The 55,903-nt window shown below is 54.2% G+C and carries 59 protein-coding genes, 1 tRNA gene and 1 pseudogene (1 of these 61 cut by a window edge); 29 read left to right on the forward strand and 32 right to left on the reverse strand.

Going from position 1 to position 55,903, the window contains the following annotated elements:
* From CWM66_RS18690 to CWM66_RS18700, 3 genes and pseudogenes are all read left to right on the forward strand, one after another.
* Positions 1-250 (forward strand): annotated as a pseudogene (locus CWM66_RS18690) (integrating conjugative element protein); the annotation flags it as partial.
* A gap of 1 nt (position 251) precedes the next feature.
* Entirely contained in the window at positions 252-590 is a 339-nt protein-coding gene (locus tag CWM66_RS18695; RefSeq protein WP_107147046.1) for a hypothetical protein, read from the forward strand.
* Between the two features lie 10 nt (positions 591-600).
* Positions 601-2,142, forward strand: a complete 1,542-nt coding sequence (locus CWM66_RS18700) for a conjugal transfer protein TraG N-terminal domain-containing protein (protein ID WP_107147047.1) — start codon at positions 601-603, stop codon at positions 2,140-2,142.
* A gap of 35 nt (positions 2,143-2,177) precedes the next feature.
* On the opposite strand, the gene CWM66_RS18705 is transcribed toward CWM66_RS18700, so the two are convergent.
* The 4 genes from CWM66_RS18705 to CWM66_RS18720 all read right to left on the reverse strand — a co-directional run bounded on the left by CWM66_RS18705 (position 2,178) and on the right by CWM66_RS18720 (position 4,055).
* The gene (locus CWM66_RS18705; protein ID WP_107147048.1) at positions 2,178-2,468 is read right to left on the reverse strand and encodes a hypothetical protein; all 291 of its coding nucleotides are present in this window, start codon (positions 2,466-2,468) and stop codon (positions 2,178-2,180) included.
* A 31-nt stretch (positions 2,469-2,499) separates the two neighbouring features.
* Positions 2,500-2,826 carry a type II toxin-antitoxin system RelE/ParE family toxin gene (locus tag CWM66_RS18710; protein WP_107147049.1) on the reverse strand — a complete coding sequence of 109 codons (327 nt, stop codon included), beginning with the start codon at positions 2,824-2,826 and terminating at the stop codon, positions 2,500-2,502.
* Positions 2,827-3,075, reverse strand: coding sequence for a type II toxin-antitoxin system Phd/YefM family antitoxin (locus CWM66_RS18715; RefSeq protein WP_107147050.1), 249 nt, complete (start codon positions 3,073-3,075; stop codon positions 2,827-2,829).
* A gap of 188 nt (positions 3,076-3,263) precedes the next feature.
* A complete protein-coding gene (locus CWM66_RS18720; protein ID WP_107147051.1) occupies positions 3,264-4,055 on the reverse strand; it encodes a spermidine synthase in 792 nt (263 codons plus the stop codon).
* Positions 4,056-5,139: 1,084 nt separating this feature from the next.
* Here CWM66_RS18720 and CWM66_RS18730 point away from each other — a divergent pair.
* From CWM66_RS18730 to CWM66_RS18785, 11 genes are all read left to right on the forward strand, one after another.
* Entirely contained in the window at positions 5,140-6,045 is a 906-nt protein-coding gene (locus tag CWM66_RS18730) for an integrase domain-containing protein (protein ID WP_107147053.1), read from the forward strand.
* A gap of 14 nt (positions 6,046-6,059) precedes the next feature.
* Complete coding sequence (locus CWM66_RS18735; RefSeq protein ID WP_107147137.1) at positions 6,060-6,476, forward strand: hypothetical protein; 417 nt, start codon at positions 6,060-6,062, stop codon at positions 6,474-6,476.
* Positions 6,477-6,782: 306 nt separating this feature from the next.
* Positions 6,783-7,172, forward strand: a complete 390-nt coding sequence (locus CWM66_RS18745; RefSeq protein WP_107147055.1) for a hypothetical protein — start codon at positions 6,783-6,785, stop codon at positions 7,170-7,172.
* An 82-nt stretch (positions 7,173-7,254) separates the two neighbouring features.
* On the forward strand, positions 7,255-7,617 hold the full coding sequence (locus CWM66_RS18750; protein ID WP_107147056.1) for a hypothetical protein: 363 nt from the start codon (positions 7,255-7,257) through the stop codon (positions 7,615-7,617).
* 123 nt (positions 7,618-7,740) lie between these two features.
* Positions 7,741-8,037 (forward strand): hypothetical protein, encoded by a 297-nt coding sequence (locus tag CWM66_RS18755; RefSeq protein WP_107147057.1) that lies wholly within the window; start codon positions 7,741-7,743, stop codon positions 8,035-8,037.
* 53 nt (positions 8,038-8,090) lie between these two features.
* Positions 8,091-8,558, forward strand: coding sequence for a hypothetical protein (locus CWM66_RS18760; protein ID WP_107147058.1), 468 nt, complete (start codon positions 8,091-8,093; stop codon positions 8,556-8,558).
* Positions 8,559-8,667: 109 nt separating this feature from the next.
* A complete protein-coding gene (locus tag CWM66_RS18765) occupies positions 8,668-9,279 on the forward strand; it encodes a hypothetical protein (protein ID WP_107147059.1) in 612 nt (203 codons plus the stop codon).
* 72 nt (positions 9,280-9,351) lie between these two features.
* Entirely contained in the window at positions 9,352-10,335 is a 984-nt protein-coding gene (locus CWM66_RS18770) for an ArdC family protein (protein WP_107147060.1), read from the forward strand.
* A 96-nt stretch (positions 10,336-10,431) separates the two neighbouring features.
* Positions 10,432-11,382: a DUF1281 domain-containing protein gene (locus CWM66_RS18775; RefSeq protein WP_107147061.1), complete on the forward strand. Its 951-nt coding sequence runs from the start codon at positions 10,432-10,434 to the stop codon at positions 11,380-11,382.
* A gap of 126 nt (positions 11,383-11,508) precedes the next feature.
* Positions 11,509-12,195 carry an N-6 DNA methylase gene (locus CWM66_RS18780; RefSeq protein WP_107147062.1) on the forward strand — a complete coding sequence of 229 codons (687 nt, stop codon included), beginning with the start codon at positions 11,509-11,511 and terminating at the stop codon, positions 12,193-12,195.
* Positions 12,196-12,438: 243 nt separating this feature from the next.
* Complete coding sequence (locus CWM66_RS18785; RefSeq protein WP_158262949.1) at positions 12,439-13,344, forward strand: LysR family transcriptional regulator; 906 nt, start codon at positions 12,439-12,441, stop codon at positions 13,342-13,344.
* A gap of 20 nt (positions 13,345-13,364) precedes the next feature.
* On the opposite strand, the gene CWM66_RS18790 is transcribed toward CWM66_RS18785, so the two are convergent.
* The 19 genes from CWM66_RS18790 to CWM66_RS18885 form a co-directional block, all read right to left on the reverse strand.
* Positions 13,365-13,931, reverse strand: coding sequence for a tyrosine-type DNA invertase (locus CWM66_RS18790; protein ID WP_107147064.1), 567 nt, complete (start codon positions 13,929-13,931; stop codon positions 13,365-13,367).
* Positions 13,932-14,694: 763 nt separating this feature from the next.
* Positions 14,695-15,387, reverse strand: a complete 693-nt coding sequence (locus CWM66_RS18800) for a response regulator transcription factor (RefSeq protein ID WP_107147066.1) — start codon at positions 15,385-15,387, stop codon at positions 14,695-14,697.
* Entirely contained in the window at positions 15,380-15,715 is a 336-nt protein-coding gene (locus CWM66_RS18805) for a hypothetical protein (protein ID WP_107147067.1), read from the reverse strand. Before CWM66_RS18805 ends, CWM66_RS18800 begins: the two co-directional genes overlap by 8 nt.
* Complete coding sequence (locus CWM66_RS18810; RefSeq protein WP_158262950.1) at positions 15,715-16,506, reverse strand: EAL domain-containing protein; 792 nt, start codon at positions 16,504-16,506, stop codon at positions 15,715-15,717. The genes CWM66_RS18805 and CWM66_RS18810 overlap by 1 nt, the downstream gene beginning before the upstream one ends.
* Before the next feature lie 163 nt (positions 16,507-16,669).
* On the reverse strand, positions 16,670-17,704 hold the full coding sequence (locus tag CWM66_RS18815; RefSeq protein ID WP_158262951.1) for a fimbrial protein: 1,035 nt from the start codon (positions 17,702-17,704) through the stop codon (positions 16,670-16,672).
* A 135-nt stretch (positions 17,705-17,839) separates the two neighbouring features.
* Positions 17,840-18,835 (reverse strand): fimbrial protein, encoded by a 996-nt coding sequence (locus CWM66_RS18820; protein ID WP_158262952.1) that lies wholly within the window; start codon positions 18,833-18,835, stop codon positions 17,840-17,842.
* The gene (locus CWM66_RS18825; protein ID WP_158262953.1) at positions 18,832-21,519 is read right to left on the reverse strand and encodes a fimbria/pilus outer membrane usher protein; all 2,688 of its coding nucleotides are present in this window, start codon (positions 21,517-21,519) and stop codon (positions 18,832-18,834) included. The genes CWM66_RS18820 and CWM66_RS18825 overlap by 4 nt, the downstream gene beginning before the upstream one ends.
* An 86-nt stretch (positions 21,520-21,605) precedes the next feature.
* Positions 21,606-22,352, reverse strand: coding sequence for a molecular chaperone (locus CWM66_RS18830; RefSeq protein WP_107147072.1), 747 nt, complete (start codon positions 22,350-22,352; stop codon positions 21,606-21,608).
* 149 nt (positions 22,353-22,501) lie between these two features.
* A complete protein-coding gene (locus CWM66_RS18835) occupies positions 22,502-23,080 on the reverse strand; it encodes a fimbrial protein (protein WP_233218403.1) in 579 nt (192 codons plus the stop codon).
* A gap of 63 nt (positions 23,081-23,143) precedes the next feature.
* Positions 23,144-23,704: a fimbrial protein gene (locus CWM66_RS28795; protein ID WP_146159940.1), complete on the reverse strand. Its 561-nt coding sequence runs from the start codon at positions 23,702-23,704 to the stop codon at positions 23,144-23,146.
* Positions 23,705-24,215: 511 nt separating this feature from the next.
* Positions 24,216-24,803, reverse strand: coding sequence for a tyrosine-type DNA invertase (locus CWM66_RS18840; RefSeq protein WP_107147073.1), 588 nt, complete (start codon positions 24,801-24,803; stop codon positions 24,216-24,218).
* A 407-nt stretch (positions 24,804-25,210) separates the two neighbouring features.
* The gene (locus CWM66_RS18850; protein ID WP_107147074.1) at positions 25,211-25,621 is read right to left on the reverse strand and encodes a hypothetical protein; all 411 of its coding nucleotides are present in this window, start codon (positions 25,619-25,621) and stop codon (positions 25,211-25,213) included.
* Between the two features lie 11 nt (positions 25,622-25,632).
* Positions 25,633-26,118, reverse strand: coding sequence for a hypothetical protein (locus CWM66_RS18855; RefSeq protein WP_107147075.1), 486 nt, complete (start codon positions 26,116-26,118; stop codon positions 25,633-25,635).
* Entirely contained in the window at positions 26,115-26,621 is a 507-nt protein-coding gene (locus tag CWM66_RS18860; RefSeq protein WP_107147076.1) for a hypothetical protein, read from the reverse strand. The genes CWM66_RS18855 and CWM66_RS18860 overlap by 4 nt, the downstream gene beginning before the upstream one ends.
* Before the next feature lie 2 nt (positions 26,622-26,623).
* Positions 26,624-27,100 (reverse strand): hypothetical protein, encoded by a 477-nt coding sequence (locus CWM66_RS18865; protein WP_107147077.1) that lies wholly within the window; start codon positions 27,098-27,100, stop codon positions 26,624-26,626.
* Positions 27,097-27,756: a hypothetical protein gene (locus CWM66_RS18870; protein WP_233218404.1), complete on the reverse strand. Its 660-nt coding sequence runs from the start codon at positions 27,754-27,756 to the stop codon at positions 27,097-27,099. Before CWM66_RS18870 ends, CWM66_RS18865 begins: the two co-directional genes overlap by 4 nt.
* A gap of 72 nt (positions 27,757-27,828) precedes the next feature.
* The gene (locus CWM66_RS18875) at positions 27,829-29,025 is read right to left on the reverse strand and encodes a conjugal transfer protein TraF (protein ID WP_107147139.1); all 1,197 of its coding nucleotides are present in this window, start codon (positions 29,023-29,025) and stop codon (positions 27,829-27,831) included.
* Between the two features lie 106 nt (positions 29,026-29,131).
* Complete coding sequence (locus CWM66_RS18880; protein ID WP_107147078.1) at positions 29,132-30,121, reverse strand: hypothetical protein; 990 nt, start codon at positions 30,119-30,121, stop codon at positions 29,132-29,134.
* 174 nt (positions 30,122-30,295) lie between these two features.
* The gene (locus CWM66_RS18885) at positions 30,296-30,856 is read right to left on the reverse strand and encodes a hypothetical protein (RefSeq protein WP_013095250.1); all 561 of its coding nucleotides are present in this window, start codon (positions 30,854-30,856) and stop codon (positions 30,296-30,298) included.
* 204 nt (positions 30,857-31,060) lie between these two features.
* Here CWM66_RS18885 and CWM66_RS18890 point away from each other — a divergent pair, with 204 nt between their 5' ends.
* Together CWM66_RS18890 and CWM66_RS18895 are read left to right on the forward strand one after the other, a co-directional pair.
* Positions 31,061-32,647: a TraI domain-containing protein gene (locus tag CWM66_RS18890; RefSeq protein ID WP_107147079.1), complete on the forward strand. Its 1,587-nt coding sequence runs from the start codon at positions 31,061-31,063 to the stop codon at positions 32,645-32,647.
* Between the two features lie 34 nt (positions 32,648-32,681).
* Positions 32,682-33,641 carry a site-specific integrase gene (locus tag CWM66_RS18895; RefSeq protein WP_107147080.1) on the forward strand — a complete coding sequence of 320 codons (960 nt, stop codon included), beginning with the start codon at positions 32,682-32,684 and terminating at the stop codon, positions 33,639-33,641.
* Positions 33,642-33,918: 277 nt separating this feature from the next.
* Here the strand turns inward: CWM66_RS18895 and CWM66_RS18900 are convergent.
* Both CWM66_RS18900 and CWM66_RS18905 read right to left on the reverse strand, forming a co-directional pair.
* Positions 33,919-33,994: transfer RNA gene (locus CWM66_RS18900), tRNA-Phe, on the reverse strand.
* A 105-nt stretch (positions 33,995-34,099) separates the two neighbouring features.
* Complete coding sequence (locus CWM66_RS18905) at positions 34,100-34,816, reverse strand: DUF554 domain-containing protein (RefSeq protein WP_007370179.1); 717 nt, start codon at positions 34,814-34,816, stop codon at positions 34,100-34,102.
* A gap of 400 nt (positions 34,817-35,216) precedes the next feature.
* Between CWM66_RS18905 and CWM66_RS18910 the strand changes: the two genes are divergently transcribed.
* Complete coding sequence (locus CWM66_RS18910; RefSeq protein WP_107147081.1) at positions 35,217-37,352, forward strand: ornithine decarboxylase; 2,136 nt, start codon at positions 35,217-35,219, stop codon at positions 37,350-37,352.
* Positions 37,353-37,382: 30 nt separating this feature from the next.
* Here the strand turns inward: CWM66_RS18910 and CWM66_RS18915 are convergent, their stop codons facing one another.
* Together CWM66_RS18915 and CWM66_RS18920 are read right to left on the reverse strand one after the other, a co-directional pair.
* On the reverse strand, positions 37,383-38,075 hold the full coding sequence (locus CWM66_RS18915) for a response regulator (RefSeq protein WP_007370181.1): 693 nt from the start codon (positions 38,073-38,075) through the stop codon (positions 37,383-37,385).
* Positions 38,065-39,702: a sensor histidine kinase gene (locus CWM66_RS18920; protein ID WP_007370182.1), complete on the reverse strand. Its 1,638-nt coding sequence runs from the start codon at positions 39,700-39,702 to the stop codon at positions 38,065-38,067. Before CWM66_RS18920 ends, CWM66_RS18915 begins: the two co-directional genes overlap by 11 nt.
* Positions 39,703-40,037: 335 nt before the next feature.
* Between CWM66_RS18920 and CWM66_RS18925 the strand changes: the two genes are divergently transcribed.
* Genes CWM66_RS18925 through citG form a run of 8 tightly spaced genes read left to right on the forward strand, consistent with a single transcriptional unit; the run spans position 40,038 to position 47,394 of the window.
* Positions 40,038-41,402: a 2-hydroxycarboxylate transporter family protein gene (locus tag CWM66_RS18925; RefSeq protein WP_035889290.1), complete on the forward strand. Its 1,365-nt coding sequence runs from the start codon at positions 40,038-40,040 to the stop codon at positions 41,400-41,402.
* 22 nt (positions 41,403-41,424) lie between these two features.
* Positions 41,425-42,294, forward strand: a complete 870-nt coding sequence (locus tag CWM66_RS18930; RefSeq protein WP_043956596.1) for a fumarylacetoacetate hydrolase family protein — start codon at positions 41,425-41,427, stop codon at positions 42,292-42,294.
* Positions 42,295-42,310: 16 nt separating this feature from the next.
* A complete protein-coding gene (citC, locus tag CWM66_RS18935) occupies positions 42,311-43,330 on the forward strand; it encodes a [citrate (pro-3S)-lyase] ligase (RefSeq protein ID WP_072439411.1) in 1,020 nt (339 codons plus the stop codon).
* Positions 43,331-43,347: 17 nt separating this feature from the next.
* Positions 43,348-43,641, forward strand: a complete 294-nt coding sequence (gene citD / locus CWM66_RS18940; RefSeq protein ID WP_079517349.1) for a citrate lyase acyl carrier protein — start codon at positions 43,348-43,350, stop codon at positions 43,639-43,641.
* Positions 43,638-44,513, forward strand: a complete 876-nt coding sequence (gene citE / locus CWM66_RS18945) for a citrate (pro-3S)-lyase subunit beta (protein WP_007370187.1) — start codon at positions 43,638-43,640, stop codon at positions 44,511-44,513. Before citD ends, citE begins: the two co-directional genes overlap by 4 nt.
* A 10-nt stretch (positions 44,514-44,523) precedes the next feature.
* Positions 44,524-46,050, forward strand: coding sequence for a citrate lyase subunit alpha (gene citF / locus CWM66_RS18950; protein WP_107147082.1), 1,527 nt, complete (start codon positions 44,524-44,526; stop codon positions 46,048-46,050).
* The gene (citX, locus tag CWM66_RS18955) at positions 46,047-46,586 is read left to right on the forward strand and encodes a citrate lyase holo-[acyl-carrier protein] synthase (protein ID WP_007370189.1); all 540 of its coding nucleotides are present in this window, start codon (positions 46,047-46,049) and stop codon (positions 46,584-46,586) included. Before citF ends, citX begins: the two co-directional genes overlap by 4 nt.
* A complete protein-coding gene (citG, locus tag CWM66_RS18960; RefSeq protein ID WP_107147083.1) occupies positions 46,564-47,394 on the forward strand; it encodes a triphosphoribosyl-dephospho-CoA synthase CitG in 831 nt (276 codons plus the stop codon). The genes citX and citG overlap by 23 nt, the downstream gene beginning before the upstream one ends.
* Positions 47,395-47,576: 182 nt before the next feature.
* Here the strand turns inward: citG and CWM66_RS18965 are convergent, their stop codons facing one another.
* From CWM66_RS18965 to mutY, 4 genes are all read right to left on the reverse strand, one after another.
* On the reverse strand, positions 47,577-48,830 hold the full coding sequence (locus CWM66_RS18965) for a nucleoside permease (RefSeq protein ID WP_007370191.1): 1,254 nt from the start codon (positions 48,828-48,830) through the stop codon (positions 47,577-47,579).
* A 238-nt stretch (positions 48,831-49,068) separates the two neighbouring features.
* Positions 49,069-50,151: a membrane-bound lytic murein transglycosylase MltC gene (gene mltC / locus CWM66_RS18970; RefSeq protein ID WP_107147140.1), complete on the reverse strand. Its 1,083-nt coding sequence runs from the start codon at positions 50,149-50,151 to the stop codon at positions 49,069-49,071.
* A 105-nt stretch (positions 50,152-50,256) separates the two neighbouring features.
* Positions 50,257-50,532 carry an oxidative damage protection protein gene (locus CWM66_RS18975; protein ID WP_007370193.1) on the reverse strand — a complete coding sequence of 92 codons (276 nt, stop codon included), beginning with the start codon at positions 50,530-50,532 and terminating at the stop codon, positions 50,257-50,259.
* Between the two features lie 28 nt (positions 50,533-50,560).
* Positions 50,561-51,610, reverse strand: a complete 1,050-nt coding sequence (gene mutY, locus CWM66_RS18980) for an A/G-specific adenine glycosylase (protein WP_090397822.1) — start codon at positions 51,608-51,610, stop codon at positions 50,561-50,563.
* Positions 51,611-51,752: 142 nt separating this feature from the next.
* Here mutY and trmB point away from each other — a divergent pair, with 142 nt between their 5' ends.
* The 4 genes from trmB (at position 51,753) to wzz(fepE) (ending at position 54,922) form a co-directional block, all read left to right on the forward strand.
* Positions 51,753-52,472 (forward strand): tRNA (guanosine(46)-N7)-methyltransferase TrmB, encoded by a 720-nt coding sequence (gene trmB, locus CWM66_RS18985; RefSeq protein ID WP_007370196.1) that lies wholly within the window; start codon positions 51,753-51,755, stop codon positions 52,470-52,472.
* A complete protein-coding gene (locus CWM66_RS18990) occupies positions 52,472-52,798 on the forward strand; it encodes a YggL family protein (protein ID WP_007370197.1) in 327 nt (108 codons plus the stop codon). Before trmB ends, CWM66_RS18990 begins: the two co-directional genes overlap by 1 nt.
* 55 nt (positions 52,799-52,853) lie before the next feature.
* On the forward strand, positions 52,854-53,573 hold the full coding sequence (locus CWM66_RS18995; RefSeq protein WP_007370198.1) for a DUF2884 domain-containing protein: 720 nt from the start codon (positions 52,854-52,856) through the stop codon (positions 53,571-53,573).
* Between the two features lie 245 nt (positions 53,574-53,818).
* A complete protein-coding gene (gene wzz(fepE) / locus CWM66_RS19000; RefSeq protein ID WP_007370199.1) occupies positions 53,819-54,922 on the forward strand; it encodes an LPS O-antigen length regulator Wzz(fepE) in 1,104 nt (367 codons plus the stop codon).
* A 51-nt stretch (positions 54,923-54,973) separates the two neighbouring features.
* Here wzz(fepE) and hemW read toward each other — a convergent pair whose 3' ends face one another.
* Positions 54,974-55,903: the 3' portion of a radical SAM family heme chaperone HemW gene (hemW, locus tag CWM66_RS19005; protein ID WP_007370200.1), read on the reverse strand. Its footprint extends 207 nt past the window's final position; only the last 930 of its 1,137 coding nucleotides appear in the window; its start codon lies beyond the right edge, outside the window; it ends in the stop codon at positions 54,974-54,976.

The following is a 55,903-nucleotide window of genomic DNA, read 5'->3' on the forward strand; positions in this document are numbered from 1 at the left end:
TGAGCCGAATGCCGCCGAACAGCCTGAGGCCATTGCCGAGGGAGATCGCCGCATCGATGCCCTGGATCGTGAGATCAGCGCCCTGCGTAACGAGATGGACCTGCGTAAAGCCATCAGCAATAACAGTCTGCTGACCACGCTCGAACGTCAGGGCACCCGTAACCAGGATAACCAGCTGCAGCAGAAAGCCGGCAATCAGGACCAGGGGTTCAGTCAGATGAGCCAGTCTCAGTCTTCCGGAGCGAACTGATATGAGACGTTATTCTTTCAGCGGCCGCACCGGTCGGATTCTCCTTATCGTGTTGTTTATTCTCCTGATGACGGCCGGCATGTTCGCCCTGGCCTCCGTGTTTATGGCGTATGACCCGGACGGCCATCTGACACGCCACTGGCTGCATGACAGCCGCTGGGCACTGTTTGCCTGGCGGCTGCTCATGTATGCCGGCATCGCGGTAGCCTGGCGGATGAAGGTCCGGCCGCAGATGCTGGCGCGCTGGCCGGAAGTCCGGAGTCGCCTGCCGCGCACGGAGCTGCTCAGTGTGTTGTTTATAGCGGCCACGGAGTGCGTGGCCTGGGCAGGCGTAGTGTGAGGAGAGGACAATGACTGCGAACAGTTTTCTGGAGTATTTTCTCATCCTGTTCGGCTGGGTGATGAACAACGCCATGTGGACCATCCTCGGCAATACGGGGCTTTTTGCCCTGCCGCTGGTCTTTAAGGTGACGGGTGTGTGGCTGAAGGTCCGGGAGGAAGGGGCGGACGAAGGCAACAAAGGACTGCTGGCACTGCCCCGTATCGAGCATGCGCTTTACGTGTCGTTTGTGGTGATGTTGTTCTGCTGCATTCCGCTGCTGCCGGTGGATATCAGTACCATTAAATTCGACAGTTCCCGGGCAAAACAGTGCGGTGTCAGTGTACCCGCGCCACAGAACTCCGGTTACAGCGGACTGGTGAACGACTTTGACGGGCGCACGGCCGAGGTGCCCATCTGGTGGTATCTGCTGCATATGATGTCGAAAGGCACCACGCAGGCGATGATTGCGTCCATCCCGTGCGGTACGGAGCTGCGCCAGATGCGGTTTGACGTGCAGAACACGAAGCTGCGTGACCCGGTATTGCTGCAGGAGGTGCAGGATTTTGCGAACCAGTGTTACTCGCGGGCGTACTTTCGTCTCAAGAACAGCAACAGCCAGCTCAGCGATGCCACCATCAACTCGGTGGGCTGGATTGGCAGCGACTATTTTCTGAATACGTCCGGCTATTACGATTATTACACCGCCTCCACACCGCGGAGTCAGTGGCCGTATGACAGCACGCGCGACAGCGGTTATCCGGATACCGGGCTGGGGGGCTATCCCACCTGTAAAACGTGGTGGTCAGATGGCTCATCCGGGCTGCGCAAACGGGTGCTGGCCAGCTTTGGCGACAACACGCGTAAGGAGATGCAGCGATCATTCCCGGGGACGCAGTGGGAAGAGGTCGCCCTGCGCTGGCTGGTCAGCCCGCGTAATGCCGGCCTCTCCGGAGACGGAACGACGTACGCCGTGGGAAGTTCTGATAATGTGAGCGGCGTGGTTGGTAATGTGACCCGGCTGACCTCCACCATCGGGCTTGGCCTCAAGCAGGCGGAAGCGCTGCCGGGCTTTGATGCGCTGAAACAGGCGCTTCCGATGATTCAGGCGCTGCTGCAGATGATGATAATCACGGTGATCCCGGTGCTGATGATGTTCAGTGCCTATGAGCCCAAAACGGTGGTGACCATATCATTTGCGCTGTTTGCGCTGCAGTTCATCACCTTCTGGTGGGAACTGGCCGGGTGGCTTGATGACCGTCTGATCACTATCCTCTACGACAATATGGCACAGCAGGGGCTTACCAGCAGTTCTGTACCGTTCGCGAGTTTCATCAGTTCAACCAACGACGGCTGGATCATGAATCTGGTGCTGGGAATGATGTATGTGGTTTTCCCGGCGTTCTGGATTGGCATGCTTAGCTGGATCGGCGTTAATTTGGGAACAGCAATATCTACAGGGCTGGAGAAAGGAGGTTCTAAACCACAAGATGCAGGTGCTGAGGCGGGAAGAGATGCCCAGAAGTTTGTTACAGATAAAGCAGGAGGAGTTGTAAAGGGGAGTTTTAAATAATAGTAGATGAACTGTACGCGGCTAAAACGTGCAGTTCATCTGTTTTCGTTCCATTCTCTGTCTTGGTTTTCCCATTCTTCCCTTTGTTTTTGTTGGCGTTTTCTCCATTCTTCATCTTGTTTTTTGCGTGCGGGAGAGGCAGTTAAAACATCTGCTATCCCAGTCAGTAAGGCCGCTCCACACATATTGGTTGCACTGGAGAATACAACAGGTTCTGGCGCTTTACGTTTCAGCTTTGTTTCGTCATAAACGATGTCACGACGTTTACCGGCGAACCGGGCCAGGGTGACACTCAGGTCGTCAGCATCGAAGCCACTGTGACTCATGGTAAAAACTCCTTTCACTTGGGTTAGCTGGTTAGTCCTTCACTAATTTTGACTTTAGCGCTTCGTAAACGTCTTCCCGACGGTCAACAGTGATGACGGTGATAACCACATCAACCTCTCCATCGTCACTTTCCAGCACCTGATAGACAAGCCTGAAACCATCCATACGCAGCTTAATTTTGTAGCATTTTTCGACACCAGACAACTTATGTTTTATCGGGGTCAGCGCTGCCAGCGATTCAGCACGTTTTTTTAATTTCTTCCGAAAGGCTTCTCTGATTTTGCTGTCCAGAGCATTCCATTCCTTTAGCGCTGATTTCTTAAATTTCAGTCGCGTTTTTAAGGCAGTGCCGGACAATCAGAGGTTCTCCCAACTGACATCTACTTCATCTTCATCCTGGCGGTTACGTACAATATTAGCCAGCTCACGATCTTCAATAGCATCAAGCATTGCTGCATAAAGTTCCGCAGGAATGCAGTAGAACGAGGGTTTACTGTGGTTAAGGATGGCCACAGGCTGGCCTCCTGCTGACATCACTGTCGCCGTTGGGTTTTTTTTGAGCTCACTGATGGTAGCTGAGCGATTAGCAAGGATTGCAGTTGTCATATAAGACCTCAATTAAGACCTATTTTTAGTCCTGATGATAGTGGGAAAATCTTGTGAAAGCAATCACGAATAGTGCGTTTTTTGAGCGTAACCCGGTTGTTATAGTGCGTGTAAAACATGAATCCAGAACAGCATTTATATAATGTCTAATCGTATTCCACGTTGTCAGAAGTCACGTTGAGGATATATTAAAATGGTTTTGGCCAGAATGATAACCTTCGGGATAAAGTACTTACGTCACAGCTGAACATCTCACCGACAGAATTACCCCACTCCTGGTATGTTGACAGGGGAGGGTGATGATCTGTTTTGCTGGCATATATGATCACGTTGCCACTGGGCGTTATGCAGTGAAGAACGCTTTTAAAAAGCGAGTGTAATAAATATGAGAATGGAGAGGAAACGTCAGGGGGAATATGATAATTAATGACCAGCCAGCCGTTGTCGTTAAGACGGTCAGCACAGGAATGTAAAAAACTCCGTTTTGCCTGCAGGGGAGTCATGGCGTCGTCTGAATAAAGATCTGAAAATATAATGTCATACCGGTCCTTGTTTTTGCGATTCATAAAATCATTCGCATCCTGAATATAGTAATGAGTTTGGATATTGTCAGGTAGTGACAAATAGTCTTTTGCAACACGCATTACCGCTTCGCGAAGTTCTACAACATCAAGGACGGTTTCATTATTAAAGGCATTGATTGCACGAACCAGACAACCGCCTCCGAGTCCTAATACAAGTACTTTTTCAACAGTGGTAAAACTGAGGGACATTAACATCGCTCTGATGTATTGGTGAACAGGCACCAGCGGCGAAGCCTTAAGTATTTTGCTTTGTTCATAAATCATATCAAAGGTTAAAATGAAATGGTTGCGACTTTCAATAACGAAAACATTTCCGTACTCATCCTTCAGTTGAACCAGTCTTTTCCCGGCGATGCGGAAAGGGGAATTTAGTTTGACGGGATCTGAAATAGACATTAATTTTGTTCCAAAACGTTAAAGATAATGGCCTGAGTGTCCGGCAGGATTATTACATGAAGGTGCGACTGGTTTACGCAGTATGTAAATGTTGATAATACGTCCTTCGTTAACTTTCCACAGCGCAGAGATTAAATCTCGTATTTGCCACCTTAGCATGTTGGGTCTTTTTTCTCATCTGAAAAACAGCCTAAAATCAGGGTGAGTTTCCGGTTTTGATGAACCACTTGAAAAGTGATCCCGACACGATCTACTATCTGCATCGTTGTAACGTTGCGTAAAGCAACATGCCAATGTCCCGGCAATCTGAGAGGGGCGCCTTCGGGTGATTGCATGCCAAAACCGTCATGACCTGAGAGACGGTGCCTTCGGGCGGTAAACCCGTTAGCCTTTGAAAATGGGGATCGCCGTGATAGCGATAAAGGATATTCCTTCACTCAATAACTGTCTCTGACAGTCTTCCTGCAGACTTTCTGGTCTGTCTTCTTCGTTTCGTCTCGATTCTTTGACGACTGCATCCGTTGCAAACTTTGCGGCGTGGGTATGACCATTTGGAACATTTGGGCATCTTCCACGACTGCATTGAGAGCAGAGGAGCGCGGCGTCACTTGCGTTCGAGTGAAACGAGTACCAAGTGACGCGCGCGAAAACACGTCCTCAACGCGCATTTTCCGTACCTTTCCTTCATTCACTACAACGTGAAACGAAGTGAGAAGACGAACACAATTTTATCAACCCAGTGAGAAACGCAAAATGAAAACGTTTTATCACATTGTTAATTAAGGAATAGTTATGTAATGAGATACCGAATCGGCGATGTCATCGGAGGATGATATCGGGGGCGACCTGGAAACAGGTACAGCGAAAGCTGCGGTCAGTGTAGAACACTGATTTGACACCTCTCAAAACCTCAACACTTTGCACTTCCCTGGTGCTCAGGTACTCATTACGGCGCAGGATGCGCGAACCCAAACCGTGTCGCCAGGGTAATGCGGGTGTCGTTTTCTGCCGTTTTCACGGAACGGCAGAAAACGACATCTGCCCGTAATGATGTTTTACGTGTAAAACCGTTAAGGAGGTACAGATGTCCAGGCGTGAAAAACTGCTAAAACAGGAGCTCGTCGCCGAAATCCGTAAAAGTGGAGGAAGCTTCAAAAAGCAGGATGACTATTCCAGAATTATGCACCGGTTTGCTGAGCGTCTGGCTGCGCTTAATATTCAGATAAGCTCGGTGTCACAACTTAAGGTCCGGCATATTGAGATGTATATGAACAGTCGCTCATCTGATGAAGTCTCCAGGCGGACACGGCAAAATGAAATGTCAGCGATAAGAGTCATGCTCCGTAATGCCGGCAAACATAAAATGGCCGACCCCACTCATGATCGTTTAAATAATAAAAGTCTGGGTATTTCCGACACGAGCCGTATGGGTACCAAAAAATCCATTCCGGAAGAACGCTACCTTCAGATAATGGAAAGCATTGAAAAAAAGAGCGAGGGCGTTGCCGTTGCGGTGTGCCTGTCGCGTTATATCGGCCTGAGAAATGAAGAAGCTATTCAGTCTGCGAAATCTTTAAAGACCTGGCAGGCGGCATTACTGCGGGGTGATAAAACGCTGAAAGTGATTTTCGGCACTAAAGGGGGACGTGCAAGAATGACCACAATTGTGGACAGAGAAAAAGTTCTTGAGGCGGTCAGTCGTGCCATAAAATACGCCGAAAACAATAACGGTAAAATTATTGATAAACCCGATTTAAAATCTGCGATGGATTTTTACAGAAATACACTCCGCACAGAAATGACCGGCGGAAATGAGACGCCGCACAGTTTACGTTACAGTTTTGCGGAAGATGCTTTTCGATATCATCTTGCTCAGGGGTATTCGAAAGAAGAATCACTGGCGCTGACTTCAATGGATCTCGGTCATGGTGATGGTCGTGGAACCTACATCAGAAATGTTTACTGTCAGTCACTGATGGCTGATTATTAATTATGAGGTTAACTGTGAAAATTTCCCCCGTTATAAATTTCAGTATTTTATCCGTTAAGTATATTCGCGAAATCAGCCTGCCTGAGACACCGGCTTCAGAAATCGTGATTACGTTTAAATGCTTTTCGCCTGTAAATGAGATAGATACTTTTGCAACAATTAACCGGCATTTTGATGACGGTATGGATTTCAGTTACGAGACTGCAATTTCAGAGGAAGGGTTTATATTCACGGGTTCCTTACTGATGTGTGATCCCGACAGCATTGAAAACATCAGGGCGGGTGAATTTAGCGTTCCTCTTTCAGTGACTTTAGCAACGTTGCTTAAAAACGGAACCTACTCTCAGCAGTGTGATCCGGAATCCATCATGGCAGAAGCCTGGTTCGGCGAACGTTGCGAGACGGTGAAAGTGTCGTGGGCATCTTCATAAAATTCACTGCAACGTTGTTGATTTGGAATGTGCGCTGGAGTACATTTTCTCTGCTAACCGTTGTCATGATGACAACTGCCAATGTCCCGGTGATTTGAGAGGGACGCCTTCGGGTAATCACATGCCAATGCCACATTAACCTGAGAGTGGCGCCTTCGGGTGGTTCAAACCTGTTAACCTTTGCAAACAGGGACCTGATAACCAGGTTAAGGTCCATTCAACTTATTCTTCCAGATTTTTCATCCCACGGGACAACGCTTCCCGTATCGGGTGGTCGTTTCCCTTTTTTATTCAGGAAATGCCGCCATGACCTTTCTTCATATTGTTTACTTTGTTGCTGTTTTTGCCGATCGCTTTGTGTGCTTCATTGCACCAAAAACGCTGATTGCTGAATGGTTTTTCTGGTTCACCGGTGATGCGAAGTCATTACTGCTTGTTGTTCGTGAGCTGGAGCTTGCCTGTTCATATCAGAAGGACGAAGCATCAGTGTTGCTGACGGAATTCTCGGTCTACCATGCCGCCTTTTTCTTCGGAGAACGCGAGTATTACGGACTAAAGGTTCGCTGGCCACGCTGGTTCATCAACCGCCTTCATTTTACCGGGATGCAGCTCGACGCCACGCAGTGGCAGGAAGGCTGTCAGAATGGATTCAGCGACGCAGCCGCACTGGAGTCCAGGGCGACTGCTCATTGCTGATAACGCTGTACATTTCACTCACTTCTCCCACGGGACTCCACTCCCGACAGGGCAGGGTTCCACGTTTTATAAGGAACCTTTTATGACTGCTTTTGCTATTACTGTTGATGTCCTTGCTGCCAGCATCCATTCAAAGACCGGGTTCATTTCGGTGATGTCGGAGATTGAAGGGCTGTTACAGAGCGCTACAGCGCTGAACATTTGCGGCATCCCGGACAGCATCGATCTGGATGGTTTTCCGGAACGCTGCAGCCAGACAATCCACCTTGCCAGTGTTGTTGGTGAGGCCCAGGAAATGAATCTGATTCCAGACTCTCTTCGTCAGTTTGTCGATGATGTTGTCCTGACGGGAAAACGCTTCGACGCTGAAGGCGACACTAACGCATGGTGCTACGGTTTTAAGCTGGGCACCGAACGTGGACTGGCTTACTGGTCCGGCGTTTAACGACAATATCTGATTTTTTACGACGGATATTCGATTACTGATAACTCACCCATGCGGGGATAACCCCCCGCATAGCGGTGAAGGTGTCTCCGCCTTAACCAACGGAGACATACCATGAGTATAATGCTCACCCTTGCATCAAAAGCGGCTTCAGCTCTGGCGCACGTTTCTGAGTCACTTAATCAACGTAAGAAAGAATGGTTCACCAATCAGTCGGGGCACAGCAGCTTCCGGCCGGAAGTGATCCCGGATGGTAACGGATTCACAGCCATAATTTCCCGACGAACCGGTTACAGTCCGAAAGACTGGACCTGTCAACGTTGTGCAACCGCAGGACGGTTTGCCTCCTCGCGTCAGGCAATGAATGCTGGTCGCCGGATGGCGCAGCAGCTGGCTGATTTACGTTACCGTTTTGACTGATACAACACACTGACCTCCCCCAGGGATCTTCCCTGCGGGAGGTACTGGCGGGCATGGCTTCATTTTATTCTGAGGTATTCAACATGACCGTATTTAATGACATCGCTTTTGACAGATCTTACGCACCTCAGGGAATGCATGAACTGTGGCAGGGGCAATGCTCGCTTTCCCTTTTCATCGCTTATGTTGCGGAATTAGAGGGTGAACTCCTGGCAATACGTGCATTCCGGCGCTGCGCTATCCCTGACCTGACGGGCAGCTACGGCGTTCCGGTACGCACATTCCGGCTTGTTTCGATTGCCCGGCTTATTGGGTACGCCTGTATGACCGGGGCATTTACTGACGGTTTATTCGAAAAGTACATTGCCGGGCTGATCCTTCTCGGAGAACAGATTGCCCCCCGGGCCTGGAATTTTGGGTTTAGTGAGGGGCAGATGCACTTTGTTGAGATGCGCTCTGACGATGAAGCCAGTGAGGAACAACGGGCTGTATTCTGTGCGAGTGCAGACTATATAGCCTGATTTCTGAAGCGAAAGCGGCTCCCGAGAGAAGCTTTCTCAGTTAAACAAACACTTCCCGGAGGGACCTTCCCTCCAGGGAAAGTTTCCTCCTCCTTTCCCCGGAGGAAATATGATCCGCTTTACTTCTGATGAACTACGTCCGCTGTTTACACAGAATCTGGGTATGCAGCGCCCGCTGATACTTGAAAAGAAACTGGGCATTTATCTTCGTGTACCGGATGACAGACGTCCGGGGGAGTGGCTGAAAGCCTGGGCTGCAGGCTGCAATCCGTTAAAAGATGCAGACTGGTTCACACTTGTCGACACGCTCATACCCGAACATGAGTTTTCTTTTCAGACATTTATGGCACAGAGCATGTCTGATGCCGTGCTGAACGACCATCACGACCTGCTCATGAAGCCTGTTATCAGTAAGCTGAATAACGCGCTGACACTTCACAAGGAAACGAGACCCCCCATGAAGGTGTATGTGCCGGTGGGCGAATATCGCTACCGGATACAGTGGCTTTATGAGCAGTCCTTACGCCACTTCCATGCCTGTGTGGGTGATGCTGAACGTCTCAGCTGGCGTTCGCAGGCATTGCATGTGCTGGACCAGGTGATACGCCTGGACTCGAAACGGGCGAAACCCGCCGACCGGGAGAGGTTTGACCGGGCGGTCGGGAGCGTACGTGACCGTATCCGTTCGGTGATGTCCGATGGTTCCTTACGTTATTACTGATTTTTCCACTCACCGGTGGCGCATCGTCCGCCACCGGGCAGGGATGCGCCCCGCACTCAGAGGCTGCATCACATGAAGACCACCACCGGCCGACGTAAACCGGCGGCAGTACAGACCCCCGACCTGTATCAGCAGGTCACTGACAAAATCATTCTGGCGCTCGAAAACGGCGTACCGCCCTGGCGGCGCCCGTGGCGTCCGGCTCAGAACGTGCACGGCGGCAGTCTGCCGGTCAATGCCGTCACCGGCCGCGCCTACAGTGGCATTAATGTACCGCTACTGTGGATGGCCGCTGAAGAACACGGGTACACGTCCGACCGCTGGCTGACTTTCCGGCAGGCGAAAGCCGCTGGCGGTTATGTCAGGAAGAATGAGACCAGCGCGCTGGCCATCATCTACAAACCATTTGAGAAACAGGCCCGCGACAGCAGCGATAACCTGTTGTATCGCGACGGTGAACCGGTCATGGAGCAACTGGCCATGCTGAAGCAGTTGCAGTTGTTCAATGTTGCCCAGTGCGACGGCCTCCCCGAATCCGTACAGGGTGAACAGCCCGACACGGTGGAGGCAGATCCGCCCTCTGAACTCAGTGCAGCTCAACTGCAGCAGGTGCAGCAGATACTCAGCACAACCGGCGTCGGCTGTGACCATCGCCGGCAGGACCGCGCATTTTACCGTCCGGGTGCCGACCGCATTGTGATGCCGGTGGCATCGCAGTTCCGGACGGAAGCGGATTACTGGTCCACGCTGTTGCACGAACTGGTACATGCCACCGGCCACAGCAGCCGCCTGAACCGGGAAGGTATTACCTCATCATCGCGTAAGTTCGGTGATCCGGTTTACGCCTTCGAAGAGCTGATAGCGGAAACCGGAAGTGCCTTTCTCTGTGCGGAGCTCGGTATTACCGGCGACGTGCAGCACGAAAGCTATCTGACCGGCTGGCTGAAAGCCCTTCGTGAAGATAAAAGAGCGATTTTCCGTGCCTGTCGGTTTGCCCGGGAAGCCTCGGAATATTTACTTGCCCCCCTGAACCGGAACACGGAGCAGGCGGCATAAACTGACCCGGCGGCTGCGGCCGCCATCATCCCCCTGAGGGCATCTTCCTCAGGGAGATGCCCTCTTTTCGTTTTAACCGACAAGAGGAGTTTCACAATGTTCTCATGGTGCCAGAACCGCCTGGAAATTACCGGTAAATCAGTCTGTCTCGATGTGATGCAGCCCTGGATTGCCGGCACGGAAAAACCGCTTTACCGGCACGCCATCCGGCAGGCGATAAAGCTGTTCCTCGCCGGCTGTGCCGGCATACTGAAGCCCGTCAGGGCAGTGGATTACGCACCGTATCCGATGCTGACCGCATCCGGTACAGGCGCGCAGACCTCACCCAACCAGGCTTTCCAGCACTTTATCGAGCTGCTGGAGCAGGACGCGTGGCTTGACAGCAGGACGCTCTCCCGCATGGAGAAAATCTGGCTGCAGTCCGGCATTGATGCGCTGAAATGGGAAGCCATTCCTCTTACAGCGCGGCAGATAATGGCGCAGCTGATGGCCGTGCATTATGCCGACTGGTTCGGCGTTGCCGGTGCCGGTGGTCAGTTTGATCCGCAGGAGCGCTGGGAATGGCTGAGCATCATGCCGGAGACGACCTGTCCCTGTGACATGCTGATGGTGATGCCGTCACGTCTGGCCACCGAGCTTAACGGCGAAAGTGGCCTGTTCACCGGGCTGTTCACCACATCTGAACTTTACATGCAGCTCTTTGGCATGGAGTTTCCGGCGGGCCATCAGGCCAGCTGGAGCAGGGATGATGTGGGTTCACTCACGCTGAGCTTTGCGTCTCCCTGGTATCCGCCGTCAGGTGAGGTTATGGGGATAATGTCGCAGATGTTTGACTGTGAAATCCGGCACTACTGGCTTTCACCGGATGCCGGCACGTCAGGCTACAACTGCTTTGACCGGGGGGACCACGTTGACAGCGGTCCGTACCCGGTGGAAGAACTGCGGCAGTCAGCATCCGGCGACGGTGCACGCATGTATCTGGTGACACCCGAAACGGCTGCGGTTCCTGCAACCACCGCAGCGCACTACGGCAGCATCCGCGCATAACATTCACTTAACGCCGGTTTATCCGGCTCCTCTGACCGGTCACAGCGAAAGCTGTGGCCGTTTTTCACCCTGAAGGGAACACCGTTTCCCTCCGGGCGCGTGTTCTCTTTCCGGAAGGGAGCACATATGAAAAGCGTCATCAACCACGAAAAAGCCTTTCTCTCACTCTTCAGCCAGACTGCACGGTACCATCACCGGCATCAGGTATTTGAAGACTTTGTCAGCTGCAGTGTGATCGCACTGCAGAACAGCCTTCAGTTCTGTGACAAACGGGAAGAAAAGTACATGCGTATTGTAGGCCGTTACGAAAAAACGGACATCTCCCGTATGGCGCAGCTACTGGCCCATGTGACCAACGGGCTGGATGAGACGCCCGGCGATTTTCTTGGCCGCGTTTTTATGCAGCTTGAACTGGGTGATAAATACCGTGGTCAGTTTTTCACGCCGTGGGATATCGGTCTGATGATGGCCAGAATGCAGCTCGGTAACGTCGAAGATAATTTTAGGGACAAGCCGTTTATCACGCTTTCCGAACCTGCCTGCGGCGCCGGCTGTATGGCACTGGCATTTGCCTTTGTTCTGCGTGAGGCTGGCTATTCTCCTCACCGGTATCTGTGGGTCTCTGCTCAGGATATCGATCCGCTGGCGGCCGGTATGGCGTATATCCAGCTTTCGCTGTCTGGTGTGCCGGGGGAGGTGGTGATCGGCAACTCACTAAACGATGAGCGCCGGCGAATACTTCACACGCCCGCGCATTACATGGGGAACTGGAGTTTCCTGCTGCAGACGAGAATGAATGCAGCCGTTGCATGAAAGCTCATACTGAACAAAAGGCCACGAATCATTGTGGCCTTTTTTGTATTACGGATTGCTTTATATAAGCCACTGGTCAGATGGCTTTTATGTAATTTTTATTGTCCGGCAGAAAATCCTGATGTCGGTTTTGTATACGATTGTTTTCAGTGTCGTTGTAATCGTAATGATTTCATCCTGAATGAATAGTATTCTATTAACTCTACCATACTACAAATGCTAAATAATATACGGGTGATATTAATGAACTATAAGATACCTGATCTGCAGGATATGGTTTACATCTATCTCGCTGGTAAGTCCCTGAATATGACATCAGCCAGTACTTCTTCAGGTATACCGCTTGCCACGCTTTCACGGCGTATTTCTGTCGTTGAGAAAAAGCTTGGTCTGAAGTTCTTTATAAGAACGTCCAGAGGGTTAATACTGACAGAACCAGGAAGGCATTATATTGGAAGAGCTGAAACCATTATAAACGATGTTGTCAGTCTTGAAGATGAAGTGAAAAACATGGTGAACAGTCCGTCAGGTGCGATAAATATTACCTGTCCCGTTGACTTTGGTGTGTTTTTTATAGCTCCGAAAATTAAGGGGTTCTCTAAACTCTATCCGGCTATCAGATTTAATTTTGATTTGTCTGCTCAAAAAATTAGTTTATCTGAACACGAAATTGATATCTGTATTCGTATTGGTGACATCCGGGATCTTAATCTTGTTTCCCGGGCAGAAGGAGTATTAAGCCGTAAGCTTTATGCATCGCCAGTGTATATTGAAAAATTTGGCGAGCCTTCACGTCCTCATGATCTTTTGAGGCATCAATGTATTGGCCCCTCATACATGAAAGAACCCTCACGATGGACTTTATGTAAAAATGAGGAAATTATAAATCTAAATGTGCCAGTGAATTACTCTGCCAATAATATTGCCATGATGCTTAAGTTAACCGAAAGTGACTGCGGTATCAGCGTGCTGACACCAGAAGTCATTTCGGATTCTGTGAGTCAGGGCAATATTGTCCCGGTTCTTGAGGAATGGTCATTTCCCCCACTTCCGGTGTATATTCTTACTGGTTCCCGCCATATCAGTAAAAGCGTGCGTATTTTTATCGATTACCTTGTCGACGCGCTGAATGGCATTTTTCATGCTTAATTCACCGGAGGGATTCGTCACTAAAGAGCATCTGCTCCCCATAAGGATGCAAAGCGTTTGTAATTACTCTTTGTATACAAAACAGTATGCCGGATATTCCGGTGACCCAGATAATCCTGTATGAGACGCGTGTCGGTTCCCATGTCTGCGAGATGATATCCGCATGAGTGCCGGAGCATGTGGGGATGAACATGAAAGGGGACTCCACCATCTTCCCCGCATTGTTTTATTATTTTCCAGGCCTGTGTTCTGGAGATTTTTCGTCCTGAAGAAGAGATGAAAACGTTATCTGTATGCATTCCCTCCGGCATATGGCTTCGGATTTTCAGCCATGTTTTAAGGCAGTCATATTCTTCATCTGTACACGGGTGTGCAACCGAAAAGCCATTTTTCAGCCTTCTGATAAATATAATACCGGAATGCATATCAATATCTGAAAGCGTGACCGAAAGAAGTTCGCTGATACGAAATCCATGACGATACGCCATAAGTATCATGCAATAATTTCGTTCCGGATTCCGGCTTTTTTCTGCACCTGATAACAACTGATCCACCTCATATGCTGTCAAATATTTCCTGTTTCCCATCTCGTTTTCCCATTTATAAAAATGTTGACAAGAGACCGGTCTGATCCGGAGTGCCACAGAAATTTAACAACCTTCCTGCTTTTGTAAATATGCACCTCATAAACGCAGGCTTCCAGAAATGGAACGCAGTACGTACTCGTAAAAGCTGTGGTGATGAGATTACAGAAACAGACTGAGAACGGGCAGGTTTCGGCAGGATGGCGGGAACGTGCTGGCAGGATGCACTATAAAGGCATCAGTAGTGCGGGATAACAGTTGCTGGCATTCCGTTCAGTAATCATCATCGTAATCCTGTAAGCCGGAGCGGATCACGAGGATCAGAAAAATAAGTGCAACTGCCAACACAATAATAACGATCAGCATTTCTTTGCCTTCTTCCGGTGTTACATTTTTTTAAGGTTCAGGAAACTGTACAGGTACAGAACCCTGCACCGGAATACCAGCCCCCTTCCGGGAGTCATCAAACCGATTTTGTCGTGATTAATTTTCTGCTTTCCCCGATGTCGTTATGATATTGCGGTCAGGGCAGGGCATGAGATAACAGGAGACGAAAAGGTAATTCGCCTCCTTTTGCACGCTGCCGTCCCTGTTCCCTGAACGATGACGGCGCCGGCACTATCCCCACAGCCGATACAAATCCAGACGATACACCCGCTCCCTGCCACGAACACCAGCCAGTGCAGTACCGTGATGACGGCCTGTGCCCGGGGCATCCCGTCATCGTTATCCTGCATGCATTTCCCGCCTGCAGGTCTGGTCTTCATCACGGAGCTCCGTTTCTGCCGGTGGTGTTCTGCATCTGTGCCAGTCGCCAGGTGAATGCCCTTGTTTCCTGGTACCCCACCTGCAGTGAGATATTCCGCCGCCACGTTGCCACCGTTTTGTAGCTCACGTTCATCGCCCGTGCCGATGCCTTCAGGCCCATTCCGTCCATCTGCGTCACCAGCCACTCAAGCTCCCTCGGGGCCAGTTTCAGATCACGTACCAGTGCCAGCCCCTCCGTGACTGCGGGGCTCAGCACCGTACCCGGCCAGGATTCTCCTGCCATACGCACGGCCTGGCGAAGCACGCTGAGGGACTCCCGGCGTAACGTGATGAGCGACGGCCTGCGGTTCAGCATAACCTTCAGCAGAAGCGGATCTGTCAGATCCGTGCAGACCATCACACGGCAGTGCCCGCTCCCGAGCCGGGCCTGCAGTTCATCCAGCATCGCCAGACCGGTACTCAGGGGCTCCCGGTCAGTCATTAACTCGGTGATGAGCAGCAACCTCTCGCGTCCGGCACCGGACATGGCAGTATGCAGGGTGGCCAGGTCTGCCACGTACTCGCTGCATTGACGACACGCCACGCCATTCGCCAGGTCGCACAGGGCAAGGCCGATCAGGGGCGAGCGGTCCATCACAAGGACACGGTCAAACGGAAAAAACATGTCATTCCGGTCAGCACGGTCAGGCATGGCGGCCTCCGCTGCGGTCAAGCAGGACAGGAATCGGGAGGGCGCCGTGGCCGTCCCGCTGCGGATCGAGCGAATACACCGTGTCCTGCAGTGTGTCGGGCTGCTCAGCTCCGGCCGGGACGGACACCCCCTGCACACGCACCTGGTGCGTTCCGGTGGTCAGCGTCACCGTCAGGGTATGCAGTTCCGCCGTCGGGGGGCGCATGAAGGCCTGAAGCTGACGCGGAACCGGATGCCTGGCGGGGTGCGACGGACCGGACTGGAGTACGGCCAGTACCGGCAACAGCAACAGGAGACTGGCTGAGAGGGGGAGGTGCCGCGGGTTCATCAGGTCCCCTCCGTATCAGGCAGGCCAGCCGGCAGGGTGGCCAGTGCGGTCAGCGGGACTTCCGGCCAGAGCCACCCCTGGCAGGTGTCCACACCGGCAGACAGTGCAGTCTGCATCAGCGCCCTGTTTTCCACCCCCTCAGCCACCATCCGGGTGTTGACGGCCCCGGCCAGGGCGGTGAGGGCCTGCAAAAAGTGCACACCTTCCGGCAGGGCGACCAGGTCGCGAAAGAACACCCGGTCCACTTTCACGGCCTCAAACGCCCCGGACATCAGCCAGGCGAGACCGGTTGCGCCGGCGCCGAAGTCATCCAGCCACAGCGGGGCCAGAGGACGCAGCCCCTGCAGAAGAGGGTCATGTTCCGGTGCCGTGTCCGGGCTGGTAAAGCGTTCACTGATCTCAAGACGCAGTGAGGGTGCCAGCGCCTGGACCACCCCGGCCATGTCCGGCTCCCCGAGCAGACGCAGGGCGAGTCCCCGGGTGATATTGAGACTGACCGGTACGCCGCGACGACGGCACCAGGGCATGAGCAGGGTCAGCACATCCAGTTGCCAGTACAGAATGCGAAGCTGTGTGGCCTGTGGTGCCTGAGTAAAAAACATCTCCGGTGCGGCCGGCGCGCCACTGTCCCGGTCACGCAGGCGACTCAGCATTTCCAGGGCGTTCAGGCGACCGTCCGCTCCCCACAGGGGGGCAAAAACCGGCGTCAGCTGCCAGACCCGCCCGAAGGCTGAGACGGACAGGGGGAGCACGGACTGTAGCGCCGGCGAACTGATGAAGTCGGGTGTCATGCGTATCATTCTCCCTGCCGGCAGCACAGGGCTGCCGGCGCCAGGTATGGGTGTCAGGTGCACAGCAATCCGGATGTTCTGTTTTTATTCATCCGCCGGTGCACCGCGATGTTACCGGCTCCCTGGTGAGGCGCCGTACTGCTGATAAACCCCGTACCCCCGGTCAGTTCACCGCGAGCGTAAGGGTGAATGTCCCCTGAACGGTACCGCCACTGACCGGCTGACCGGGCTGGCGCACCATGCGTACGCTGAGGGTCTGCGTGGCGCCGGGTGAGGCCGTGCTGCTGCCCTGGGTGAAAGCAGCCTGGCTGACCGTACCGCCACCGGCACTGACGCGTGTGGTGCCATCAAGCACTTCAATCGCGACGCCTGTCGCCGTACCGGTGTTTTTAACCAGTGTGGGGTCCGTGTCGGCCTGCGGGGTTGAGAGGGTCAGGGTGGTGCCCCCACTGAGGGTGGTGTCTGCCGGGCAGGTTATCTGCGCCTGGACATCACGGCTGGCGCTGTGTCCCGCGTTCATCATCTCCGCCCCCCCCGTATCCGGCAGCACGACCAGGTTTTTGTCGGTTACCAGCGTACAGGCCGCCGTCACCACCGGGGCGTTATTGACCGTCAGATTCAGGGTTGGGGCCGCCCAGGTGGGTCTGACGGCGCCATCCAGTACCATTGAGACCAGCACCCCGGACGTCGTTTTCCCGGTTGCGGCCGTCCCGGGCGCACGGATAAGTTCCCAGTCCACAGACTGCCAGTCCAGGCCCTGGGTATCCCCCGCAGAATACGCCGAGGGGATAAACGCGGTGACTCCACTGGTTGCATGGTATTTCAGCCTTATTCCGATGCCCGGTGCCACATAGCGCAGCCCCGAACCGGCATCCGTTGTACCGGATGCCCACTGCACCTCTGACAGGGTGATCACCTGTCCGCTGGTATCGTTGTGGCAGCTCAGTGCGGGTACGACAGTACTGCCGGAAGCCAGTACGGTGCCGGTGGTCGCACTGAGGGGCAGGTCCACCGTGGCCGGGAGGCCCAGGTCAACGTTCTTTGACACATCACTGCCCCAGCCGGTACAGGTGTCGGCCCGGGCCGCGCCGGACAGGGCGAGACTCAGGGCCAGGCAGACCAGCAGGGGGGGCAGCCAGTGACATCCGGCCTGGCGGGGCAGCAACAGCCGCCGGACAGGGTTCACACAGTGATTCACGGATACTCTCCTTTTTGCCGTGACCGGCAGGTGTTGTCCGGTTGTCTGTACGGCGGTCCCCCCGGGTAAAAGGCACGCTGCAGTTGTCCATTGCACTCCTGTCCTGGACGCACATACGTTCATCATCATCTCCCGTCAGTTCACCGCGAGCGTAAGGGTGAATGTCCCCTGTACCGTACCGGCGCTGACCGTCTGGCCGTTCAGGTGCGTCATACGCACTCCTAAGGTCCGGGTGAGACCGGGTACAGCCGTACTGGTTCCCTGCCTGATAATTGCCGCCGTCGTTCCTCCGCTGGCGCTGATGCGTTTGCTGCTTTCGTCAAGCACCTCGATAGCCACACCCTTTGCACTCCCGCTGTTGCCCACCAGAGAGGCGTCACTGGTCTCTGCCAGTGGGGTACTGACCGTCAGGGTGGCCGTGGCACCGGTGAATGCCGGGCAGGTCATGTACGCTGACAGTGACGCACTGGCACTGACGCCGTTTTTGACCAGTTCACCGGCATCCGTATCCGGCAGCAACACGGTGTTTTTATCCGTCGACAGGGTACAGGTTGCGGTCGTCACAATATCCTGCAGACCCCGGAAACTCAGTATGCGGTTGGTACCGTCAGGGAGCGTCAGGACCGCCTCCATCACCGCACCCACGCCAGAGTTACCGGGGCTGCCCCTGTTGCTGTTACGCACTATCGTCCATTTCACCTGCGACCAGTAAAAACCCTGTGTGTTAACGCTTCCGCCCGCCGATGGTATGTCCACCGCCCCGCCGCCCGTTGCCGGGACAACGCTCAGCTTCAGGCCCAGTGCCGACGTGATGATGCCGCTGTCGCTGGCACTGTCATATCCCATGGACAGCAGGCGCCAGTCTGTATTAGTGACGTCCTTCCCGGTGACGGAGTCGATACAGCGCAGCGGCAGTGCGAAGACGTCGCTGCCTGTTGCCAGTACCGAACCTGTCACTGCGTCCAGTGGCAGGTTAACCGTGGACGGCAGATTCAGGTCGACATACTGCAGTTGCTGGTTGCCCCAGCCCGTGCAGGTGACGGCGGCACGGGCTGCCGCGGGCAGCAGTGCAAGGCCGAGCACGATACAGGCGAGAAGGCGGGCAGGTGTGTTCAGTGCAGTCATACTCACAGGCATTCCCCTTTTGTCGTGACCGGCAGGTGTTGTTGTTCAGCTGTACGGACAGCCGTGTCACTGAGCACGAAGGTCACACGGCAGGTGTCTGCGGCTCCCTCGCCCCAGGTCACGTTCAGGGTGCCCCGGTCAGGCATGCCGGTGAGCCATGCCTGGCCGGCATCGCCGACAATACCGCCCGGTGCTGCCCGACCACTGCCGGAAGCCGGTGCTGCACCGGCGTCGCGCGCCAGTGTGACGGTGGCACCGAACGGCAGCGGGCGTCCTCCCCGGGTCAGGGTCATCAGGAGCTGGTGACCCACTGTGGTGTCGTAAACGGCAGCCACCACGGCACCGCGGGTCGGGATGACCTCACGGCTGGTGTCAGCCAGCGTCACGTTCTGCCCGGCAGTGAGCAGGTCGAGGTCGTAGCGGTTCCGTCGGTAGGGCTGGGCCGCCACCACAGCATTACCCCACCAGTCGGTCTCAATGCCGGTACCGGATTTCACCCTGATGCCGGCTGCGCCGGGCGCGTGGATGAGGGCGATGGTTTCACCCGCCGTCTGCCCCGCCGTCAGTCCGTACTTCGTGGCGACGAGGACCCCCTGCAGACCGGCGCTCACCTGACGGGTGTCACGGGTCTGGCTGTACCCGCCAGTGACTTTGGCAATCCGGCCGCTGTAACTGGCGTTCAGGTTAGCGCTGCTGCTGTCGCCGCCACTGTTATCACTGCCTGCGCGCACGGCGGTCTGTCCGGCACTCAGGGTCAGACGGTTATCTTCCAGCAGCGTACCGCCCACGGTGTTGCTGAGGGTTTCCCGTCCGTCGTTGTCCCGGGTGAGGGTGGTGGTGCTGTACAGACTGTGGTTTGACTCCGGCCCGTAGAGCCACTGCGAGAGCGGCAGGGTGACCATCAGGCTCACCAGACGGTCATCCTTTTGTGTACTGCCCGGCCAGCGGCTGAGCTGCCAGCCCAGACCAAACCCGACGCCCTTCATGGTCCAGTTCCAGTTTGCGGAGACCGATTCCTGGTCACTGTCCAGGTCCCAGAAGGTTTTCCGGGTGGCATTCAGCCCGACGGAGCCCAGCGTGTCGCCCAGAGACTGGTTCAGGTTAACCTGCATTTCCTGGCGGGCACGGCCGCGCACCACCGGCGTGGCGACGATGCCGTCCGGTGTGAAGGTGGTGATGACGCTGCGACGGTCAGCGAGTGCGTTTGCGTCAGTGAAGCTGTAATAGCCGCGCGTGGAATAGCGGTAGGCGGCAAGCGTCAGTGTGGTGCCGGTTTCCGTCACTGCCTTGGAATAACGCAGACGCCAGGACTGTCCTGTGGAGTCTGTGGTGTCGCCGGCGTTCAGCGGGTCAGCGATGCGGGCCTTCGCGACAGTGACGTCGGCAGACAGGGCACCGGCCACACCAAGCATTGAGCCCAGTCCGAGACTGCCGGCCTGATAACCGTCTGCTCCCAGCAGGCCACCGTAGACGGTCAGGTCATATGGCAGGCCCCAGATGGCAGTGCCCTGCAGGAACTGTGGTTCGCGGGTGTCGGTCCCGCTGCTGCGCAGTTTGCCCCCGGTGAGGGCGTAGCGAAGCTGCCCTTCGCGCTGCATGACGGCAACGGAAGAACTGCCCTGGACAAAGGTCCGGGTCGTACCGTCCGCTTCGCGGACCGTGACGTACAGGTCGCCGCTCAGCGACGCCACGGGCAGGTCCGTGATGGCGAACGGTCCCGGGGGCACGGTGGTCTCGTAGACCACGGCACCGTTCTGGCGCACGGTCACCCGGGCGTTACTGGTTGCGGTGCCGCGGATAACCGGGGCAAAGTTGCGCAAAATGTCGGGATACATTTCCTCGTCGGTGGCCAGTTGCACACCACGAAACTGCACGCTGTCGAACACGTCGGAGGGGGTGTAGCGGTCGCCGATACTGAGCAGTCCCTTTACGGCGGGAACCGGACGGTCAATCCAGGTGTTGATGGCCTGCCAGCGCTGCGTCACCCGCCGCTCGGTGGTGTCCAGACTGTCGGCATTGCGTGCCAGTGCGTTATAGCTCCAGGTGGAGAAGTTGTGCGCACGCCATGCACCAAGGTTAATACTGTTGTTCAGGGAGAGAAACGCGCTGTCACTGTCCTGCGAGCCGGTCTGGCGTGCATTGCTCTTCCAGGCGCTGAGGTTATAGTCCACGATGCCGGCATTCAGCCCCTCATCCCAGAAGCGCGGGTCAGTGGCCCCGGAGAGAGTGCGGTTGATGGAGAGCTCCGGCACGGTGACGTCCAGGCGTTGGCGGCTAAAATCAAAACGGGCCTGTGCCCCGGCAAGGTGATTCAGGATGCCGGGTACCGGGTGGTCGCCCGCTTCCGGGGATATGTCAAGTTTGCCGTCGGCGGCCAGCGCCTCCGGCTTCACCCCGGCCGCCAGCAGGCTGTTGACCGGCCAGGACGGCGTGAGACTTCCGCCGGGGCCGTCTGCGGTGAGTGTTGTGTCCTGTTTTGCAATATAGTTGCCGTTGACGTACACGTCCACCGGATACGTACCGGGCAACTGCTGGCCGTTCGCCAGGCGCTGCAGGGCTTTCTCATCCACGCTGGTTCCGCCGCCGGTACCCAGCAGGGCCGGGTTGTACCAGCCGGATTCCGCCCGGGCCGGAGTGGTGACACCGGTCAGCAGGGCGCAGAGTGCGGCCGCCACCGGCGTCAGGGTCATTCCGCCCCGCCAGGGGGAAGGTAAACGTCCCCCCGGCACCGAGTCACTTCCTGTTCTCACACGCATGTGCTTGCTCCCGGTTGAGGTTACTGCAGGGTCGTGGTCAGCGGCGGGGTCAGGCCGCCAAAGTCGCTGATGGTGGTGTAGGTCACCTGGCCGGCGGCGCCGGCCGGCAGCGGCCAGCTCTGGGTCCCTTTCGGCGGCACCATCCGGTTATCGGGGTCAGGCAGTGTGACGCTGCCCACTTTCAGTGTCTTGACGGTGATGTGGTAGGCCGACGGGTTCACTGCCTCGAGACGGTCGCCCTGGCGTTTAAAGGTCAGCTGTTTCCAGGCGTCTGCCGGCGTGCCGGGCAGACCTGTCGGGCGCCAGAAGAGCTTGATGCTGTTAACGAAGGCAAACTGGATGTAGTTGGACTTCGGGTCCGGTTTCTCGGTCTGCGGGATGGCCTTGACGTTGAGGCTGAATACCGACTCCCGATCCACCGGGAGGTCTCCACCGGCGCGGCGTATGAGGACACTGTTCTCCCCCTTGTCGAGTCGGAAGAGTGGCGGGGTAACGATAAAGGTCCCCTGTGCCAGTGGTGTCGCTTTTTCCCAGCCGCCCTGGCCCCGGTAGTTATCCGCCCAGGACTGGATAAGGAATGGGGCGGTGGAACTGTTGATAACACGCACGCTGGCCCCGCCGTCTTTTTCGTTATAAATCACGCGGGTGTTGCCGAGCGAGATGCCGCCCTGGTCACCAGAGGCGGCCTGTACACTACCGGTTACGAGCGAGGTGGTCAGCAGCAGGGTGAAAATCGGAGCCGTCATGAAGCGCAGTCTGTTATGCATGGTCTGGTCTCTGTCGTGACGCCGGGCAAAAAGGAGGCCATCCGGCCCCGGGCCGGCTTAAAAAGTAACCACTGAAAAGACCGCCCGTACGGGCGGTCCGGATGGTGTGAGGCAGAACAGACCGCTAAGCCAGCCTGTCTGCCGTCACATCAGGAGTAGGTGAAGGTCACGGTAGCCGTGCCTGCCACGGTACCCGCCACCGGCAGTGTGGCCTTGACCAGCGGCACAATCTGTGCGCCCAGGTAGAGCGTACCGCTGTTGGTGGTGGCCGAGCCGACTGCTGCCAGCGGGGCGACCGCCGAAGCGGAACCAACCGGCAGCACGCCTGCCGGGGAGGAACTTACGGAAGTGGCGCCGAGGAAGCCGATACCGACGTTGGTGGCTGTTCCAGTACTTGCGATCACACCGTTGGTACCGTAGCCGGTCACATCAGAACTGGCAGTAGTACCACCGATGGTGGCAGTAGCTTTAGTCAGAGTGCTGGCGCAGCCGCTGATCCCGAAGGAGAAGGTTACCGGGATCAGGTTGGTGGCATTCTGCAGTTGCGTATCCCCGTTAGAGGTCAATGCGACAGTTTTATTCATGTCACCGGATGCGACAGTACAGGTCTGAGTGGTGATGTTGCCGGTGACATTAATTACCGAGGTTGGTGCTGCCGCCAGGGCTCCGTGGGCTGCAATCATCAGGGCGGTGGCCAGCAGGGACTTTTTAAGCATGGAGTTGTTCATGGATATTATCCTTTAATAAAGCCGAAGTTCTGTTTAGTTCTTTGGAAAATACGGAGTGATGAATTAGCTCCAAGCGAACGTCAGGGTGTAACTGGTGCTGTAATTACCTGCTGTTGGTGCGGCTGCAGATGAAACAACAGCAGTGTATGCCTGAGGGCCAACAGTTACAGGAACAACAGCGGTGCCACTGGTCGGAGCCACTGACCATGAGAGCACTGAACCGTCTGCTGGTTGTGCTAATTTATTAGTACCCAGTCCGATTACTGTATAGAAACCCGTTGCTGAACCACTTGCTGGTGTGTAGCGATAATTTGAGTTAGTACCCGATGTATACTGAGTACCGGTACTGGTGATGGAGGCAACTTTCAAAGCCGACACCGAGGCAGGGCAGCTTGTGAATGTAATGTTTGTTGTCGCTGTAGCGTTCCCCCATGCAGTACCTTGAGCCGTAAGAGCGGCCGCAGAAATATCTGGGACTGTCAATGACTTAGAAGCATCGGATGCGTTCATGGTGCAGGTGCTTGATGTGACACTCCCGGTGAATGTCACGTTCGCATCCACTGCCATTGCATTAGCTGATGCCAAAGCGGCCATCAGTGCGGAAAGTGCAATGATCTTTTTCATACTGTTTTCCTTTAAGTAAATTAACGTTTCATGGTCATGAAATGCACAGCGGTCACCGCGACTGCCTTTTGCCAGCTACTAAACACTGCCTGAAAGCAAGTCCTCGTTTCCGCTCGTTTTTCCCGCACTGATGAAACAGTTGGGGCCAAACTGTTTCATTATATTCCTGACTGGAATAGCTGTATTTTTTGGAGTTAAATTCTGGCAATGGAAATCAGGCAGAGATTCATGGAGTAATACTCTGAAAGACGGAATACCGGAGGGAAAAGTGTATGCTGAGGACGGATAACCGGGCGGCGAGAGAGCAGGACTGTCGCAGCTAATGTAAACGTGAGGTAAATTTCATAAGAGAAAAAATGATTGTTATACAGAGGGTTATGTTTTTGCGTTAAAAAAAACACAACAAAGTATTGCCAAAAAAAAAGATTTATCCGAAACTGTAAACAGTTTGGCCCCAATTGTTCACTCACAGGTCGTTATTTGACCACTTTTAGTCTGTTTTTTCTCCGCCTCACTGATTGTTATTCCTGTCAAGAATATTTTCTTTATCCCAGATGCCCGCAAAACGTGCAGCATTGCCCGCGGTGTATCGTACAGTATGTCTTATGTTTCGGTGTCCCAGATAATCCTGTATCAGCCGCGTGTCCGTCCCCCGCTCGGCAAGCTCATAGCCACAGGCATGCCTCAGCATATGCGGGTAGGTCCCGATTACCGTCCCGGCCTTCTCACCGGCCTGGCTGATAATGCGCCAGGCCTGCTGGCGGGAAAGCCGGCTGCCGCGACGTGAGATAAACACCCGCTCCGGCTCGCTGTCAGCCTTCCACGCGGTGCGCTCCTCCTTCCAGTCTCTCAGCGCCCGGAGTTCGTCCTTCATCAGGGGATGAATGGTCGACAGGCCGTTCTTGAGACGACGAATGAAGATGCGTCCCTCGTTCAGGTCCAGGTCCTTAAAATTCAGATTGAGCAGTTCACTGATGCGAAAACCGTGGCGGAATGCCAGCAGAATCAGGCAGCAGTCGCGGGCGCCGGTCTGCCCGTCCTGTACCACCCTGATAAGTCCCTCCACCTCACGCATGGTCAAAAATTTACGCGCTGTCATGTCATACCTCTCAAATGACTTCACGGGTTTCAGATACCCGTTATAAACAGGCTGAAAATCAGCCGGGCCGGGATATTACATCAGAAAGGCTAAAGTTAAGTAAATAACTCAAAGAAGGTTGAAAAGGGTGCCACGGCGTAATACCGGACGCTTCCTGAGCGCGAGTTATTACAGGCTGTGCTTCACGGAACACCTGTCAGCCGGTCCTTGCCCGCCTGGTGACGGTACATGAGAACGGTGAGGGTGGCGAGTGGCCATTCACTGAACGATGAGCGCCGGTGAATACTTCACACGCCCGCGCATTACATGGGGAACTGGAGTTTCCTGCTGCAGAAGAGAATGAATGCAACTGTTGCATGAAAGCTCAGACTGAACCAAAGGCCACGAATAAATGTGGCCTTTCCTTTTCACATATCTGAAAAGTTATCGAAGATTACGAATAAAGAAACGATGAGTGGGATAATATAGCTGCCAACAAAACCAGGGCGAAATAAGTCTACGTAATTGTCAGTGAATGCTTTTATATCCCACATTACGAATGCATCCAGAGTTGCTACACATGCCACTAAAATATAGCCAGCAACGGGACTGAATAGCTTCATAAGAAGTAAAGGCCATTTTTCAGCGTTCTCACACAAATAGAGCGCAAATCCGAATATCCATACAAATGTTAACAGGATAGTAACCCGCCAGCTTATGTATTCCGGCGGGAATATATTTTTTTTCATCATGACATACCAAAATAGTAACTCCGTGCCATATATGGCTAATGGGATCGCAAGTAAAAATAATCTTGAAAATCTGATGTTAATTTTCATTCTGTAGCCTTTTAACCCAGGTCATCGTAGAACGGGTCTACAATATAAGAACCATGCTTACCGGCGACGGCTCCTGGTTTTGTCTGTAAAGCAAAAATAAATATTCGCAGCGGGATTTCTCTTCTCAGCAGAAGTCTGGTCAGCCTGAAGGTATAAATAAGGTGGTGGTAATACTTCATACCGGTATTTTCTCTGGTAACCGCAGAATGGCTACGAAGGGGATTGTCGAACTCATAAATGTTGATCGTGCCTTTTTCCGGATATTCGGCTGATGATATGTTCAGTCCATACTTAATGCCGTTGCAGTCGTCCGTCAGCACCTCTCCAATCCACAGAATACCCGCCGTAAAATTGCCGTAGATTTTACCGCCATCACCGCATTGTGAGCAGATGCATTCGATAGCGCCAGCGTTCAGGTGCATTTGTTCCGGAACCAGTTTCCACCCCTCCAGTTTTGCAATTTCTTCCAGCCGCTTCCGGTTTAGTTTTGTGTTCATACGGTCTCCTGCTTGTTAACCACGACACCGTCATATACTTCGTTCAGATACCCGCGAATCTGCATGCGGCGCAGCGCACTGTACATGTAGTCACATTCGGCCTGCTTGTTTGCCTGAAACGGCTTATTAGCTTTCGTGCACCACATCGCATTACCCGGCCAGCCATGCACCTTATACACGCGCCCATTTCTGAAATGCAGCAGCCCCCATCCCGGAGGTAAATCGGCAACGTCGATAATTCCAGGTTCAGCCATAAAAAATCGCCAGTCGCCCATGCCCATTTCAGGGTCGATGCGGAAACTTTTCTTGTGATCGGCAAGGAAATCAGCTCGGGAACACTTAACCTCAATCAGGCATGAGGCAAGGTTGCGAAATCCTATAGCGTCAGGCTGTTCACCTGATGCGACGGCGGCAACGAAGCGATCGTGAAACGCCACCCTGAATCCGTTGTTCTGAAGAAAGCGACAGGCAATCCGGCAAAGTTCGTCATGCGTCAAAGCCATATTTACTCCCTCCTTTCCAGAATGATGCCTGCGATTTGAGCATATTCAGAGCGACGTTGTTCGTTGTACTGTAAACGTGCATGCCATCCCATCAGGTAAAATGCATAGAATGTCCCGTTCTCCCCGGCTTTCCAGTGTTCAGTAGGGAGGTCTTTCTTGATTGCACGCCATGCCCACTCCCGGCAGTAGTCTGCGTCAGTGGTCTCTTTGAAGTCGAACGGCGCAACCGGGCGGGCTTCTAGATCGGCGATGCGTTGGCGCAGTTGAGAATTATCGGTTTTGTCAGCTTCGCGCCCTGCAAGCAGCGATGCGATGATGTTTAATTCGTCGTTATTCACTAATGCCATAAACTCACTGGTGGCATTATCCCATGCAGTCAGCGCTTCATAATTTGTGGGATTGTTTCGGTGATCTGCGAATGTTGAAAGGTACTTCGCCGCCGCCGCTGTCAGCATCAGTGTCAGCACGTCGTTATTCATACTGCACCGCCTTTCCTGTAGGTTATGATTTTGATATCGAGAGTTTTGCTGTACGGGTTGATTTCAATCGCACGGTTCATCGCCTCCAGGCTAGTTGTGGCAACAATTGTCAGTCGGGACGTTTTGTGAGAGCCGCCAGCAACTACAGGGATTTCTTTCCACAGACGTGCTGTCCAGGCATCCTTCAGGTGCTCCGGATTGGAAGATATATAGGTTGCTGTAATAAAGCTCTCTTTACTGTTCCCCCGGATTTCGAGTGTCAGGCGGTCATTTCCGGCCCAGTTCCGGCTCATGCGATAATAGCTGCCCGGCTGTGCCTCCCAACTGGTGCCTTCTGAGATCGCCGATGCTGACCAGCCTGCATTTCCCTGACCGCTGTTATGTGCAGCAGCGACATCAATGTCCGATACAAACCCGTAATGCTGTTTCAGACGCATGGCTACAGTTTCAGCTGGAATCGGTATAGGGCCATAAAACTGGCCGACGTAATTACGTTGGTTCGGTTCAGCACTGTTTTGTGTCTGCTGCTGACTCACAGGGTTGATAAGCGATGTCAGCCTGCTGAGGCTGAGGTCGTTTAAGGGGGAACTGCCGCTACAGCCGGTCAGCGTTAATAAAAGAGTCGTCAGAGAGACAACGGAGAACATTTTTATCATGGTATTACCCTTTTGACGTCTTCAGGAAGTGAAATCCCGGGGCTTATCCTCTGTTGCCCCGGTCTTGTTGAATCAGAAGGTGAACTGCATCTGGGCGACTGCACCGTAAGTACGATCGGTGCCGGCAATGCCCGTGATGTCCAGATGGACCACATCAAAAGGCGAGAAACCGAGCCCGGCCGTGAAGGCGGAGCCATCGTTCGAAATGATGTTCTGGCGGTAACCTGCACGAACCTGCATCCAGCTCCACGCATTCAGCTCGACGCCAGCGCTTGCAAACTGACGCTTTTTGTCGGTATCGAAACGGCTGGCTTCAGTCAGGTCGACATCGAGCGCCGTTGTGATAAAACCGCTGTGCCATGCAGCTCCGGCCGTAGCCTGCGGCTTAACTTTGAATGTCCCGGTCGAGCCATTTACCGGTTTGGTCTCAACGGAACGGGGAATGACGTTCAGGACTGCCAGACCCAGAGTCCAGTTGTCAGTCAGATCCGTTGCCAGTCCCAGGTCAGCGTTAAAACCCGTTTTTGTGTTGCGGTAATCGCCGGAATGGATATCGCTCTTATCGAAATCGCGAACGGAGACATTGTAGTTAAACAGGTCAATACGCTGATATTTCGGGGTGATGCCCAGGGACCATCTCTGACCAGCAGTTTCAAACTCATGTGCCATTGCTACCCCGACATCGGTGATAACGGCTGCACGGCCATAAGCTTTCGAGGTCAGGGAATTCTTGTCTACAGCGGATGGAGGGATGTCGCCATCAGCCACCTTATCGAGATAATCCAGGTCATGGTCACTGACCTTACCCTCAACAGACACTGTCCCCCAGGACTTCACGACTACCGCAAAAGGCAGGGTCTGATTTGGCACGGTTGCCACTACAGAGGCACCGACCTGACCATTGGCATGAGTATCTTTCAGATCCTGCAGTTTATTTTTAAGTGCCGCTGCGCTTTCGCTGACACCGGACTGGCTGTCGGCGGCTGCATCAAAACGGTCCCACAGGTCTTTCACATCATCCGCTTTGTCCACCGTGTTATCGGGATCAGAGACTTGCGCGCCGACAGACGGCAGCACCAGGCTGAAATCATCGGTTGGTCCAAAATGCGTCAACAGCGCCGGGTTGGACAGCGCCGCGGTACCGTAGTGTGCTGATGCCACGCCGGTGCCCCCCATTGCGTCCCCCCGTGCTTCCATCCAGCCTGTGGCTGCATAGACTGACGGCACCGCAGAAACCAGCAGGGCAACAGAAATGCAGCGTGTAATCATTGAAACTGAAGCTTTCATCATTTATTTCCTTTTCTCATTTATGGTGTTTAAGGCAAAAGAATCCCCTGACGCTGGCGCGCCAGTTAAAACGGGCTATTCAGTGAATTCAGATGGAACGGGTTGAAATAATGTCTTCCGCTATCTTTCTCCATTCATCATTTATAAAATTATCCGGATTAAGGAAAGGTTCCCTTTCGTCAGTGCTCCAGATCCTTTGGGTATATTTTCCGTGAGTATCGTGGAAGGGTTTTTGTATTTCCCTTAATGCTGCCGGCGGAAGTACTTCCCCGGATATCATTGAATCCAGAATGTTCCCTGAATCAATAAAGGTATCGACAAGGAAGAGGACTTCGGCTTTAAACAGCAATCCGCACAGGGCCAGGAATAAAGTAAATTGTTTCCCTGACTCACCGGATACTGAACAACGGCCAGCACATTCCACAACACGGAACCTTGTGTCGTTAATGGTTGTGTACCGGCGAATAAACAGGAAAATATCATCCTGCTCTTTTTTTCGAATAAAAAAGAGATCCGGCCGGGCGATAAAATCTTCCGGATTGATTTCCTGAATTCTGCACGTTAATAACCGGGCTGCATCGAGCCAGTCAGGAAATACGGTAATCCGGACCGGAGGGACGATTTTGCCCGAGAGCCACCCGGTACTGACATAAAACCATTCAGACAATTTTTCCAGCAGGGGCGCGGTCATGTAACCGAGCGTTCTTTCCCGGTTTTCCAGCACACCCAGGCTCATGTTCCAGTCCGCAAGCAGATGGGCCACCTCCGGAGATGACAGATTGTATTCGTCCATCAACAGCCAGAAACGTTCAGGGATGCGGGTAACGGCGGCCTGATGCGGTGTGAGGGTTTCACGCATGACGCCTTCAATCATAATATTCACGAGAGCCGCAGCCGAGATACCCAGACGACCTGACATGAGGATGATAAAATCCCCCACAGCAGGTTTGAAACGGATGGCCATCGGGTTACCGGATGTTTTCTTTCCGTCGGACATTGCGGCGGTCAGCTGCAGCAATTCGTCGTCCCGTTCAAGGGCGATCCTTGCCAGCAGGGATGTCATATTCAGATGCTTCATAAAAAGTCCTGGTGTTGGCTAACAGTCTAATTTTCATCGGTTTATTTATATGTATCCGGTGTGAATACGTTACGCCGCGAAAATGCGGATGTATAACGGATAAAATCGATCGTTCAGATCGAATACATGCATGTATCCAGTGTGAAACGGCGCGCAGACTGTTGACAGGGGAAATTATTTTTCCGTGTTTAAAGATTTTCGCCGGAGGACCAGCACGGGCCAGTCCCTGCGGAAGTCCGTGCGCCAGCGCCACTGCCGGAAAAGGATTTCGAGCTGCATCAGTGCTCTTTTCCAGGGAGTAAAAGGAATCTGATAAATACGGCTGCGGACCGTGAGTCCATATTCCGTGGTGTGGGCCAGTAGCCTGCGGGCACGTATACCGGTCAGCAGGTGCGATGAGATGATAACGGTGCGGTGTGTTTCCAGTGCCTGACAGGTTGAGGCGTTCACGTTCTGCCAGAACAGACAGACACGCGACGGCGTCAGGTCGGTGGTGGGCTGCCAGGGGGCCAGGTGAACCCATGCCCGCTTTCCGTGCTGGCTTATCAGCGTCATCTTCGGCCTGAAACGACGCTCTGCCCATGCGAGCGGGCGCAGCAGGAAGGGGAGGCCGGACAGCAGCACCCAGACCAGATAAAAACCGGAGCAGGGAACGCCGCCGGTGATCTCCAGACCCATCACGCCGGACAAACCCAGCCATAGCAGGAAAAAAGAAAAAACACAGGCTTGCTGCATGAACAGACTCCCGATAACGGTGTTAACAGAGGCGTGCAGGAGAGCATTCCTCCTCTGGTCCCGGCACCCTGAAAATCTGAAACCACTTCTGAATATTTTCACAAGCAGGATTTCTGTCAGGGGCGGTTCAGGGTTTCCGGTTGCAATTATCAGGGGGGCTTTTAGCGTAGCGTCATTTTCAGCAGGCATATTCCGGCGGAGGTGATGGTGCGTGGACTTAACTGGTTAACAGGCAGGAGCAGACAGGAAAAACGGCCCGGAGAGAGGCCACCGGCGGGTGCCACGCCGTCCCGGACTGTTGCTGATGATGGCTGGCGCCCTGCTCAGACGGGCAGATCACTGCTGCAGGCAGACGAATACCGTCGCCTTATCCGGGTGCTTACAGAAAACAGCCCGCTTTCACAGCAGGTTACGGAAGCCTGGTGGTTCAGGCCACTGGAGGAGATGGCGGGACGGGTGCAGGCCTGCCCGGGGGCCTGGTCCGGTCCGTTCTCCGGGCCGGGAGGGTTTAATGAACTCAGTCTGAACGTGGCCGCGCGTGCTGTGAGGCTGGTACGTGGCATGATGCTGCCACCGGGCGCCACACCTGAAGAGCAGGCAGAGCAGACGCCCGGCTGGGTCTGTGCAGCCTACTGGGCCGGGCTGTTCCATCACCTGCCCTGGCTGATGCAGGTGGAGGGGGCGCTGAAAAGCGGACGTGTCTGGTATCCGGGGCTGAGTGTGCCCGGAGAACCGTGGCGGGTCAGGCCGGCCGGTGAACCTTCTGGTGCGACGGGCAGTGTATATGTGGCGTTCAGGCTCCTGCCTGAGGCCGCTATGCTGTGGCTTCAGCGCTGGCCAGCGCTGTCCGATACGCTGCTGCTGTTCCTTTCCGGACGTCGCACGGAAGCCGGGATTCTGAACAGTATTGTGAACGATGCGCTGCGCAGCTGTGGTCTCTCTGATACGGCCGTTATGTCCGGGCAGCCACCTGACCCGGTCTCCCTTGTGACAGTTGTGCCTGTCACTGGTCATACCTTCCCTAAATTATATGAAACTGACTCTATCCCATTGTCCAGTAACGATAATTCTCCGGATGTTTCAGTGCCAATTAAAACCGGAGATATGACCTACAGTTTCAGTCAGGACGGAGAGAAAACGCCCGTCGATTCTGTCCCTTCAGCACCGTTACGGGTACTGGAGTCCGCCCTTTCAGTTGAGGAAACACTGCTTTCTGCAGAAAACGACATCAGTACGGGCGAAGGAGGTGGGGCGCAGGTATCCACGGAGAACCTGCTGTCATTGCTGGATCTGATGGCAGAAGGGAAAAGCTCTGTGGTAACGGAAAATGTACCTGCGGATAGTGCTGATAGCCCTCCGGCCACGGTGCTTCCGCCCGGTACACTCCCTTCGCATGAGGAGGGGATGGACAAGGAAGAGCAGGCTGGCGCGTTATTTCTGGAGTGGGTCAGGGACAGCGTTGAGGACGGCACGCTCAGCGTCAATGAAAAGGACAGCATTCTGCACGTTCTGGCGCAGTTTGTATTCATGGTGTCACCGGCCTGTTTTTACCGTCACACCTCTACAGCGGAAGGGAGTGTTACCGACAAGGACAGGCTGCAGAAAAGTTTTGAGGCGCTGAACGTACACCATTCACGAAATGGTAAGGGGTTATTCCATTACCATCAATACGACACGCCGGATAAAAGCGGTCGTTTTACCAAAGTGTCAGGCTACATGATTAACGCTGACATTATTTTTAAAAAAGGGAGCTGTCCCACGGACAGTATATGGCTTTCAGCGAAGAAATAATTTGCTGAAGTTAAGTTAATATTACGAGGTCAATATGGCAGGCGTTATGACATTTGAAAAAGTCCTGGATGATTACTTCTTTTTTAAAACCCTGAGGGTTGCAACAGAATGGAGTTACCGGAAAGTCCTCAGGACGTTCCTCAATTTTGCCGGGGATAATATTAATCCCGAAGAAGTTGATGACAGGCTGGTCTTAAACTGGCGCCGGCACGTCCTTCATGAGGAAGGACTGGCAAAAATCACCTGGAATAATAAACTTACGCATATGAGAGCAATATTTAATTTTGCTATTTCTGAAGGGTATGTTTCTCACAGGAAAAATCCTTTCAACGGTAAACTGGTTCGGCCGGATGTAAAACGTAAGAAAACCCTGACGGATGTGCAAATCAATAAAATATATCTCCTAATGGAAGCGAGGGAGGCTGATGAGCGTTATGGAGTGGCAGAGAGCCGTAAATCCGCGTTAAGACCTGCATGGTTCTGGCTCACCGTGCTTGACGCTTTGCGCAGAACGGGGATGAGGCAAAACCAACTGCTGCATATACGACTTTGTGACGTAAATTTTGCCCAAAACTGGATCAGTCTACGGCCGGAGGGCGCAAAAAATCACCGTGAACATCTTGTGCCGATAACCCGGCACCTGAAACCCCGACTGGAACGACTGTATAACCGTTCTCTTGAACGTGGCGCAGCAATGGAAGATCAACTGTTTAATCTGTCGCGATTCGAAGGTCACAGAAACGAAACCAGTGAGAATCATGATAATCCGCCGTTGCGTGCTTTCTTCCGACGTCTTTCAAACGAATGCGGCTTTGTGGTAAGCCCTCACCGGTTCCGTCATACCATTGCTACCAATCTGATGAGCATGCCTGAGCGAAATCTGAAAATGGCACAGGACTTACTCGGACACTCCACGCCGACGGTCACCCTGCAATACGTTGAGAGTGATATAGAGAAAGTCAGAAGTGTGCTTGAACAGCTTGATGCAGCCTAAGATGATTCTTAAGTCAAATCTAAGCTCATGATAATGAAAAAGGAAAAAAGAGGGGCCATATCTTTACAAAAGATTGACAGAGAAGATTTCTGAAGGTAAATACGTTCCTGAAGTGTTTTTTATGGATGTGAGAAGTCCAGAGGATGGTGGATCATCCTCCGGACTTTAAAGTCCCGTGTTCAACAATGGTGCGGTAAGCAAACTACCAACATCATGCTGGGGACCACTGTCATGCCCGTTAAGGATCTCAACCCCTAACGAACAGGCTCTGAAGAAGTGGTGCCCGGACTCGGAATCGAACCAAGGACACGGGGATTTTCAATCCCCTGCTCTACCGACTGAGCTATCCGGGCAACGGGGCGCATTAAACCTGATTCCCCACGCTCCGTCAACGAAATTTCTTTAATTCGTAGCGGACTGCACAATCTATCACCACTTTGTTGATACTACACGCTAACTCAGGCAAAAAATGCCGTCCACAGCGCGGATACGGGCATCGCAATCACCAGCGCAGGCAGCATATTCGCCACCGCAAACATCTTGATGCCGCAAATACGTAGCCCGGTCGCCAGCAGTAAAACACCGCCCACGGCGGTGAAATCGCCCATCATCGCAGGTGTGGTCAGCGGCAGGATCAGCGTTGCGCAGGTGGCGAGCGTCAGTTGAATAATCAGCATCGGCACGGAAATCACCGCGACGGCAAAACCCAGTGAAGTGGCGAAGATCACCGCCGTAAAGAAGTCGAGAAACGCTTTGGCGATCAAAATGCTCGGATCGCCGGTCATCCCTTCACGCATGGCGCCAAAAATCCCGGTGCCGCTGGCGCAGAACAGAATGATGATCGCCACCAGGCTCTGAATAAAAGATTCATGCGCGCTGTTGGCTTCACCGTCTTTGCGTTTTTGCACCAGATTGCGCAGCGCGTTGACACCGCCGCTGATCCCGCGTTCCACGTAGCAAAGCTCGCCAATAAGCGTACCCACCAGCGTCGCCAGCACCATCACCGGCAGGTTCACGCACTTGATGACCAGCAGGATGCCGATACCTAACGAGGCGAGTCCAAAAATCGACGGCATTGAATTACGCACCCGCTCCGGCAGCCGGTGGCTGAGCAAGGCGCCAATTGTTCCACCGATCAATACGGCGGCGGCATTGATAAAAGGACCTGTTAACACGCCATCACTCCTGTGTTTCATATAACTGAATAATATGCCGCGCAGAATAGCATTTTTATGCGCGGTTGAGGCTGCGTTGGTTGCGCCAGTGGGGGAAAGGTGCCATGATTGCGCGAATTTTCTTCTACCTCAACGGGGCCGCCTGATGACGCACCATTCAGCCGTTAGCCAGAGAGATTGCGCGCCTGCGCAAACGGGCGCCCGTCTCATTTTATCGCCTACTTCACTCACCATGCGGTGAGGGTAACGCACGCTCACTGTAGGACAACAGTAAGATCAGAGACGTTCTGCTTTTACTGATGTCTGGCGGTTGGAGCTGGTTCCAGTCAGACACGTTCGTTGGGCGAAGCTGCAGCTTCGTCCGGGGTCTTTTACTCCCCTGAAACGGGTATTCGTGCTTATGAAATCGATGAAAATTGCCGTCAGCTGCGAGCTGGTATCCCTGCTTTCCACCCACCGAGAAGTGGTGACGCTGGAGAGTACCGACTTTACGGATGTGGCGGCAGTCGTCATAACAGTTGCGGAGAGTCGTAGCGGCATTCTGGCGCTGCTCAAACGGACAGGCTTTAACGTGCCGGTATTCTTGTTCTCCGGTGAGCCGGTCGATATGCCGGAAGGCATTACGGCGGTTATCTCTGGTAAAGATCAGGAGTGGCTGGAGCTGGAAGCAGCCGCCGTCGATTATGAAGACAATTTACTGCCGCCGTTTTTCGATACGCTGCGCCAGTATGTCGAGATGGACAACAGCACCTTTGCCTGTCCGGGTCATCAGCACGGTGAATTTTTCAAAAAGCATCCGGCAGGACGCCTGTTCTATGAATTCTTCGGCGAGAACGTCTTTCGCGCCGACATGTGTAACGCCGACGTCAAACTGGGCGATCTGTTGATCCATGAAGGATCGGCGAAGCATGCGCAGAAATTCGCGGCGAAAGTGTTTAACGCTGACAAAACCTATTTCGTCCTCAATGGTACATCCGCCGCTAATAAGGTGGTGACCAACGCGCTGCTGACTCGCGGCGATCTGGTGCTGTTCGATCGCAATAACCATAAATCCAATCACCACGGCGCGCTGATCCAGGCCGGAGCAACGCCGGTTTACCTGGAAGCGGCACGTAACCCGTTTGGTTTTATCGGCGGCATCGACGAGCACTGTTTCGATGAGAAATACCTGCGCGATCTGATCCGCGATGTCGCACCGCATAAGGCTGATCATCCACGCCCGTTTCGCCTGGCAGTGATCCAGCTTGGGACTTACGATGGCACTATCTACAACGCCCGTCAGGTGATCGACAAGATTGGCAGCCTGTGTGATTACATTCTGTTTGACTCGGCGTGGGTTGGTTACGAGCAGTTTATCCCGATGATGGCGGACTGCTCGCCGCTGCTGCTGGATCTGAACGAAAACGATCCGGGTATTTTTGTCACTCAGTCGGTGCACAAACAGCAGGCCGGTTTCTCGCAAACCTCGCAGATCCACAAGAAGGATAACCATCTGCGCGGTCAGGCGCGATTCTGCCCGCATAAGCGGCTGAATAACGCCTTTATGTTGCATGCCTCGACCAGCCCGTTCTATCCGCTGTTCGCCGCGCTGGATGTGAACGCCAAAATCCATCAGGGCGAGAGCGGGCGCCGCCTGTGGGCCGAGTGTGTGGCGCTGGGGATCGAAGCGCGCAAGGCGATCATTGCCAACTGCAAAATGATCAAACCTTTCGTGCCGCCAGAGATCGCTGGCCGCCCGTGGCAGGATCATCCCACCGAGGTGATTGCCCGCGAACGCCGCTTCTTCAGCTTTGAGCCGGGTGACAAATGGCACGGCTTTGAGGGCTATGCGCGCGAACAGTACTTTGTCGATCCCTGCAAGCTGCTGCTGACCACGCCCGGTATCGATGCGGAAACCGGGGAATACGCCGATTTTGGGATCCCGGCGACCATTCTGGCGCACTTCCTGCGCGAGAACGGCATTGTACCGGAGAAGTGCGATCTCAACTCGATCCTGTTCCTGCTGACGCCAGCCGAGAGCGCAGAGAAGATGGCGCAGTTGGTGGCGATGCTCGGTCAGTTTGAACAGCATATTGAGGATGACACGCCGCTCGCCGATGTGTTGCCGACTATATTTAACAAATACCCGGTGCGCTACCGCGATTACACCCTGCGTGAGCTGTGCCAGGAGATGCACGATCTGTATGTCAGCTTTGATGTGAAGGATCTGCAAAAAGCGATGTTCCGCAAAGAGAGCCTGCCAGCGGTGGTGATGAATCCTCAGGACGCCAACAGCGAGTTTATTCGCGGTAACGTTGAACTGGTGCGTATCAGTGAGGCAGAAGGGCGCATCGCCGCTGAAGGCGCGCTGCCTTACCCGCCGGGCGTGCTGTGCGTGGTGCCGGGTGAAGTGTGGGGCGGGGCCGTCCAGCGCTACTTCCTGGCGCTGGAAGAAGGCGTCAATCTGCTACCGGGCTTTTCTCCGGAGTTGCAGGGCGTCTATTCCGAAACCGATGCCGACGGGATCAAACGCCTGTACGGCTATGTGCTGAAGTAACCTCGCTCCTTTGTCCGATAAGGGACAGCATTACGCGGCCACCCGGCGATACATACGGCGCGGGTGGCCGATTTTTCCGTACTGCATCTCGACCACCAGAAAACCAGCCTCCACGCAGTGTTCGAGGTAGCGACGGGTAGTGGTTTTACTTAATCCTGTCTCACTGACCACCTCATCAACGGAAAAACAGCGTTCGGCATCGTCGGCAAACAGCTTTTGTACCAGCGCCAGCGTGTTCTCCTCAATGCCCTTACTGCCATTGTCCTGGCGGTAGTTTTTGGCCTGCAATTGATAGAGTGAATCGACGTTTTGCTGATCGACGATTTTCCACACCCGTTGCTGGTCGGCAAACTGTACAAAGCGCTCCAGCGACTGGCTCAACCGCTTCCACGACACCGGTTTGAGGATATAGTCGAACGCGCCATTGCGGATCGCCTGGCTACAGGTATCCATGTCGCTGGCGGCGGTAATAAAAATCACTGAGCAGTTGGCGCGGATAATTTGCGTATCGCTAATCAGCGTAATGCCTTTGCCATCCGGCAGATAGTTATCCAGCAGAACCAGCTGCGGTTGCATGCTGTCCAGCATGACTTTTGCTTCTGCCAGCGACGAGGCGATTCCCACCAGCCGCAAGCGCGGATGTTTGCCGATAAGCTCCGCATGAAGCTGCGCAAGGGCGTGTTCATCTTCCACTATCAGCACGTCTATCAGTTCATGTTGCATAATTCTGATCTTCCAGGGTCGGTACGGGACGCAGTACGTTGCCCGTTTCAGGAATAAACAAAGAGAAAATGGTACCGCGCGGTTCGTTGGCCGAGACCTCAATCGACCCGCCGACATGCGCGACATAGTTGGCGATCAGGTACAGCCCGATACCATGATCGCCACGGCGTTTGGTGGTTATCCCGCGCTCAAAAATGTGCTCGCGGATTTCTGGCGCGATCCCCACGCCGCGATCCGCCACCTCAATAATCAACTCGTGTTCATGCTGCAGGATCAGCACCTCGACCGGCTCGTGCGGCAACTCTGCGCGCTGTGTCGCTTCAATGGCGTTATCCAGCAGATTGCCAATGATCGAAATCAGCTCTGCCTCGCCCAGCGTGCGGCAGGGGCGATCCATCCGGCACGACGGATCAAACGCCAGTTCGACACCTTTTTCGCGGGCGCGTGCCGCTTTACCCAACAACAGGCCGCACAATGTCGGCGAACTAAAGTGCGATGAGATAAAGTCCAGCAGTTCCTGCGCATGCTCTGACTGCGCCTGAATATAGCGAATGGCGTCGTCGTAACGCTCCATGTGCAGCAACCCCGACAGCGTGGCCATGCGATTGAGTTGCTCATGGCGCATAATGCGCAGGTTATCGACATAGCGTTTTACCTGGCTTAGTTGCGCGCTGAGGCTGTCGATCTCATTGCGGTCGCGGAAGGTGATCACCCAGCCCTGTAACTTATTCTCCAGCATAATGCGCACCCGGCTGGCAATGACCGTCAGCTGGTTGAACCTGCAAATCTCATCGTGCGTGTCATTCTCCAGCATCACCTCGCGGGCGAAAAAGGGCACTGGTGCAATGACTTCGGCGATGGTTTGTCCGCGTAGCGCGCGCGTCGGCTGGCTTAAACCCAACAGTTTACGCGCCGCCTGGTTAATCACCTCAATACGCAGTTCGCTATCAATGGCGATTACCCCTTCGTAGATCGACTCCATCATCGCTTTCTGCTGGCGCACCAGCAGGCCAATTTCGCGCGGCTCCAGTGAGAAGATCTGCTTTTTGATGCTGCGGGTAAAAAACCAGGAAAAAACAAACAGTGCGACCAGTAACAGCACTGCGGCGATAAAAATGTTGATCACTTTACCCAGTGTGATCGTGTCGAGATAGCTGGTCAGGTAGCCGACGGAAACAATCCCTACCACATGCCCGGTATCATCAAATATTGGCGCTTTGCTGCGTAGTGAAATCCCCAGCCCTCCTTTGCGAATGGTCGTTGTACTTTTTCCCTGTAGTACCTCGGCATTGTCACCGCCAATCAACGTTTTTCCGACGACATCAGAATGCACTGAGTGAAATAGATGCAGCCCTTTGTCATCGCCGATAACAATAAAGCTTGCATCGCTGTGCGCTACTACTTTATGCATAAATTGCGCGATGGCTCGAATATCTTTATCAGCAACCGACCGGCGTAAATTCGGAATGATCGCTATTTCTTCCGCCTGTATTTTGGCTCTTGCGCTCATCTCCTGGTATAGCTGGCGACCAACATCCTTGTAATAATAAACGCCTAATAAAACGAAGAGGCCGGAGAAAAAAAGCACCAGTGAAATAAAAAGTTTGATTTGGAAAGAGACTTTCATGACATCACGCACGGCAGCCAACAATGCGCCAATGTAGCATCTTTTCTAACATGCGTGCGGAGTTTACTGGAAACTTGTGATCCCTTGCACAGCGTGGTCTGGTGCTTAAAAACGGCCTGTTAAATATTCTTTTTTGGAAATGTTATTAAGTTGTATTTCTATATAAAAAAACCATAAAAACCACAGCAATAAATAAGCGATGAATCACACAAAATAAAAGAAACCATAAAAACCATAGGTGCCATTAAAACAACGATTTTATTATGCATTCCCTCACATAAAGTGCGTTTTTAGCCCTTTACTCTGTACGCACAAAATAACCAAGGGGCTTAATTATGAGCACAACTGACGATTCATTCTCTGTTACCTCTGAATCGCTTGAGATTCAAAAGAAACCACTGAAAGAGAAATGGTGGCACATTATGGATACCTGGAAAATTGGGATTATTCCGCTGCCATTATTCCTGTTAGCCGGAGCATTAATTGCCGTCGACTGCCTGGGCGGTAAGTTACCGAGCGATATCGTGGTGATGGTGGCCACGCTGGCATTCTTCGGTTTTGCCTGCGGTGAGTTCGGCAAACGTCTGCCGATCGTCGGCAAACTGGGCGCGGCGGCCATTTGCGCCACCTTTATTCCGTCGGCGATGGTTTACTACGGCTTGCTGCCGGATGTGGTCGTGGAATCCACCACCAAGTTCTACAAATCCACCAACATTCTTTATCTCTATATCTGCTGCATCATTGTCGGCAGCATCATGAGCATGAACCGCACCACGTTGATCCAGGGCTTCCTGCGTATTTTCTTCCCGATGCTGTGCGGCGAAATCGTCGGCATGCTGGTGGGGATGGGTGTGGGCCTGGCGCTCGGTATGGAGCCGTTCCAGATCTTCTTCTTTATCATTCTGCCGATTATGGCGGGTGGTGTCGGTGAAGGAGCGATCCCGCTCTCCATCGGTTACGCGACGCTGCTGCATATGGATCAGGGCGTTGCGCTCGGTCGCGTATTGCCGATGGTTATGCTCGGCGGCCTGACTGCCATCATCATCTCTGGCTGTCTGAATCAATTGGGGAAACGCTTCCCGCACCTGACCGGCGAAGGGCAGTTAATGCCGAATCGCAGCAACGGTGATGAACAGGCTCCGGCTGCACCGGCTTTCTCTGGTAAAACCGATGTCACCACTATCGCGGCTGGCGCGCTGCTGGCTGTGCTGCTGTACATGATCGGCATGCTCGGCCACAAGTTGATTGGCCTGCCTGCGCCGGTCGGTATGTTGTTTGTTGCCGTTCTGATCAAGCTGGCGCACGGTGTTTCTCCGCGTCTGCTGGAAGGCTCTCAGGTGGTATACAAATTCTTCCAGACCTCCGTTACCTATCCCATCCTCTTCGCCGTCGGTGTAGCTATCACGCCATGGGAAGAGCTGGTTCACGCGTTCACCATCGACAATCTGCTGGTGATCGTGAGTACCGTTTCCGCACTGGTTGCCACCGGCTTTTTCGTGGGCAAAAAGATCGGCATGCATCCTATTGATGTGGCCATCGTTTCCTGCTGCCAGAGCGGCCAGGGCGGTACAGGGGATGTTGCCATCCTGACGGCGGGTAACCGCATGAGCCTGATGCCGTTCGCGCAGATCGCTACCCGTATCGGCGGCGCGATCAACGTCTCGGTATCGCTGTTGGTGCTCGGCAATTTCCTCGTTTGATTCAAGTGTTACAGGAACTGATATGAAACTCGCAAGCTTTGTCCATCAGGGGATCCGGAGTTACGGCATCGTCAAGGCTGATGGCGTGATCAATCTGGGGCAGCGTCTGGGCGACCGTTACGGTGATTTGAAATCACTGCTCGCTGCCAACGCGCTGAATGAAGCGCAACAACTGAACGGTGAAACGCCAGATATCCGCTTCGACGACCTGCAATTTCTGCCGGTCATCGATAACCCGGCCAAAATTCTCTGCGTTGGCATGAACTACGCCGAAAAGCGCAAAGAGTTTGATCAGCACAACCCGGCGCCAACGCTGTTTGTTCGCTTTGCGGATTCGCAAACCGGCCATAACGCGCCGGTACTGAAGCCGCGCCACTCCAGTGAATTCGACTACGAAGGCGAGCTGGCCGTGATCATCGGCAAAGGTGGGGAGGATATCTCCCGTGAGGCGGCGTTAAGCCACGTTGCCGGTTACAGCTGCTACATGGATGGTTCGGCGCGCGACTGGCAGCACACCTGGTTTACCGCCGGGAAAAACTGGCGGCAGACCGGCGCGTTTGGCCCGTGGATGACGACGGCGGATGAGATCCCTGATCCGCATCAGTTAGCGATCCGTACCTGGCTGAATGGCCGCATGGTGCAGGACGATAACACCGCCAGCATGATCCATAAGGTTGCCGAGCTTATTGAGTACATCAGTACCTTCACCAGCCTGACGCCGGGCGATGTCATCATCACCGGCTCGCCGGGGGGCGTCGGCAAAAAACGCAACCCGCCGCTGTTTATGAAAGCGGGCGATCGCATCGAAGTGGAGATCGAGAATATCGGTCACCTCAGTAATGTGATTATTGATGCGCCAGCGCCAGCCCATTCGCTGACGGCGGCACACTAAGGACGAAGGCAACACCATGCAGGCACGACCCTCCATCGACTTCCGCGTGGCGGAAGTCAACGGCAATACTCAACGGCTGGCCTCAGTCCGCACGTTGCTCGCAGACAGCGGATTAGGCATGGACAGTGACATCACCACCTTCGTTGAAGCCTGGTCGGGAAACCGGCTGGTGGGTTGTGCGGGCCTGGCCGCCAACGTCATCAAGTGTGTTGCAGTGGATGAACAACTGCGCGGCGAGAATCTCAGTGCGCGCCTGCTGGCGGAGGTTTCCCATCTGGCGCTGGCGCGGGGACATTTTCATCTGTTCCTCTGCACGCGCCCCTGCAACCTGGAACGTTTTCGCCACAGCGGCTTCTGGCCGGTGGCGCAAAGCGGCAACAACGCGGTGCTGATGGAGAATACCCCGTCGGGGATTCAGCGTTACTGCCGCACGTTGCAGGTCGATCGCATGCCGGGCAAACGCACCGGCGCGATTGTGATGAATGCCAATCCCTTTACGCTGGGGCACCGCCACCTGGTGGAGCAGGCCGCACAGGCCTGCGACTGGCTGCACCTGTTCGTGGTACGCGAAGACGCCTCGTTCTTCCCCTTTGCCGCGCGGCTGAAGATGGTGAAAGCGGGCGTGGCGCATCTGCCGAACGTCATCGTTCACGAAGGCTCTCAGTACATTATTTCCCGCGCCACTTTCCCGGCTTATTTCCTGAAAGAGTCCGGCAAAGTGCAGCAGGCGTGGAGCGAAATAGACCTGTTGATTTTCCGTAACTACATCGCGCCGGCGCTGGGCATCACTCACCGCTTTATCGGCAGCGAACCTTTTTGCGACATCACCCGCCAGTACAACCAGACCATGCATCAGCTGCTGGCCGGGGCGGTGGAGGTGGTGGAGATCCCGCGCATTAAAGCGACCGGTAATGCCATCTCCGCGTCTGAAGTGCGCCGTTTACTGCAAACACACCAGTTTTCCCGTATTCGGGAAATTGTACCGGATACCACTTTCGCGCATCTCGAATCCCACTACAGCGCGGAAGCCGTTTAAAAATCAGGAATCAAAATATGAAAATTGTGAGGGAGGCGCTGGCCGGAACCATGGAGTCCAGCGACCTGATGGTGAAAATAGCCCCCGCCGAAGGCGAGCTGGAAGTCGTTGTTCACAGCGAGGTTATCAAGCAGTTTGGCGATCAGATCCGCAAGGTGGTGAACGACACGCTGCGGGCAATGGCGGTTCACCAGGGCTTGATCATCATTGAAGATAAAGGCGCGCTGGACTGCGTTATCCGCGCACGCTTACAGAGTGCGGTACTGCGCGCATCGGAAGGAATCGAGATCGACTGGGGGAAACTGCTATGAAAAAACTCCGTCGTAGCATGCTGTTTCTGCCGGGCGCTAACGCCGCCATGCTCTCCACCGCGTTTATCTATCGTCCGGATTCGATCATGTTCGATCTGGAAGACGCCGTCGCCCTGCGTGAAAAAGACACCGCGCGCCTGCTGGTGTTTCATGCCCTGCAACACCCGATGTACCAGGATATCGAAACCGTGGTGCGTATCAACCCGCTGAACACGCCGTTTGGCCTGCCGGATCTGGAAGCGGTCGTGCGTGCGGGTGTGGATGTGGTGCGCTTACCGAAAACGGATACCCCGGAAGATATCTACGAACTGGAGCGCCACCTCGAACGTATCGAGCTGGCCTGCGGACGTGAAGTGGGATCGACCCGTGTGATGGCGGCCATTGAATCAGCGATCGGCGTTATTAATGCCGTGGCGATTGCCCGCAGCTCTCAGCGCCTGATCGGTATTGCGCTGGCCGCTTTCGACTATGTGATGGATATGCAGACCGAACGCGGCGACGGCACCGAGCTGTTTTATGCCCGCTGCGCCGTGCTACATGCCGCGCGCGCTGCCGGTATCGATGCTTTCGATGTGGTGTGGTCAGACGTTAACGACGAAGCCGGATTCCTGCGCGAAGTCGAGTTGATCCGCAAAATGGGCTTCAACGGCAAGTCGCTGATAAACCCGCGGCAAATCGATCTGTTGCATAACGCCTATGCGCCAACGCAGCAGGAAGTGGACCACGCGCAGCGGGTTATTGAAGCGGCGGAAGAGGGTGAACGCAACGGGCTTGGCGTCGTCTCGCTGAACGGCAAAATGATCGACGCCCCGATTATTAATCACGCGCAGATGGTGCTGGAACGTGCGGCCGCGTCCGGCGTGCGTCGGTAAGGACAGAACAATGAATCAGACAGAGCTTCTTCACGTTAATTTTCCCCATCTGTGTGAATTAAAACCCTTCGACAGCGCTCATGCCGCCACGCCGTGGCTGGCGGACGTTAACAGCAAACACACGCGCAAACTCTGCGCCACGCTGGAAGACGCCATCGCCCGCAGCGGCCTGAAAGACGGGATGACCATTTCGTTCCACCACGCCTTTCGCGAAGGCGACCGGGTGATTAACAACGTTGTCGCCACGCTGGCGCGTCTGGGGTTTAAAAATCTGACGCTGGCTTCCAGTTCGCTGATGACCTGCAACGATGCGCTCATCGAACACATTGAGAGTGGCGTGATTACCCGCATTTACACCTCCGGCATGCGCGGCAGGCTGGCGGATGCCATCTCTCATGGCCTGATGGCGGAACCGGTACAAATTCACTCCCATGGCGGGCGCGTCAGACTGTTACAGGATGGCGAACTGAAGATTGACGTCGCCTTTCTTGGCGTACCCTGCAGCGATGAGTTTGGCAACGCCAACGGCACACAGGGGAAATCCTGCTGCGGTTCGCTGGGCTACGCGATGGTGGATGCGAAGTTCGCCCGTAAAGTGGTGCTGCTGACCGAAGCGCTGGTGCCGTTCCCGAATATGCCCGCCAGCCTCGGTCAGGATCAGGTGGATCTGATTGTGCAGGTGGAGAGCGTGGGCGATCCGGCAAAAATCAGCGTCGGCGCGGCGCGCGTCACCAGCAACCCGCGAGAACTGATGATCGCGCGCTATGCGGCGGATGTGATCGAGCACTCCGGCTATTTCAAAGATGGCTTTTCCATGCAGACCGGCTCCGGAGCCGCGGCGACGGCGGCGACCCGCTTTATGGAAGAGAAAATGGAGCGCCACGGAGTGAAGGCCAGTTTCGCGCTCGGCGGTATCACTGGCGGGCTGGTGGAGCTGCATGAGAAAGGGCTGATCGGCAAACTGCTGGATACGCAGTGTTTTGACGGCGAAGCGGCGGCATCGCTGCGCCGTAATCCGAATCACGTTGAGATCTCGACTGATGTCTATGCCAATCCTGGCGGCAAAGCGGCCAGCTGCGACCAGCTGGACGTGGTGATCCTCAGCGCGCTGGAGATCGACACGGAGTTTAACGTCAATGTGATTACCGGTTCAGACGGCGTGATGCGCGGCGCATCCGGTGGTCACTGCGATGTGGCGGCCGCGGCAAACCTGACCATTGTCGTGGCGCCGTTACTGCGCAGCCGTATTCCGACGGTGGTGAAACGCGTGACCACGCTGCTGACGCCAGGGGAAAGCATCGACGTGCTGGTGACGGACCACGGGATTGCGGTGAACCCGGCGCGTCCGGAAATCCGCGAACGCCTGCTGGCGGCGGGGCTGAAAATTGTTGATATCGAAGCACTGTATCAACGCGCCATCTCGCTGACCGGTGAACCTAAACCGATCGCCTTTACTGACCGTATTGTCGGGGTGATCCGCTACCGTGATGGCACCGTCATTGACGTTGTCCGTCAGGTTAAAGAGGAAAATGCATGACGACACTGACGCCCGTCCGGGCGGGCGTCAGCCTTGAAGCGCTGCTGGCGGCGAAAGACAGCCGTGCAGCGCGTCAGGCTGACTGGCTCGCTCACTATCAACAACCGGTCATTTCACTGACGCTGGTGACGCCCGGCGCGGTAAAAGACAGTATTCGCTATCGCAATACTATGGGAGTGGCGTTACAGGCCTGCGATCAACTGCTGTGGCAGAACCGCTGGCAGGTGCTGGACCGGCAGGTACTGTGGCTGCCGACCGGCGCAGAAGCCCTGTGGTGTGTTGCGCATCCGGCGGTGGAAATCAAGGCGCAGTGCGTTGAGATGGAACAGACGCATCCGCTGGGACGTCTGTGGGACTTTGATGTGCTGTGCCCGCAGGCGGGACAGGTTGGACGACATTCACTGGATCTGACTACCCGCCGTTGCCTGGTGTGCGATGAGCCGGCGCACGGTTGCGCGCGTTCGCGCCGCCACCCGGTGGATGAAGTGGTTGCCCGCGTGGAGAAACTGATTGATGGCTGGTTTGCCCGCGACTGAATCCGTGGTTATCAGCGTACCGGAGCTTGCTGCCCGGGCGCTGCGCCTCGAACTGGATCTCACGCCGAAACCGGGGCTGGTGGACCGGGCGAACAACGGCTCGCACCAGGATATGGATCATGCGCTGTTTTTACGCAGCATTGCGGCCATCACGCCATGGTTTTCCGTCTTTGAACAGGCCGGGCGTGAACATGCCCACAAGGCGGCAGGAGTCCAGTTGCGCCTGCTGCGCCCGGCGGGCATTGCGTGCGAACAGGCGATGTTTGCTGCCACCGGCGGGGTGAATACCCACAAAGGCGGGATTTTTTCGCTGGGTCTGCTCTGTTTTGCCGCCGGACGACTGCAGGGACAACGCCAGCCGCTGCAGGCCGAAACGTTGTGTCGGCAGGTCAGTGAAATCTGTCGCGGGCTGGTGGCGCGTGAACTGGCGGCCCGGCCGCAGGCGGTGACGGCCGGTGAGAGGCAGTTTCTGGAGTATGGACTGACCGGGGCGCGTGGCGAGGCCGAACAGGGTTTTGCCACCGTGCGCCGTGCGGTGCTGCCGTACTGGCATCAGGAGCAGGGCGAACGGCGCCTGCAGCATGCGTTATTGCGCCTGATGGCGGCAAACCCGGACAGCAATCTGGTGTCGCGCGGCGGCATTGCCGGGCTGCGCTATGTGCAGGATTATGCGGCGACTTTACTGGCGGTCGGCTGGGATAACGATGCGTTGTCTGAAATGGACAGGGCGCTGATGGCCCGGCGCTTAAGCCCCGGCGGCAGTGCCGATTTGCTGGCGGTTGCGTACGTGTTGGCGCAACTTCCATAGCGCAGTATCGGGCGGCATTATTCATCCGGGCTTTTCCAGGGCAGATAAGTCGGTTGAGATAGCGGATGCAACCATTGCCGGATGGCACTGGATTATCCGGTCTGTAGATTTGCCCGGCAGGAACTGGCCGAAGATGTGGAAAAAGGCATAAAAAACCCGGCGCTCAGGCCGGGTTTTTTGTCTTACGCTTTCTGGGCGACTGCCGCAGGTTCGCGCACATGTTTGTATTTAAACAGTGTCACGAAGGCAAAAGCCAGTACCAGCGAATAACCGGCAAAAATCAGCCATACGGTTTTCCAGTCGGTAACGCCTGCGGTGGTGTAGATCTCTACCACTTTACCGCTGGCCATACCGCCGAGGATACAGCCGAAGCCGTTGGTCATCATCAGCAGCATACCCTGTGCACTGGCGCGGATCGCCGGGTTTACCTCTTTCTCAACGAACACCGAACCGGAGATGTTGAAGAAGTCGAATGCGCAGCCGTAGACAATCATCGACAGCACCAGCAGCACGGTACCGAACGGTGTCGGGTCGCCATAGGCGAACAGACCAAAACGCAGAACCCAGGCGAAGATACTGATCATCATTACGTTCTTGATGCCGTAGCGGCTCATAAAGAACGGAATCGCGAGGATGAAGACAGTTTCGGAAATCTGCGAAATAGACATCATCACTGACGCATGGGTCACGATGAAGCTATTCGCAAACAGCGGGTTGGCATCGAAGCTGTGCAGGAAGGTGTTGCCGAACATGTTGGTGATCTGCAACTCTGCGCCCAGCATCATCGAGAAGATGAAGAAGATCGCCATGCGCTTGTTTTTAAACAGCGCGAAAGCGTTCAGGCCCAGCATTTCCACCCAGGTCTGTTTCTCGGTGCTTTTCGCAACCGGCATGTGCGGCAACGTCAGGGAGAACAGGCTCAGCACCAGCGACAGCACAGCACCGATATAGAGCTGCATATGGCTCAGTTCGAAGCCGGAGAAGCTCACCACCCACATCGCCAGGATAAAGCCAATGGTGCCCCAGATACGGATTGGCGGGAAATCGGTAACGATATCGTGCCCGGCGGATTTCAGGCGGAAGTAAGAGATGGTGTTTACCAGGCTCAGCGTTGGCATATAGGCCAGCGAGTTGAGCAGAATAATGGCAAACATCGCGCCCGGCGTGGTAACACCTGCGGCAATAAACAGGGTGATCGCACCGACCAGGTGGCACAGAGCATAAACCCATTTCGCGCTCAGCCATTTGTCGGCAATGATACCGAGCAGCGGCGGCATCAGCAGCGAGGCAATGCCCAGCGAACTATATACCGCACCAATGGATGCACCATCAAATTTCAGCGTGACGAACATATACGAGCCAAGCGTCGTCAGCCAGCTTCCCCACAGGCAGAACTGCAGAAAGATAATGACTTTCAGCTGCAGCTTAAGATTCATGCTAATTTCCTCACAAAGGAGACGGACAGATGTTGGAATGGGCACAATTAATATTGTTATGTGTCAGGATTCTATCATCACCTGGGTGGCGAATTTGTTATGCCCGACATAAAAATGCAAACTTCCTCTGATTGCATTTACATATGGTGACGGATATCACACTTTAGCGCAACCGTTTGCATCACGCAGATGAATACCTTATGCCTCTTTCGCACAAATGCACGAAAGAGGCACAAGATCAGTTGCGACGCCAGGTCTTCTGAGCCGAATTGACTTTATAGAGGTAGCGGCGGGATTCCGCCGACGGATGGCGGGTGGTCAGTGTCTGGTAAACATCACCTGGAGTCATGGTGTTGATGATATTGGCGGCCTGCATCTTATCGCTGGAAAAGACGCGAAGTACGCTGCCCGCACCACCGTTATAGGCGGTGATCACTGCATAACGCCGGGATGTCGGGTTACTGATGCCGGAGAGATAAACATTATTCAGCATCGCCAGATATGCGGTGCCGATATCAATATTGCTCTGCGGATCGAACAGATAGCTGCGATCTGGCGTACCGGATCTGCCCTGGGCGCGGAAGACATCTTTCCCGGCGCTGTGCTGTACCACCTGCATCAGGCCCAGCGCGTCAGAGCGGCTAACCGCGTACGGGTTAAACGACGACTCCGTCTGCATAATCGCCAGAATCAGCGACTCATCGACGCCATATTTCCGCGAGGCCTGGCGTACCATACCGATATATTTATGCGCACGTTTGTCCAGATGATTCGGCACCAGATTGATCGTCACACTATAGATAACGCGTAAGCCGTTACTGCGTTTTTTCAGCCGGGTTTGCAGCAGGTAATCCGCAAAGTGCGCCGCGCGCCACTCCCAGCGGATCGCTTCACCGTTGTTATCCAGCACCTGGCCGTAAAGGAACGGTTCTTTGGAGATCGGGATATCATCGGTATCAGAATAGAGGTCGATAGATCCGGGATCGTCGCCCATCAGCAGGGTTTTGATAATCGCCTGGCGCAGATGTGCAGCCGGATCGGTGCCGGAGATCGTTTCGATGGTGATGGTACCTGCATCAAAGTTGATGTGGCTGCGAGTCTGGTACTGGTCGGTGTATTTAACGTAGTCCTTCGGCCCGGCGATCAGGACTTCGTTAAATCCCCAAAGATTCTCAATGTTGTGGGCGAACTGCCCCATCAAAATATCAAAACCGTTAGTGTCTTTAATCCAGGCTTCGTTATAGGCTTCGCCCGATTTGTTAGAGCTGGAACAAGAAATCAGTAACGGCGCGATCATCACTAGCGCTAAAAATTTTTTCATCATTCCGGATGCAATTGTGTTTGGGGAAAACGCGCCTGTGACGCCCGGGCGCTGGCAATATCTCCCTGTTTCGCGACATTGCCAGCCGTGCAGGTATTTAGCCGCTTATTTTTTCTCTTGCGGCGTATAGCCTTCGATATGCACGTCTTTACCTTCAAACAGGAAATTCACCATCTCCTGTTCCAGCAGTTTGCGGTGCTCGGTATTCATCATGTTGAGCTTTTTCTCGTTAATCAGCATGGTTTGCTTCTGCTGCCACTGCTTCCAGGCCTCTTTCGAGATCTCGTTATAAATGCGTTTACCCAGATCGCCCGGATAGAGCTGGAAGTCTTGTCCCTCTGCTTCGCGTTGCAGGAAGGTACAAAAAATGGTTCTGCTCATAAAAAATCCTCTCTACTTGCGCGCCGTGCTACTTCGCTTCGGCGCGTAATTGCTGTATCAGGCGTTCCACTGGAGCCGCCAGACCGACGGATGGCGGCTGCGCCAAGTTATACCAGAGACCCGCGCCATCATCCATGCAGGATGAGAACGAGGACACGCCAAGCCACATAGGCACAATATCCAGATGGAAATGGCTGAAGGTATGGCGGAACGCCACAAGCTGGCTGAGATTATCGGCGCTAATGTTCCTCTGCGCCAGCCAGTCGCGCAGACCCGCTTCATCGCTGAACTGCGGGAAACAGAACAGACCGCCCCACAGCCCGCTGGGCGGGCGCTGTTCGAGATAAACCTCGCCTTCATGCTGCATCAGCAGGAAATAGCCGCTGCGTTCAGGCAGCGTCTGTTTGGGTTTTTTACCGGGATATTGTGCCCACGACTGCGCCGCTTTTGCTTCGCAGCCGGTTTGCAACGGGCACAATTCGCACTTCGGTCTGGAACGTGTACAGACGATAGCACCGAGATCCATCATCGCCTGGTTAAAGCGCTCCACCCCTTTTGCCGGTGTGACTTCAGTGCTGATATCCCACAGCCGCTTTTCCACCTCTTTTTTACCCGGCCAGCCCGTAACGGCGTAGCAGCGTGCCAGCACACGTTTAACGTTACCGTCGAGGATGGGAAAATGTTTACCCAGCGACAGTGAGAGGATCGCGCCTGCAGTGGAACGGCCAACGCCAGGAAGCGCGGCCACTTCATCAAAGGTTTCCGGGAAACGACCGCCATGCAGGTTCGCCACCTGCTGTGCGGCTTTATGCAGATTGCGGGCGCGGGCGTAGTAGCCGAGCCCGGTCCACAGATGCAGCACTTCATCCAGCGGAGCGTTTGCCAGATCGGTCACCGTCGGGAAACGGGCCATAAAACGCTGGAAATAAGGAATAACGGTTGCAACCTGCGTCTGTTGCAACATCACTTCCGACAGCCATACTTTGTAAGGCGTTTTTTCAATTTGCCAGGGCAGGGTTTTTCGCCCGTATTTATCGTACCAGTCCAGAACCTGGGCTGAAAATTGAGACGCTTGCATGGTCACCAGAATCGCGTTGTCAGGGGCGAAGATTGCAGCACAGAGGCGTTGGCCTGTAAACCGGAACTTTCCGGTGCTTGCATCATGCGATTAACTTTGGATAATGCCCGTTTCCTGAACACTCTCACGAGCAGATCATTTTATGAATAACGACGTCATTTCACCGGAATTTGATGAAAACGGCCGCCCATTGCGCCGGATTCGTAGCTTTGTCCGTCGCCAGGGCCGCCTGACCAAAGGGCAGCAGCACGCGCTGGAAAATTACTGGCCGGTGATGGGCGTTGAGTTCAGCGAACAGCCGCTGGATCTCGTCGCGCTGTTTGGTCGCACGGCGCCGGTGACGCTGGAAATTGGTTTCGGCATGGGCGCTTCGCTGGTGGAGATGGCGAAAATGCGTCCGGAGCAGAACTTCCTTGGTATTGAAGTGCACTCGCCGGGCGTCGGCGCTTGCCTCTCTTCTGCGCATGAAGAGGGCGTTGAGAACCTACGCGTGATGTGCCATGACGCGGTCGAAGTGCTGCATAAAATGATTCCTGACAATTCTTTAAATATGGTGCAGCTGTTTTTCCCTGACCCGTGGCATAAAGCGCGTCATAATAAACGCCGCATCGTTCAGGTACCGTTTGCTGAACTGGTGAAAAGCAAGCTCAAGCTGGGCGGCGTGTTCCATATGGCGACTGACTGGGAAGCCTATGCGCAACATATGCTTGAAGTGATGTCCTCTATCGACGGTTATAAAAACTTGTCGGCGACGAATGACTTTGTGCCGCGTCCGGATTCGCGTCCAGTGACTAAATTTGAACAGCGTGGCCACCGTCTTGGTCACGGCGTATGGGACTTAATGTTCGAGAGGGTGAAATAATGGCAACAAACCGCAGTCGTCGCTTGCGTAAAAAAATGCATATCGACGAGTTCCAGGAACTGGGTTTTTCCGTTGCATGGCGTTTTCCGGAAGGTACCAGCGAAGAGCAGATCGATAAAACCGTTGATGACTTTATTCAGGAAGTGATCGAGCCGAATAAGCTGGCGTTTGACGGCAGTGGTTATCTGGCCTGGGACGGTCTGATTTGTTTGCAGGAAATCGGTAAATGTACCGAAGAACATCAGGCCATTGTGCGTAAGTGGCTGGAAGACCGCAAACTGAGCGAGGTACGCATCAGCGAACTTTTCGACGTTTGGTGGGACTAATAAAGCATAAGGGGCCAGCATTAGCTGGCCCGTTTTGTCTCTACAGGAGTTTTTTATGATGCGCAAAACGCTGTTGGCGGCGGCTCTTACGGTTACCGCATTTGCGGCTCAGGCTGATTATCAATGTGGCGTGACGCCGCGTGACGATGTGATCATCAGCCCGCAAACCGTGCAGGTGAAAGGTGAGAACGGTAACCTGGTGATCACCCCGGACGGCAATGTCATGTTTAACGGCAAGCAACCTTCGCTAACCGCTGCGCAGCGCGAACAGGCGAAGGATTACCAGGCCGAATTGCGCAGTGCTCTGCCATGGATTGACGATGGCGCGCGCAGTCGCGTGGAGAAAAGCCGTGCAGCGCTGGATACGATCATTGTCAAACAGGTGGGAGAGAATAGCAGCATGCGCAACCGTCTGACCAGGCTGGATGCGCAACTGAAAGAGCAGATGAACCGCATTATTGAACATCGCAACGATGGCCTGACATTCCACTACAAAGCGATTGATGAAGTGCGCGCCAATGGTCAGCAACTGGTGAACCAGACAATGGGCGGCATTCTGCAGGACAGCATCAACGAAATGGGTGCTAAAGCCGTGCTGAAGAGCGGCGGTAATCCGCTACAGAGCGTGCTGGGGAGCCTCGGCGGTTTACAGACGGCTATTCAGGATGAGTGGAAAAACCAGGAAGCGGATTTTCAGCAGTTTGGCAAAGATGTGTGTAAGCGCGTCGTCTCGCTGGAAGAAAACCGCAAAGCGTTGACCGCCGGATTGAAGTGATCCGCTCTTATAGTTTTTTATTTTCGGAATAGTCAAATAAAGCCCGGCTATATTAGTCGGGCTTATTATTTTACCCGCTATATTATATCTCTGGAATCCTTTCAAGCCGCCTTATGATATTAATTAAGGTAGGTTGACAGGAGCTTTTATTAATGTGATTGAAATATAGAGAATTAATTTACTTTAAGAACTCTCTTATTGATGATAGTATCGAATTTCAAATCATGGACTCGATACTTACTTGTATGACATCACTACATATTCAATCGAAAAATGACGCCTCAATCTATGAAGATTTTCCTGAGCGGTACAAAAATACCGAGCTTGATCTGCTCGGTTTAATTAGTACCTTGTGGGAAAGTAAGCGAATCATTATCTCGACTATTCTGATGTTTTCTCTGGTCGGATTCTTCATTAGTGCGTTATTAACGCCAAAATGGACCAGCCAGGCAGAAATCACGCCAGCAGAAAAACCGCAATGGAGCCAGCTGCAAAAGACCCTTTCTACTTTGCAGGTTCTCGACGTTAAACCTTCTCTTGATAAGGTTGAAGTATTTAACCTGTTCCTGAAAAAGTTTAATTCTGAGTCGCTGCGTGAAGAGTTCCTGGCATCGTCTCCGCTGGTGGCCGGCAAGCTGATGGCTTCTAATCCCGATGCTGAAGAGTTACGCCGCGGCATTGTACTGCTGTCCGGGAAGATCAAGGCGGTCAATAACACGCCGGTGAAAAGCGCCGATAACGTGCCTTACCAGTCCTGGACATTAAGCTTCACCGCCCCGACGGCTGGCGAGGCTAAGGAAATTCTTAACAGCTACATCAATTATATTTCTGCGTTGGTTGTTAAAGAAACATTAGATTATCTGCGCGAAGAAGTGGATTTAAAAAAGGATACGGAGAGGGAGTCGCTGGCGATGGAGCGTGAGCGGATGAATACGCTGCATGACACCAAGTTGAAGCGCCTAAATTACTCGCTGGAAGTGGCAAATGCTGCCGGTATTAAGCGTCCTGTTTACAGTAATGGGCAATCCGTACAGGATGACCCGGATTATTCCATCGCTCTGGGGGCTGATGGCATTGCTGAAAAGCTTAAAATCGAACAGTCAATTGTCGATGTTACCCGGCTTAATGCGGATTTCCGTTATCGTGAACATCGCCTGGCGGAACTGGAAAAACTGGATATTAAAGATATCACCTTTACGCCGTTTAAATATCAGCTTTCCCCGTCTTTACCTACCAAAAAAGAGGGGGCGGGTCGGGTTTTATTTATTATTTTAGCGGCGCTGTGTGGTGGGGTTATTGCCAGTGCTGTGGTATTAGTTCGACACGCTTTGCAGCAACGGAATCATTAATCTTTCTGTAGTACTTTGGCCCTCTGCGTTCCGCGCAGAGGGCCAAAGTCTTTATTCAGTCAGAAACAACTCAAGCAGAGAATTGAGAAACAGCTTACCGTGTTCGGTTATTTGCCAGTACGTGTCACATTCATTCAAATAATTTAATGCCAGCGCCTGCTCGATCTGCGGGCGTATCGTACTTTCATCCAGCCCGGTGTAGCGGGTGAATTCAGCGCGTGGCGCAGGCTCCAGCAGGCGAAAGCGATTCATAAAGAATTCGAACGGTTTATCCTGCGCTTCAACATCATGCTGCTTATCAAGGTATTTTCCCTGCATATACCCACGCGGATGGCGGGTTTTCGCCGTGCGCAGGATGCGCCCATCCGGAAAAGTGACTTTACCGTGCGCGCCGCAACCAATACCCAGGTAATCACCAAAGCGCCAGTAGTTGAGGTTATGCTGACACTGATAACCCGGTTTCGCATAGGCTGAGGTTTCATACTGCTGATAGCCGGCCGCGGTAAGGATCTGGTGTCCCTGCTCGAAAATATCCCACAGCGCATCGTCATCCGGCAGCACCGGTGGGCGCGAGCCAAACAGCGTATTGGGTTCGATAGTCAGTTGATACCACGACAGGTGCGGTGGGTTAAGTTCGATGGCCTGACGCAGATCGTCCAGCGCCTCTTCCAGCGACTGATCCGGCAGGCCGTGCATCAAATCGAGATTAAAGCTGCGCAACCCCAGCCCGCTTGCCAGCTTTGCCGCGCGTTTCGCTTCCTCCGGACCGTGAATTCGCCCGAGCCGCTGAAGCTTGGTTTCACTGAAGCTTTGTACGCCGATGGAGATACGGTTCACGCCCGCACGCTGGTAATCGACAAAACGGTCGGCTTCCACGGTGCCTGGGTTGGCTTCCATGGTAATTTCCGCATCGGCCGCCATCGGCAGCCGGGCGCGCACGCCATCCAGCAGCGTTTGCATCGCCGGGCCGGACAGCAGGCT

This window comes from Kosakonia sp. H7A, assembly GCF_003028445.1.
GTDB classification, from domain to species: domain Bacteria; phylum Pseudomonadota; class Gammaproteobacteria; order Enterobacterales; family Enterobacteriaceae; genus Kosakonia; species Kosakonia radicincitans.

What these genes read in the sequence shown, in the direction of transcription:
- CWM66_RS18695 (WP_107147046.1), top strand. Translation starts at nt 252, where the DNA reads ATGAGACGTTATTCTTTCAGCGGCCGCACCGGTCGGATTCTCCTTATC.
- CWM66_RS18700 (WP_107147047.1), top strand. Translation starts at nt 601, where the DNA reads ATGACTGCGAACAGTTTTCTGGAGTATTTTCTCATCCTGTTCGGCTGG.
- CWM66_RS18705 (WP_107147048.1), bottom strand. Translation starts at nt 2,468, where the DNA reads ATGAGTCACAGTGGCTTCGATGCTGACGACCTGAGTGTCACCCTGGCC.
- CWM66_RS18715 (WP_107147050.1), bottom strand. Translation starts at nt 3,075, where the DNA reads ATGACAACTGCAATCCTTGCTAATCGCTCAGCTACCATCAGTGAGCTC.
- CWM66_RS18720 (WP_107147051.1), bottom strand. Translation starts at nt 4,055, where the DNA reads ATGTCTATTTCAGATCCCGTCAAACTAAATTCCCCTTTCCGCATCGCC.
- CWM66_RS18730 (WP_107147053.1), top strand. Translation starts at nt 5,140, where the DNA reads ATGTCCAGGCGTGAAAAACTGCTAAAACAGGAGCTCGTCGCCGAAATC.
- CWM66_RS18745 (WP_107147055.1), top strand. Translation starts at nt 6,783, where the DNA reads ATGACCTTTCTTCATATTGTTTACTTTGTTGCTGTTTTTGCCGATCGC.
- CWM66_RS18750 (WP_107147056.1), top strand. Translation starts at nt 7,255, where the DNA reads ATGACTGCTTTTGCTATTACTGTTGATGTCCTTGCTGCCAGCATCCAT.
- CWM66_RS18755 (WP_107147057.1), top strand. Translation starts at nt 7,741, where the DNA reads ATGCTCACCCTTGCATCAAAAGCGGCTTCAGCTCTGGCGCACGTTTCT.
- CWM66_RS18760 (WP_107147058.1), top strand. Translation starts at nt 8,091, where the DNA reads ATGGCTTCATTTTATTCTGAGGTATTCAACATGACCGTATTTAATGAC.
- CWM66_RS18765 (WP_107147059.1), top strand. Translation starts at nt 8,668, where the DNA reads ATGATCCGCTTTACTTCTGATGAACTACGTCCGCTGTTTACACAGAAT.
- CWM66_RS18770 (WP_107147060.1), top strand. Translation starts at nt 9,352, where the DNA reads ATGAAGACCACCACCGGCCGACGTAAACCGGCGGCAGTACAGACCCCC.
- CWM66_RS18775 (WP_107147061.1), top strand. Translation starts at nt 10,432, where the DNA reads ATGTTCTCATGGTGCCAGAACCGCCTGGAAATTACCGGTAAATCAGTC.
- CWM66_RS18780 (WP_107147062.1), top strand. Translation starts at nt 11,509, where the DNA reads ATGAAAAGCGTCATCAACCACGAAAAAGCCTTTCTCTCACTCTTCAGC.
- CWM66_RS18785 (WP_158262949.1), top strand. Translation starts at nt 12,439, where the DNA reads ATGAACTATAAGATACCTGATCTGCAGGATATGGTTTACATCTATCTC.
- CWM66_RS18790 (WP_107147064.1), bottom strand. Translation starts at nt 13,931, where the DNA reads ATGGGAAACAGGAAATATTTGACAGCATATGAGGTGGATCAGTTGTTA.
- CWM66_RS18800 (WP_107147066.1), bottom strand. Translation starts at nt 15,387, where the DNA reads ATGCCTGACCGTGCTGACCGGAATGACATGTTTTTTCCGTTTGACCGT.
- CWM66_RS18805 (WP_107147067.1), bottom strand. Translation starts at nt 15,715, where the DNA reads ATGAACCCGCGGCACCTCCCCCTCTCAGCCAGTCTCCTGTTGCTGTTG.
- CWM66_RS18810 (WP_158262950.1), bottom strand. Translation starts at nt 16,506, where the DNA reads ATGACACCCGACTTCATCAGTTCGCCGGCGCTACAGTCCGTGCTCCCC.
- CWM66_RS18825 (WP_158262953.1), bottom strand. Translation starts at nt 21,519, where the DNA reads ATGACCCTGACGCCGGTGGCGGCCGCACTCTGCGCCCTGCTGACCGGT.
- CWM66_RS18830 (WP_107147072.1), bottom strand. Translation starts at nt 22,352, where the DNA reads ATGCATAACAGACTGCGCTTCATGACGGCTCCGATTTTCACCCTGCTG.
- CWM66_RS18835 (WP_233218403.1), bottom strand. Translation starts at nt 23,080, where the DNA reads ATGAACAACTCCATGCTTAAAAAGTCCCTGCTGGCCACCGCCCTGATG.
- CWM66_RS28795 (WP_146159940.1), bottom strand. Translation starts at nt 23,704, where the DNA reads ATGAAAAAGATCATTGCACTTTCCGCACTGATGGCCGCTTTGGCATCA.
- CWM66_RS18840 (WP_107147073.1), bottom strand. Translation starts at nt 24,803, where the DNA reads ATGACAGCGCGTAAATTTTTGACCATGCGTGAGGTGGAGGGACTTATC.
- CWM66_RS18850 (WP_107147074.1), bottom strand. Translation starts at nt 25,621, where the DNA reads ATGAAAATTAACATCAGATTTTCAAGATTATTTTTACTTGCGATCCCA.
- CWM66_RS18855 (WP_107147075.1), bottom strand. Translation starts at nt 26,118, where the DNA reads ATGAACACAAAACTAAACCGGAAGCGGCTGGAAGAAATTGCAAAACTG.
- CWM66_RS18860 (WP_107147076.1), bottom strand. Translation starts at nt 26,621, where the DNA reads ATGGCTTTGACGCATGACGAACTTTGCCGGATTGCCTGTCGCTTTCTT.
- CWM66_RS18865 (WP_107147077.1), bottom strand. Translation starts at nt 27,100, where the DNA reads ATGAATAACGACGTGCTGACACTGATGCTGACAGCGGCGGCGGCGAAG.
- CWM66_RS18870 (WP_233218404.1), bottom strand. Translation starts at nt 27,756, where the DNA reads ATGATAAAAATGTTCTCCGTTGTCTCTCTGACGACTCTTTTATTAACG.
- CWM66_RS18875 (WP_107147139.1), bottom strand. Translation starts at nt 29,025, where the DNA reads ATGATTACACGCTGCATTTCTGTTGCCCTGCTGGTTTCTGCGGTGCCG.
- CWM66_RS18880 (WP_107147078.1), bottom strand. Translation starts at nt 30,121, where the DNA reads ATGAAGCATCTGAATATGACATCCCTGCTGGCAAGGATCGCCCTTGAA.
- CWM66_RS18885 (WP_013095250.1), bottom strand. Translation starts at nt 30,856, where the DNA reads ATGCAGCAAGCCTGTGTTTTTTCTTTTTTCCTGCTATGGCTGGGTTTG.
- CWM66_RS18890 (WP_107147079.1), top strand. Translation starts at nt 31,061, where the DNA reads ATGGTGCGTGGACTTAACTGGTTAACAGGCAGGAGCAGACAGGAAAAA.
- CWM66_RS18895 (WP_107147080.1), top strand. Translation starts at nt 32,682, where the DNA reads ATGGCAGGCGTTATGACATTTGAAAAAGTCCTGGATGATTACTTCTTT.
- CWM66_RS18910 (WP_107147081.1), top strand. Translation starts at nt 35,217, where the DNA reads ATGAAATCGATGAAAATTGCCGTCAGCTGCGAGCTGGTATCCCTGCTT.
- CWM66_RS18915 (WP_007370181.1), bottom strand. Translation starts at nt 38,075, where the DNA reads ATGCAACATGAACTGATAGACGTGCTGATAGTGGAAGATGAACACGCC.
- CWM66_RS18920 (WP_007370182.1), bottom strand. Translation starts at nt 39,702, where the DNA reads ATGAAAGTCTCTTTCCAAATCAAACTTTTTATTTCACTGGTGCTTTTT.
- CWM66_RS18925 (WP_035889290.1), top strand. Translation starts at nt 40,038, where the DNA reads ATGAGCACAACTGACGATTCATTCTCTGTTACCTCTGAATCGCTTGAG.
- CWM66_RS18930 (WP_043956596.1), top strand. Translation starts at nt 41,425, where the DNA reads ATGAAACTCGCAAGCTTTGTCCATCAGGGGATCCGGAGTTACGGCATC.
- citC (WP_072439411.1), top strand. Translation starts at nt 42,311, where the DNA reads ATGCAGGCACGACCCTCCATCGACTTCCGCGTGGCGGAAGTCAACGGC.
- citD (WP_079517349.1), top strand. Translation starts at nt 43,348, where the DNA reads ATGAAAATTGTGAGGGAGGCGCTGGCCGGAACCATGGAGTCCAGCGAC.
- citE (WP_007370187.1), top strand. Translation starts at nt 43,638, where the DNA reads ATGAAAAAACTCCGTCGTAGCATGCTGTTTCTGCCGGGCGCTAACGCC.
- citF (WP_107147082.1), top strand. Translation starts at nt 44,524, where the DNA reads ATGAATCAGACAGAGCTTCTTCACGTTAATTTTCCCCATCTGTGTGAA.
- citX (WP_007370189.1), top strand. Translation starts at nt 46,047, where the DNA reads ATGACGACACTGACGCCCGTCCGGGCGGGCGTCAGCCTTGAAGCGCTG.
- citG (WP_107147083.1), top strand. Translation starts at nt 46,564, where the DNA reads ATGGCTGGTTTGCCCGCGACTGAATCCGTGGTTATCAGCGTACCGGAG.
- CWM66_RS18965 (WP_007370191.1), bottom strand. Translation starts at nt 48,830, where the DNA reads ATGAATCTTAAGCTGCAGCTGAAAGTCATTATCTTTCTGCAGTTCTGC.
- mltC (WP_107147140.1), bottom strand. Translation starts at nt 50,151, where the DNA reads ATGAAAAAATTTTTAGCGCTAGTGATGATCGCGCCGTTACTGATTTCT.
- CWM66_RS18975 (WP_007370193.1), bottom strand. Translation starts at nt 50,532, where the DNA reads ATGAGCAGAACCATTTTTTGTACCTTCCTGCAACGCGAAGCAGAGGGA.
- mutY (WP_090397822.1), bottom strand. Translation starts at nt 51,610, where the DNA reads ATGCAAGCGTCTCAATTTTCAGCCCAGGTTCTGGACTGGTACGATAAA.
- trmB (WP_007370196.1), top strand. Translation starts at nt 51,753, where the DNA reads ATGAATAACGACGTCATTTCACCGGAATTTGATGAAAACGGCCGCCCA.
- CWM66_RS18990 (WP_007370197.1), top strand. Translation starts at nt 52,472, where the DNA reads ATGGCAACAAACCGCAGTCGTCGCTTGCGTAAAAAAATGCATATCGAC.
- CWM66_RS18995 (WP_007370198.1), top strand. Translation starts at nt 52,854, where the DNA reads ATGATGCGCAAAACGCTGTTGGCGGCGGCTCTTACGGTTACCGCATTT.